58 protein-coding genes and 1 tRNA gene (1 of these 59 cut by a window edge) are annotated in these 54400 nt (G+C 63.3%); 12 read left to right on the forward strand and 47 right to left on the reverse strand.

All coding sequences use genetic code 11. The features are described from left to right. Positions 1-683 precede the first annotated feature (683 nt). Both parA and BDO18943_RS18860 read left to right on the forward strand, forming a co-directional pair. Positions 684-1346, forward strand: a complete 663-nt coding sequence (gene parA / locus BDO18943_RS18855) for a ParA family partition ATPase (RefSeq protein WP_043186252.1) — start codon at positions 684-686, stop codon at positions 1344-1346. Between the two features lie 23 nt (positions 1347-1369). Beyond that, entirely contained in the window at positions 1370-2431 is a 1062-nt protein-coding gene (locus BDO18943_RS18860) for a ParB/RepB/Spo0J family partition protein (protein WP_175023557.1), read from the forward strand. Positions 2432-2521: 90 nt separating this feature from the next. Here the strand turns inward: BDO18943_RS18860 and BDO18943_RS18865 are convergent, their stop codons facing one another. Continuing rightward, on the reverse strand, positions 2522-3889 hold the full coding sequence (locus tag BDO18943_RS18865; RefSeq protein ID WP_043186245.1) for a replication initiation protein: 1368 nt from the start codon (positions 3887-3889) through the stop codon (positions 2522-2524). Positions 3890-5710: 1821 nt separating this feature from the next. Between BDO18943_RS18865 and BDO18943_RS18870 the strand changes: the two genes are divergently transcribed. Then, positions 5711-6892 (forward strand): DNA-binding protein, encoded by a 1182-nt coding sequence (locus tag BDO18943_RS18870; RefSeq protein WP_175023558.1) that lies wholly within the window; start codon positions 5711-5713, stop codon positions 6890-6892. A gap of 136 nt (positions 6893-7028) precedes the next feature. Here BDO18943_RS18870 and BDO18943_RS18875 read toward each other — a convergent pair whose 3' ends face one another. The 3 genes from BDO18943_RS18875 to BDO18943_RS18885 all read right to left on the reverse strand — a co-directional run bounded on the left by BDO18943_RS18875 (position 7029) and on the right by BDO18943_RS18885 (position 9281). Further along, positions 7029-8048, reverse strand: coding sequence for a tyrosine-type recombinase/integrase (locus BDO18943_RS18875; RefSeq protein WP_175023559.1), 1020 nt, complete (start codon positions 8046-8048; stop codon positions 7029-7031). A gap of 103 nt (positions 8049-8151) precedes the next feature. After that, positions 8152-8529, reverse strand: coding sequence for a DUF2471 family protein (locus BDO18943_RS18880; protein WP_175023560.1), 378 nt, complete (start codon positions 8527-8529; stop codon positions 8152-8154). Between the two features lie 140 nt (positions 8530-8669). Next, positions 8670-9281, reverse strand: coding sequence for a helix-turn-helix domain-containing protein (locus tag BDO18943_RS18885; RefSeq protein ID WP_175023561.1), 612 nt, complete (start codon positions 9279-9281; stop codon positions 8670-8672). Positions 9282-9442: 161 nt separating this feature from the next. Here BDO18943_RS18885 and BDO18943_RS18890 point away from each other — a divergent pair, with 161 nt between their 5' ends. Together BDO18943_RS18890 and tdh are read left to right on the forward strand one after the other, a co-directional pair. Continuing rightward, positions 9443-10642, forward strand: a complete 1200-nt coding sequence (locus BDO18943_RS18890) for a glycine C-acetyltransferase (RefSeq protein WP_175023562.1) — start codon at positions 9443-9445, stop codon at positions 10640-10642. Between the two features lie 13 nt (positions 10643-10655). Further along, positions 10656-11684: an L-threonine 3-dehydrogenase gene (gene tdh, locus BDO18943_RS18895; protein WP_011356765.1), complete on the forward strand. Its 1029-nt coding sequence runs from the start codon at positions 10656-10658 to the stop codon at positions 11682-11684. Positions 11685-12069: 385 nt separating this feature from the next. On the opposite strand, the gene BDO18943_RS18900 is transcribed toward tdh, so the two are convergent. After that, entirely contained in the window at positions 12070-12486 is a 417-nt protein-coding gene (locus BDO18943_RS18900; RefSeq protein WP_175023563.1) for a hypothetical protein, read from the reverse strand. After that, entirely contained in the window at positions 12483-13121 is a 639-nt protein-coding gene (locus BDO18943_RS18905) for a GNAT family N-acetyltransferase (RefSeq protein ID WP_175023564.1), read from the reverse strand. The genes BDO18943_RS18900 and BDO18943_RS18905 overlap by 4 nt, the downstream gene beginning before the upstream one ends. A gap of 182 nt (positions 13122-13303) precedes the next feature. On the opposite strand from BDO18943_RS18905, the gene BDO18943_RS18910 reads away from it, so the two are divergent. Together BDO18943_RS18910 and BDO18943_RS18915 are read left to right on the forward strand one after the other, a co-directional pair. After that, positions 13304-13909 (forward strand): TetR/AcrR family transcriptional regulator, encoded by a 606-nt coding sequence (locus BDO18943_RS18910; RefSeq protein WP_175023565.1) that lies wholly within the window; start codon positions 13304-13306, stop codon positions 13907-13909. Positions 13910-13972: 63 nt separating this feature from the next. Continuing rightward, the gene (locus BDO18943_RS18915) at positions 13973-14452 is read left to right on the forward strand and encodes a nuclear transport factor 2 family protein (protein WP_175023566.1); all 480 of its coding nucleotides are present in this window, start codon (positions 13973-13975) and stop codon (positions 14450-14452) included. Between the two features lie 498 nt (positions 14453-14950). On the opposite strand, the gene BDO18943_RS18920 is transcribed toward BDO18943_RS18915, so the two are convergent. Continuing rightward, positions 14951-16036 (reverse strand): tartrate dehydrogenase, encoded by a 1086-nt coding sequence (locus BDO18943_RS18920; protein WP_175023567.1) that lies wholly within the window; start codon positions 16034-16036, stop codon positions 14951-14953. Positions 16037-16163: 127 nt separating this feature from the next. On the opposite strand from BDO18943_RS18920, the gene BDO18943_RS18925 reads away from it, so the two are divergent. Continuing rightward, positions 16164-17087, forward strand: coding sequence for a LysR substrate-binding domain-containing protein (locus tag BDO18943_RS18925; RefSeq protein WP_175023669.1), 924 nt, complete (start codon positions 16164-16166; stop codon positions 17085-17087). 160 nt (positions 17088-17247) lie between these two features. On the opposite strand, the gene argC is transcribed toward BDO18943_RS18925, so the two are convergent. Then, entirely contained in the window at positions 17248-18195 is a 948-nt protein-coding gene (argC, locus tag BDO18943_RS18930; RefSeq protein WP_175023568.1) for an N-acetyl-gamma-glutamyl-phosphate reductase, read from the reverse strand. A gap of 121 nt (positions 18196-18316) precedes the next feature. On the opposite strand from argC, the gene BDO18943_RS18935 reads away from it, so the two are divergent. Further along, positions 18317-19201: a LysR family transcriptional regulator gene (locus BDO18943_RS18935; RefSeq protein ID WP_043186217.1), complete on the forward strand. Its 885-nt coding sequence runs from the start codon at positions 18317-18319 to the stop codon at positions 19199-19201. Between the two features lie 69 nt (positions 19202-19270). On the opposite strand, the gene BDO18943_RS18940 is transcribed toward BDO18943_RS18935, so the two are convergent. The 4 genes from BDO18943_RS18940 to BDO18943_RS18955 form a co-directional block, all read right to left on the reverse strand. Further along, positions 19271-19735, reverse strand: a complete 465-nt coding sequence (locus tag BDO18943_RS18940; RefSeq protein ID WP_175023569.1) for a hypothetical protein — start codon at positions 19733-19735, stop codon at positions 19271-19273. A gap of 60 nt (positions 19736-19795) precedes the next feature. After that, complete coding sequence (locus tag BDO18943_RS18945; RefSeq protein WP_043186213.1) at positions 19796-21013, reverse strand: patatin-like phospholipase family protein; 1218 nt, start codon at positions 21011-21013, stop codon at positions 19796-19798. A 129-nt stretch (positions 21014-21142) separates the two neighbouring features. After that, positions 21143-21928, reverse strand: a complete 786-nt coding sequence (locus tag BDO18943_RS18950) for a 3-hydroxybutyrate dehydrogenase (RefSeq protein WP_089451531.1) — start codon at positions 21926-21928, stop codon at positions 21143-21145. Between the two features lie 52 nt (positions 21929-21980). Next, positions 21981-22721, reverse strand: a complete 741-nt coding sequence (locus BDO18943_RS18955; protein ID WP_043186208.1) for an acetoacetate decarboxylase — start codon at positions 22719-22721, stop codon at positions 21981-21983. A gap of 443 nt (positions 22722-23164) precedes the next feature. Between BDO18943_RS18955 and BDO18943_RS18960 the strand changes: the two genes are divergently transcribed. Next, positions 23165-23746: an undecaprenyl-diphosphatase gene (locus BDO18943_RS18960; RefSeq protein ID WP_089451530.1), complete on the forward strand. Its 582-nt coding sequence runs from the start codon at positions 23165-23167 to the stop codon at positions 23744-23746. 26 nt (positions 23747-23772) lie between these two features. Here BDO18943_RS18960 and BDO18943_RS18965 read toward each other — a convergent pair whose 3' ends face one another. From BDO18943_RS18965 to BDO18943_RS18975, 3 genes are all read right to left on the reverse strand, one after another. Next, positions 23773-23997 carry a hypothetical protein gene (locus BDO18943_RS18965; protein ID WP_175023570.1) on the reverse strand — a complete coding sequence of 75 codons (225 nt, stop codon included), beginning with the start codon at positions 23995-23997 and terminating at the stop codon, positions 23773-23775. 176 nt (positions 23998-24173) lie between these two features. Beyond that, on the reverse strand, positions 24174-24995 hold the full coding sequence (locus BDO18943_RS18970) for a siderophore-interacting protein (RefSeq protein ID WP_175023571.1): 822 nt from the start codon (positions 24993-24995) through the stop codon (positions 24174-24176). A 38-nt stretch (positions 24996-25033) separates the two neighbouring features. Then, positions 25034-25744, reverse strand: a complete 711-nt coding sequence (locus BDO18943_RS18975; RefSeq protein ID WP_175023572.1) for a PadR family transcriptional regulator — start codon at positions 25742-25744, stop codon at positions 25034-25036. Between the two features lie 418 nt (positions 25745-26162). Here BDO18943_RS18975 and BDO18943_RS18980 point away from each other — a divergent pair, with 418 nt between their 5' ends. Further along, positions 26163-27257, forward strand: coding sequence for a hypothetical protein (locus BDO18943_RS18980; RefSeq protein ID WP_235996103.1), 1095 nt, complete (start codon positions 26163-26165; stop codon positions 27255-27257). A gap of 16 nt (positions 27258-27273) precedes the next feature. Further along, positions 27274-27390: transfer RNA gene (locus BDO18943_RS18985), tRNA-His, on the forward strand. A gap of 185 nt (positions 27391-27575) precedes the next feature. Here BDO18943_RS18985 and BDO18943_RS18990 read toward each other — a convergent pair. From BDO18943_RS18990 to BDO18943_RS19140, 32 genes are all read right to left on the reverse strand, one after another. Further along, positions 27576-28370 (reverse strand): DNA adenine methylase, encoded by a 795-nt coding sequence (locus tag BDO18943_RS18990; RefSeq protein ID WP_175023573.1) that lies wholly within the window; start codon positions 28368-28370, stop codon positions 27576-27578. A gap of 141 nt (positions 28371-28511) precedes the next feature. After that, entirely contained in the window at positions 28512-29246 is a 735-nt protein-coding gene (locus tag BDO18943_RS18995) for a DUF4376 domain-containing protein (RefSeq protein WP_175023574.1), read from the reverse strand. A gap of 6 nt (positions 29247-29252) precedes the next feature. Then, positions 29253-30218 (reverse strand): tail fiber protein, encoded by a 966-nt coding sequence (locus BDO18943_RS19000; protein ID WP_175023575.1) that lies wholly within the window; start codon positions 30216-30218, stop codon positions 29253-29255. A 34-nt stretch (positions 30219-30252) separates the two neighbouring features. Continuing rightward, positions 30253-31044: a hypothetical protein gene (locus BDO18943_RS19005; RefSeq protein WP_175023576.1), complete on the reverse strand. Its 792-nt coding sequence runs from the start codon at positions 31042-31044 to the stop codon at positions 30253-30255. A gap of 11 nt (positions 31045-31055) precedes the next feature. Further along, the gene (locus tag BDO18943_RS19010; protein ID WP_175023577.1) at positions 31056-33497 is read right to left on the reverse strand and encodes a sialate O-acetylesterase family protein; all 2442 of its coding nucleotides are present in this window, start codon (positions 33495-33497) and stop codon (positions 31056-31058) included. 1 nt (position 33498) lies between these two features. Continuing rightward, positions 33499-34095 (reverse strand): putative phage tail protein, encoded by a 597-nt coding sequence (locus BDO18943_RS19015; RefSeq protein ID WP_122944261.1) that lies wholly within the window; start codon positions 34093-34095, stop codon positions 33499-33501. After that, complete coding sequence (locus tag BDO18943_RS19020) at positions 34092-35156, reverse strand: baseplate J/gp47 family protein (protein ID WP_175023578.1); 1065 nt, start codon at positions 35154-35156, stop codon at positions 34092-34094. The genes BDO18943_RS19015 and BDO18943_RS19020 overlap by 4 nt, the downstream gene beginning before the upstream one ends. Continuing rightward, entirely contained in the window at positions 35156-35506 is a 351-nt protein-coding gene (locus BDO18943_RS19025; protein ID WP_175023579.1) for a phage GP46 family protein, read from the reverse strand. Before BDO18943_RS19025 ends, BDO18943_RS19020 begins: the two co-directional genes overlap by 1 nt. A 58-nt stretch (positions 35507-35564) precedes the next feature. After that, a complete protein-coding gene (locus BDO18943_RS19030; protein WP_175023580.1) occupies positions 35565-36167 on the reverse strand; it encodes a phage baseplate assembly protein V in 603 nt (200 codons plus the stop codon). Beyond that, entirely contained in the window at positions 36164-37291 is a 1128-nt protein-coding gene (locus BDO18943_RS19035; protein ID WP_175023581.1) for a phage baseplate assembly protein, read from the reverse strand. The genes BDO18943_RS19030 and BDO18943_RS19035 overlap by 4 nt, the downstream gene beginning before the upstream one ends. After that, the gene (locus BDO18943_RS19040) at positions 37275-38561 is read right to left on the reverse strand and encodes a DNA circularization protein (RefSeq protein WP_175023582.1); all 1287 of its coding nucleotides are present in this window, start codon (positions 38559-38561) and stop codon (positions 37275-37277) included. Before BDO18943_RS19040 ends, BDO18943_RS19035 begins: the two co-directional genes overlap by 17 nt. 1 nt (position 38562) lies before the next feature. Further along, positions 38563-40806: a phage tail tape measure protein gene (locus BDO18943_RS19045; RefSeq protein WP_175023583.1), complete on the reverse strand. Its 2244-nt coding sequence runs from the start codon at positions 40804-40806 to the stop codon at positions 38563-38565. Between the two features lie 3 nt (positions 40807-40809). After that, positions 40810-40932 (reverse strand): hypothetical protein, encoded by a 123-nt coding sequence (locus BDO18943_RS42975; RefSeq protein WP_260865336.1) that lies wholly within the window; start codon positions 40930-40932, stop codon positions 40810-40812. An 11-nt stretch (positions 40933-40943) separates the two neighbouring features. Continuing rightward, positions 40944-41279, reverse strand: a complete 336-nt coding sequence (locus BDO18943_RS19050; protein ID WP_235996104.1) for a hypothetical protein — start codon at positions 41277-41279, stop codon at positions 40944-40946. 56 nt (positions 41280-41335) lie between these two features. Then, positions 41336-41713, reverse strand: coding sequence for a phage tail protein (locus BDO18943_RS19055; RefSeq protein WP_175023585.1), 378 nt, complete (start codon positions 41711-41713; stop codon positions 41336-41338). A gap of 32 nt (positions 41714-41745) precedes the next feature. After that, positions 41746-43167 carry a phage tail sheath C-terminal domain-containing protein gene (locus tag BDO18943_RS19060; protein WP_175023586.1) on the reverse strand — a complete coding sequence of 474 codons (1422 nt, stop codon included), beginning with the start codon at positions 43165-43167 and terminating at the stop codon, positions 41746-41748. Positions 43168-43169: 2 nt separating this feature from the next. Beyond that, a complete protein-coding gene (locus BDO18943_RS19065; RefSeq protein WP_175023587.1) occupies positions 43170-43415 on the reverse strand; it encodes a DUF2635 domain-containing protein in 246 nt (81 codons plus the stop codon). A gap of 2 nt (positions 43416-43417) precedes the next feature. Continuing rightward, positions 43418-44083 (reverse strand): DUF1834 family protein, encoded by a 666-nt coding sequence (locus tag BDO18943_RS19070; RefSeq protein WP_175023588.1) that lies wholly within the window; start codon positions 44081-44083, stop codon positions 43418-43420. A gap of 4 nt (positions 44084-44087) precedes the next feature. Then, entirely contained in the window at positions 44088-44501 is a 414-nt protein-coding gene (locus BDO18943_RS19075; RefSeq protein ID WP_175023589.1) for a gp436 family protein, read from the reverse strand. Between the two features lie 6 nt (positions 44502-44507). Further along, positions 44508-45041, reverse strand: a complete 534-nt coding sequence (locus BDO18943_RS19080) for a hypothetical protein (RefSeq protein WP_175023590.1) — start codon at positions 45039-45041, stop codon at positions 44508-44510. A gap of 114 nt (positions 45042-45155) precedes the next feature. Continuing rightward, positions 45156-46049: a Mu-like prophage major head subunit gpT family protein gene (locus BDO18943_RS19085; RefSeq protein WP_175023591.1), complete on the reverse strand. Its 894-nt coding sequence runs from the start codon at positions 46047-46049 to the stop codon at positions 45156-45158. A gap of 43 nt (positions 46050-46092) precedes the next feature. Continuing rightward, on the reverse strand, positions 46093-46503 hold the full coding sequence (locus tag BDO18943_RS19090) for a hypothetical protein (protein ID WP_175023592.1): 411 nt from the start codon (positions 46501-46503) through the stop codon (positions 46093-46095). A 41-nt stretch (positions 46504-46544) separates the two neighbouring features. Further along, positions 46545-47654: a phage protease gene (locus BDO18943_RS19095; protein WP_175023593.1), complete on the reverse strand. Its 1110-nt coding sequence runs from the start codon at positions 47652-47654 to the stop codon at positions 46545-46547. Between the two features lie 200 nt (positions 47655-47854). Next, entirely contained in the window at positions 47855-48439 is a 585-nt protein-coding gene (locus tag BDO18943_RS19100; RefSeq protein WP_175023594.1) for a phage virion morphogenesis protein, read from the reverse strand. Positions 48440-48454: 15 nt separating this feature from the next. Then, the gene (locus BDO18943_RS19105) at positions 48455-49759 is read right to left on the reverse strand and encodes a phage minor head protein (protein ID WP_175023595.1); all 1305 of its coding nucleotides are present in this window, start codon (positions 49757-49759) and stop codon (positions 48455-48457) included. Beyond that, a complete protein-coding gene (locus BDO18943_RS19110; RefSeq protein WP_175023596.1) occupies positions 49749-51338 on the reverse strand; it encodes a DUF935 domain-containing protein in 1590 nt (529 codons plus the stop codon). Before BDO18943_RS19110 ends, BDO18943_RS19105 begins: the two co-directional genes overlap by 11 nt. 11 nt (positions 51339-51349) lie before the next feature. Continuing rightward, positions 51350-53185 (reverse strand): hypothetical protein, encoded by a 1836-nt coding sequence (locus BDO18943_RS19115; protein ID WP_235996105.1) that lies wholly within the window; start codon positions 53183-53185, stop codon positions 51350-51352. After that, on the reverse strand, positions 53127-53324 hold the full coding sequence (locus BDO18943_RS19120) for a hypothetical protein (RefSeq protein WP_175023597.1): 198 nt from the start codon (positions 53322-53324) through the stop codon (positions 53127-53129). The genes BDO18943_RS19115 and BDO18943_RS19120 overlap by 59 nt, the downstream gene beginning before the upstream one ends. 9 nt (positions 53325-53333) lie before the next feature. Then, complete coding sequence (locus tag BDO18943_RS19125) at positions 53334-53834, reverse strand: DUF1804 family protein (protein WP_175023598.1); 501 nt, start codon at positions 53832-53834, stop codon at positions 53334-53336. 5 nt (positions 53835-53839) lie between these two features. After that, complete coding sequence (locus BDO18943_RS19130; protein WP_175023599.1) at positions 53840-54046, reverse strand: hypothetical protein; 207 nt, start codon at positions 54044-54046, stop codon at positions 53840-53842. Beyond that, the gene (locus BDO18943_RS19135; protein WP_175023600.1) at positions 54043-54345 is read right to left on the reverse strand and encodes a hypothetical protein; all 303 of its coding nucleotides are present in this window, start codon (positions 54343-54345) and stop codon (positions 54043-54045) included. Before BDO18943_RS19135 ends, BDO18943_RS19130 begins: the two co-directional genes overlap by 4 nt. Then, positions 54336-54400 carry the end of a TraR/DksA C4-type zinc finger protein gene (locus tag BDO18943_RS19140; RefSeq protein WP_175023601.1) on the reverse strand. 169 nt of this gene lie beyond the right edge of the window, so the window shows 65 of its 234 coding nt (coding positions 170-234); its start codon lies beyond the right edge, outside the window; it ends in the stop codon at positions 54336-54338. The genes BDO18943_RS19135 and BDO18943_RS19140 overlap by 10 nt, the downstream gene beginning before the upstream one ends.

Consider the following 54400-nt stretch of genomic DNA (forward strand, 5'->3'; position numbering starts at 1 on the left):
TGTGCTGCCTGTGTCGGTGTGCTGCCTGTGTCGGTGTGCTGCCTGTGTCGGTGTGCTGCCTGTGTCGGTGTGCTGCCTGTGTCGGTGTGCTGCCCTGCGTCGGTGTGCTGCCCTGCGTCGGTGTGCTGCCTCGCAGGAGATATCACCGCGCACGGGATTCCGGCGCGGTCGAGATGTGATCCCTCGCCGCTCGCCGTCTATCGCTCACGGTTTATGCGCATAAACGTAGCGCCCGGACAGTGCGCCGTACCGACGTATGCGGGTTCAGTGGCACACCTCGACCCTGCGTCCCCCGGCGGGGCGCACCGCTCACAACTCACTCTCTGAAACGCCGGCCTTCCAGCGACACGGCGCGATCGACGGGCTCGGTTTCCGGCGGTTTATGCGCACAAACTTCCCGCCTCTCAGGCAAGACTGTCCTATCGAACGAAAGGGCAGCGCACCGCAATCCTGCAGCAACTCGCTACTCACCCCGACGACGCCATACGTGATGACATCCCCGAGTCACCCATCGACGTTTCACGCATCCGCCACACCATCCCATCGAGCCACCGGTCATCGCCGGTACGTTTATGCGCATAAACCGATAGCCCGAATGGCCAACGCGTAGTTGTCGAACGACAATTTCATTGAAATTCAAATATCGTCCTGTAGAATTCCAACGACCAAAATAGGAGTGAAAATTGGCCGCGGAAATCATTGCAGTCACTCAACAGAAAGGTGGCGTCGGCAAAAGCACGATTGCCATGCACCTCGGTGCCGCGTTCCATGAAAAAGGGAAGCGCATCCTCGTCATTGACGCAGACCGTCAAAACACACTGGTTCACTGGTCGAGCGCATCCGGCGACAGCGAAACCGGCATTCCGTTTCCGGTCGTCAACCTGGCCGAAGCCGATGGCCAGATCCATCGCGAGATCAAGAAGTTCATCAACGACTACGACATCATCGTCGTGGACTGCCCGCCGTCGATCACCGAGAAAGTATCGGGCGTCGTCCTGCTGGCCGCATCGATTGCCGTGATTCCGACGTCGTCGTCGCCGGCCGATTACTGGTCGAGCGTCGGGCTGGTCAAACTGATCCAGCAGGCGCAGGTCATGAACGAAGACCTCCGCGCCGTCTTCCTGCTGAACAAGACCGAAGAGAAGCGCATGTTGACCCGCGAGCTCAAGCGCGCGCTCGAGGAACTCGGCTTCCCGTTGCTGAAAACGCAAATCCCGACCCGGGAAGCGTACAAGCAGGCGATGGCGCTCGGTCAGACCGTGCTGCAGATGAACGATCGCGGCGGCAAGCTGGCCGCCGCAGAAATTCGCGCATGCGCCGACGAAATCGTCGCCATGCTGCCCTGACTTTATGCGCACAAAGGAGTCACATGAAACCCTCCCAATTTGCCAAAGGATTCCAAGCGCGCCCGGATATCACGACGAGCGAGAAGCGCACGGCGCTCGATCGACTCAATGCGATCGACGGCATCGTCAAGTCCGAGGCGCCCACCCCGGCGCCGACCAAATCCGCGAAGAAAGACATCGCGCCGCCGCCCGCGCCCGAGCTCACGCTCGATCCGTCGATCGATGAAACGGCGCAATATCGCGCGTGGCGCCTCGAGAATCGCTATGCGCCGGGGCAGGTGATCGAGCTGTCACTGAAGGCGATCAAGCATAGCCCGTTCAATCCGCGTCACTTCTATCTGAAATCGTCGATTGCCGAACTCGCGGTCAACCTCGCGAAGCAAGGGCAGCAGCAGGCGATCCACGTGATTCCGGATTACGACAACCCGGGCACGTACTTCGTCAGCGATGGCGGCCGCCGCGTGCGGGCACTGAAGGAAGCGAACAAGGAATCGGTCAAGGCGATCGTGATCGACGTGCCGATCGGCATCCAGAGCTACAAGCTTGGCTACGATCTCAACGTCCAGCGCGATTCGCAGACGGTGTTCGACAACGCCGTCGTGTGGCGCCGCTTCCTCGACGACAAGCATTTCCAGAGCCAGAAGGAACTCTCCGAGCACCTCGGCCTCGACGAGTCGACGGTGGCCGTCGCGCTGTCGATCGGCAAGCTGCCGGAAGCGATCATGCAGGAAATGGTTGCGCGCCCCGATCGCTTCGGTTCGAACATGGCGTATCAGGTCGGCCGCTATCACAACGCGCGCGGCACCGAGGCCACGCTGCGGCTGATCAACAAGATCGTGTCGGACGATCTCAGCACGCGCCAGGTGTCGGACATCGTCAAGGGCCGCGTCGCGGCACAGGAAACGCCGAAGGCTGCGGGCCGTCAACGCTATGCGCAGCGTCTCGAGATCAAGCTCGGCGGCAAGTCGGTCGGCGACCTGAAGTCGTATGGGGAAGATCGCATCGAATTGCGCCTGCGCGGTCTCCCGAAGGACAAGCGCGACGCGATCCTCGAGCAACTCGAGCGGATGCTGTTGTCGGAGTGACAGAAACGGCCGGCAGGGCCCGGTGAGGACGCCGGGCCCGCCAACCAAGGGCGGGGCCGGCGGCGGCCCGTCAGCGGGCCTGAGCGGGCCTCAGGCGGCCCGCGACTGGTTCAGCGTGAACGACAGCAGATCGCCGTCCGTCGGCTCGCCCCAGGTCTTCTGGGCCAGCCAGTCGAAAAAGGCCGTCTCGGCCAGCTTGGAATCGAGGCCGCGCTTGCGCCAGTCATCGCGCAGATGCGTGCCCATCGTCGGCAGCACCTCCGACTCGAACGACTCGCGCGCCACTTCGCGCTCGGCATCGCCCTGCTCTTCGTACAGTACCTTCGCTTCCTTGCGGCGGAACGCCGCGAACTCGCTCAGCAGGCGTGCCTTCAGATCGTCCGGCTGGGCCGCTGCAACCTTCGCAGACGGCGTGCCGGCAGGCAGCGCGTCGACCGACTCGACCGGCGGCGCATAACCCTTCTTCAACGCATCCTTGAACAATGCCGGTGCGCTGCGCACCGGCGGCAGCGTCGTGCTGCGCATCCGCTGCTCGGTCATCTGCAGCGCGGCACGAATGCGATTCTCTTCGCTGTCCGCATAGAGCGTCTGCGCTTCCTTCAGCGGGATCCCGAGCTTCACCATCCGGTCGACCAGCGTGCTGTCGAATACGTTCGGGTGTTCGTCGAGTGCGAGCATCGGCTGCTTGCGCTCGGTCACGCGGAACTGGATCTCCGCCACCCGGCGCCCTTCACGGTGCTCGATCAGCTCGACGAAGATGTTGGTGACCGCGTTGACTTCCGCGATCGCGGGACGCAGATAGTCGCGCTTGAAGTATTTGTACTCGCGCTTCGCCTCGTCGCCGGCTTCCGTGTCGGGCGTACCCGACAGGATCGGCCGCCACCATTCCCACGGCTCGCGCATCGTCAGGTGGCTCGGGTTCGTCAGGTAGCGCACGCAGATTTCGTACAGCGCGAGGCCGGCGCTGCTGCGCAGCTGGCTCTGGAACTGCAGGCTCAGGCGTGCATACTGGACCGGGTCGAGGAGCTTCTTCTTGATCTTCGGTGCGAACGAGAATTCGACCCACACGCGGCGGGTCGCAGGATCCTCGAGAATTTCCGCATCGGCGATCAGCGTCGAGATCCCCCACTTGCGGCCCGGCTTCTGGCTCGACGTCCCCGTGCTCCATTCGACCTGCACCGACACCATTCGGCGCAGGTGTTCCTTCACCAGCGCGGTGTCGTTCGAATCGAAAGCGGAGTTGGCGACGATGTCCGACAGCAGCGCGCGATACGTATCGCCCGAGTCGTCGGCCTGCTGCGCCACAGCCAGCAGGACATTGAACAGCTTGCGAGTGAGGAGCGTGATCTTGCCGCTCTTCGGCTGAATTGCGATCGCCTCGACGGCCTTCCGCAATTCGGCTGAACTGGCACTCACCACATCCACATCGGTTTTCTTGGCGCGCTTCGTCGTGGCCATACGTCGGGTCGGAGGAGAAGTTTTCCGGAAGGATAGCGCCTGCGGTGAAGTGCGTCCAGAACGACATGCTCACCATAGCGGGTGAAGTGCGCGTGCAAAACGGCACTCACCCCAAGCGCTCCCGAAAACCCTCACCGCTCCGGATTTGCAGCGTTCCGGACTCGTCCAGACGTGCTGCGGGATGCGCCGATTCACAGAATTTCACCTGTGCACGATACGTGCGAAATGTGCTCCCGTATCGGCTCACCTTTCGATTTGTCGTAATTTTACGACTGCGCAGCTGTGCGTTCGGCACAGGGTTGCGATCCCACCTCGCCGCGGCTCCCGATCAACCCGCATCGGCCTGTATGCATGTACAGGCGCGACTCATCGGGAGATCGCGATCGGGCTCGGCATCCCGGAAGACACCTGTGAAACCGGCCCGCGCACCCCGATCGGGCCTGCTTTGCCGGCCCGGGCGCGCATTGTACAGTGCACAAACCGTGTCAGGTCCCGAAAATACTCACCTCGAGCACAGTGTGTTCATTCGTCTCGTTGTCGACGAATGCCCGACACGCGCGGGATTCGCTATCAGAGCCTCCCGAAAAGACTCACCTTCCGGAAAAATCGCTGTGCCTTCACAGGCAACGGAATGGCTCCCGAAAAACCTCACCGTAACCGTCGCAGTATCAAAAAACCCAATGCGATCCGATACTTATGCACAGAAGGCATTTAGCTGTGCGCCACCGACCCCCCCCGAAAAGCCTCACCTTTCGACGGAAATCCTTCATACGACAACGCTGTGTCAGCCCCCGAAAAATCTCACCTGTGCCAAAAAGAGGCACAGCAAAAACGAGATTTCTTCCAGTCCTGGCGGGCTTTTCGGCGAATTCGGCAGCTCATGGATCCCGAAAAGCCTCACCTTTGACCATTTTTCGGGCAAATTCCATTCCCGGAAAGACTCACCTGTGGCCCGAATCGCAGCCTGTGATCCAGGCCCCGAAAAATCTCACCTCAACGGGATCCGGGCAGGAAAACCCGGATTTCCCTCCCGAAAAACCTCACCTTTAGGGCATCACAGGCCCCGAAGCGTGCTTTTGCTGTGCAAAATGGCGTTCGTTTCCCGGAAATCCTCACACCAAACCGCCCTGGAGTCCCGTGAAACCTCACCTTTCACAAAAACTGCCTAAAAGATGGTCAGAACCGGGGCGCGAAGAAGGTCCTGCAAATTCTCACCTATGTCTGCACAGGCAGAAAACTGTGCAGTCAGGCACAGCGCGGGTTCTGTGGCTGTGAGGCCCCGAAAAGCCTCACCTTTGGGAAATCTTGTGTTTCACTGTGATCCCGAATCCGCTCACGACCTTTCCTGCAACGGCTCACGCTGGTCCCTGAACCCCATCACGTCAGCTCCCGCAGAAGATCACCTTGGCTCCCGTAAAACTTCACCTTGTCGGCCGGAAAGCCTTGCAGCATAAGGCTGTGCCGTGGCGTTAACGTTTTTAACTAAGGGTTCAAGGGTGTTTACTTCTAATACTCTCAAGACGTCGGCTGACGAGTTTTCCACAGACACACCAACCCCTGAACCCCCACAGGCAATCGGATCCGTGGTCATGTGAAACAAATGCCGAAATTCGGGGTCTGCAGGAAAATGCTTGTGCCACAAGGACTTGGCTGACTTTCTTCGCTTTGTTTCACGGAATCCAGGACCACAGTCGTCCGGATTGGCTCACAGACCCGATTTCTGTGCGAAGCGACGCAAATTCACAACGTCGATCCGAAACAAGTATCAATAATTACGTATTTCGTTATGATTGCCACACTTCAATGTCTGTGAGCGCAGCGATGACCCTGGACGAAATACGCCAAGCCATTCGGGACGAACTGGAATCGCTGCGCGCGAGCGGTGCGCGACGGCAGGAATTGTCTCTTCACGCGTGCAAGCGGTTGTTCTTCGATCTCGGCATCCGGCCGTCGGCTGCGAACGTCCGCGATCTCACCCAAACCGGCAGTGCCAGCGATATCCCGAAAGACATCGACCATTTCTGGGAACGCATCCGTTCAGCGTCCAAAGTCAGGCTCGATGGTGCCGCGATCCCGAAGGCCGTCGAGGAAAAGGCCGGCGCGTTGCTCGGCGCACTGTATGAAGAAGCATTGAAAGCCGCGCGGGACAGTCTCGATGGCGATCGCGAACAGGTTCGCGCCGGTGTTGCCAACGCCGAACAGCGGTTGCGTGACGCAACCGTCCGCCAGGAGACGCTCGAGGGCGCACTCGCGCGGGGCGAAGCAAGAAACGAGCAGTTGCAGGTTCGCGTGACCGAGCTCGAGGTCCAGCTCGCGTCGCAAACGACGCACGGTTCGGCCAGCGAAGCGACGTTGCTCACCACAGTCGCTCGACTGGAAAAGGAACTGGCTGCCGCCGCCGGCCGTGTCGAAGCCGAGCAGGCGCAGAACGCCACGCTGCGCGACCGTATCGATGCGCTGCAAGCCGAACTGCAGCAGCGCACCGAGCACTACGCGCAGCAAATCAAGGACGCGGTGGCCGAAGCCGAGCGCCGCGTCAAGCCGATGCTGGTCGAGCTGGATTCGTTGCGCAGCATGGCGTCGACCTATCAGAGCGGTTTGCGCGACGTTCAGCGCAAGGAATTCGATTTCCTGCAGCAACTGAGTTCGGCCAAGGCGCGCGCCGACCGGCTGGAAGAACAGTTGCGCAGCCAGGGCGACGAACTGGAACGGGCGACGCGCGAGGTGAGTTCGCTGCGCGCGAGCCGCGGCATGAATCCGGAAATCGCGACGCTGATCCGTCGCCTCGCGGATGCCGGGCAATTGGATGCCGAGGCGTTTGCCGCGATTGGCACCTCACTGGATCACGAGACGCCGGTGCCGGCCCATTGCCCACATTGCGACGGCGAGCCGGAACTGTCACATGGTGAAGAGGGTTTTGAAGTGGCCTGCCCCGAGTGCGAACACGCTTCGGGCGCATGGCCGTCCCGATTCGAAGCCGTCGCGCACTTTGCACACAGGTGACGCCAGGATCGGCTGCACGGCACAGGTGAGACGATCCGGGGAGCTTGAGGTGAGGTTTTTCGGGAGCTGTGAAACGGTGAGGCGGCGCCACGCAAGGCTGCTCACGGATCGCTTCGCGTGAGCAGCCGTTTGGCGATCAGTGAGTTTCGTCGCGGTCGGACGCGTCACCGTTGCTGTCGGCCAGACCGTCGCGCCAGTTCTTCCATGCGCGATGCAGGCGGTTCGACGAGATCGGTCGCATGAAGCCCAGCCATTTGCCGACTCGTTCGGGCGGCACGTCGTGTTCGAACAGTTCGGCCGCGTAGGTATTGCGCAGCGTTTGTGGGCTCGCGCGTGCGGTGCGTGACGATGTGAGCCCGGCGGATTCGACGATCGCGTCGATGGCGCGCAGCATCGTCGCCTTGTGCATCGGTCGCCCGGCATGGGATGCCGGGAACACGAGTTCGCCAGGGATTTCCTGGCGCTTGCGCTCGGTGAGCCAGGCTTCGAGCAGGGCGATCGCGAACGATGCCAGGTGCGTTTCGCGTGCGAAATCCGGATGTGTCGACTCGATCTGCAGCGATGTTCCGCTTGTGTTGATGCAACTAATCGTAAGTGCGCGAGCTTCGCCGGTTTTAATGCCGGCACCGAGAAATGCGGCGACGAGCGCGCGGTCGCGCCGCTCCTTCCAGTACGCGGAACCGGATACGCCGATCGGCGAAAACAGGTAAGTGAGCAACGTCGCGCGCTCGGCTGGCGTGAGGAAACCGGTAGGTTCGTTGTCGCGTGCCTTGCGCCAGTTCGCTTCGCCATCCTGAGCAATGAACCGGGCCGGGTTGGTCGATGCATATTCGGTGCGCCGGATGTGATCGAGCACGCGCTCGATCAGCCGCAAATAGCGCATTCGCTGGGTTTTCCGGATCGGCAGTTCGCCGACGAAGTTCGCGATGGTTGCAGTATCGACGGTTGCCAGATTCTTCTGGTGCGCGCGCATCCATGTGAGAAACGCGCCCCATTGCGCGCGATAGACATCGGCTGACGAGCGACGATAGTCCTGCATGGCGAGCCATGCATCGAATGCGGCTTCGGGCGAGATGATCCAGTCGGATGCGCCGCGGTCGAACAGATCCGTTTCTTCCGGGCGTGCTGGGGTGTCGGGAGAGGCGGGAAGGGACATGTGATTTATTCCGTTAGTTGCGTATATGTTAGCCCTTTCCGCAACGTCTCGGGCTGCAAGAGGCTGGACAAGGTCGCGACGCGTGGCGGCCCGTGGCGGACGGTCAGTCGCCCCATGCCTTGGACGGACGGTGAGCGCGCTCGCGAGGCGCCTTGTCATGCGGTGTTGCCGCTGCTTCGTACGCGAGAACCGCGAACGAAAAAACGGCAGGCAGCGCATTCGAGCGCCCGAAGTCGATCGGATCGTCCGTTTCGGGAAATGTCATGTCCAATTGCCGTTCGAACAATTGACGCATGCCGGCCTCGTGCCGGCTGGCAAAGCCGAGATCGGCGAGTGCTTCGGCCTCGATGGCGTGCAGCAGGCGCCACGTCAGCGGGACGCGTTGGTGGATGTAGCGCCCGGCGATATGCCGGACGATCAGCTCGAGGTCGTGCGCGGCAGCCTTGAAGCTGAGCGCGGCCAAATCTTGTTCTTCTGTCATTGCAGGCTCCTGTCGACCGGGCGGGCGCCTCGGTGCGCCAGCTCCGGCCCATGCATGGCGGAATGTCCGTATACTGTACAAACATACAGTGTTTTCCGCAACCGGCCTGCAATTGGCCCTTTGGCCAGCTATCCGCGCCGTCAGCGATGTATCACGATCAGCAATGCCCGCGCCTCGGCCTTGCCGGGATTGCGGATCGCGTGCGGCTCGTCGGCCGGGTAACGCGCGGTGTCGCCTGCTTTCAGGCGCCGGCTGGCCGCCGCGGCTTCGATTTCCATCGCGCCCTGCAGCACGGTGAGGTGCTCGCGCGTGCCGGGCTCGTGGGCGTTCGATATCAGCGCGCCACCGCTCGGCAGCGTCAGTTCGTACCACTCGAACTTGCCGGCGAGGTCGATCGGGCCCCACACGCGCAACTGGTAGCGGCCGTCATGGCCGGCGAGCGTCGGGATGTCGTGCGGGCCGTCCACGCGAATGGTCTCGGGCGCCTTCGGCTGCGAGAACAGCTCGTCGAGCGTGATGCCGAGCGCGTTCGTCAGCCGCCACGCAACGGCGATCGTCGGGTTGGCCTTGTCGCGCTCGATCTCGGAGAGCATCGATTTCGATACACCGGCCGCGCGCGACAGGTCGTCGAGCGTCAGCTTGCGTTCGTTACGCAGCCGCTGGATCTGCTCGCCGACACGCGGCGGCGTTGCGGCCGGCGGTTGCGGTGCGGCGCTGGCAGGCGTGCGCCGCGAACCGGAGGAACTTGCCATTTGGATTCCGTTCGCTTAGAGTTGTTCGATATTTCGAATTCTAGTTCGGAATATCGGATAAATGCGGTCAACCGAACGACCGACTATAACAGTAGCAGGCCGTTGCGCCGCCGCCACGAGTGGCGCGTTGCGGAATGCGAAACCCTGTCAGGAGCTTTGCGATGCGTGATGCCTTTCTCGCCCAGGTGCGCGGGACGCTGGACCAGATCCGCGCGGACGGTTTTTACAAGACCGAGCGCGAGATCGCGAGTCCCCAGGCGGCGGACGTGCGGCTCGCCGGTGGTGCCGGCGTGCTCAATTTCTGCGCGAACAACTATCTGGGTCTGGCGAACGATTCGCGCCTGATCGATGCGGCAAAGGCCGGCCTCGACCAGGACGGCTTCGGCATGGCATCGGTACGCTTCATCTGCGGCACGCAAACCGTGCACAAGCAACTGGAAAGCGCGCTGGCCGCATTTCTCGGCACCGAGGACAGCATCCTCTATTCGAGCTGCTTCGACGCGAACGGCGGGCTGTTCGAGACACTGCTCGACGAGAACGACGCGGTGATCAGCGACGAGCTGAACCACGCGAGCATCATCGACGGCGTTCGCCTCTGCAAGGCGAAGCGCTTCCGCTACAAGAACAACGACCTGGCCGACCTCGAGGCGAAGCTCAAGGAAGCCGACGCAGCGGGCGCGCGCCACAAGCTGATCGCGACCGACGGCGTGTTCTCGATGGACGGCATCATTGCCGACCTCAAAGGCATCTGCGATCTCGCCGATCGCTACGGCGCGATCGTGATGGTCGACGATTCGCACGCGGTCGGCTTCATCGGCACCCACGGCCGCGGCACGCCCGAGCACTGCGGCGTCGAAGGTCGTGTCGACATCATCACGGGCACGCTCGGCAAGGCGCTCGGCGGCGCATCGGGCGGCTATGCCGCCGCGCGTCGCGAGGTCATCGAACTGCTGCGCCAGCGCTCGCGCCCGTACCTGTTTTCGAACACGCTCACGCCGAGCATCGCCGCGGCATCGCTGAAGGTGCTGGAACTGCTCGGCAGCGACGAAGGCGCGAAGCTGCGCGAGCGCGTGCGCGAAAACGGCGCACGGTTCCGCCAGCAGATGACCGAAGCGGGCTTCACGCTGGTGCCGGGCGCGCATCCGATCATCCCGGTGATGCTCGGCGACGCGCAGCTCGCGACGAACATGGCCGACAAGCTGCTCGACGAAGGCGTCTACGTGATCGGCTTCTCGTTCCCCGTCGTGCCGCGTGGCCGTGCGCGCATCCGTACGCAGATGAGCGCCGCGCATACGCCCGAGCAGATCGACCGGACGGTCGCCGCGTTCGTGCGCGTCGGCAAGTCGCTCGGCATCATCTGACGGAGGCGCGATCATGAAAGCACTGGCAAAGCTCGAACGCGGTCCCGGCCTCACGCTCACGCGCGTGAAGCGTCCCGAAGTCGGCCACAACGACGTGCTGATCAAGATCCGCCGCACGGCGATCTGCGGCACCGACATCCATATCTGGAAGTGGGACGACTGGGCGCAGAAGACGATTCCCGTGCCGATGCACGTCGGTCACGAATATGTCGGCGAGATCGTCGAGATGGGGCAGGAAGTGCGCGGCTTCGCGATCGGCGATCGCGTGTCCGGCGAAGGCCACATCACTTGCGGCTTCTGCCGCAACTGTCGCGCGGGGCGCCGGCATCTGTGCCGCAACACGGTCGGCGTCGGCGTGAACCGCGAAGGCGCGTTCGCCGAGTATCTGGCGATTCCGGCGTTCAACGCATTCAAGATTCCGCCGGAGATCTCCGACGATCTCGCGTCGATCTTCGATCCGTTCGGCAACGCGACGCACACGGCGCTGTCGTTCAACCTCGTCGGCGAAGACGTGCTGATCACCGGCGCGGGCCCGATCGGCATCATGGCCGTCGCGATCGCGAAGCACGTCGGCGCGCGCAACGTCGTGATCACCGACATCAACGACTACCGGCTGGAGCTCGCACGCAAGATGGGCGCGACGCGCGCGGTCAACGTTGCACGCGAGTCGCTGCGCGACGTGATGTCCGACCTGCACATGACCGAAGGCTTCGACGTCGGCCTCGAAATGTCCGGTGTGCCGAGTGCGTTCACGAGCATGCTCGAGGCGATGAACCACGGCGGCAAGGTCGCGCTGCTCGGCATTCCGCCCGCACAGACGGCGATCGACTGGAATCAGGTGATCTTCAAGGGGCTCGAGATCAAGGGCATCTACGGCCGCGAGATGTTCGAGACCTGGTACAAGATGGTCGCGATGCTGCAGAGCGGCCTCGACCTGTCGCCGATCATCACGCATCGTTTTGCGGCCGACGATTACGAGAAAGGCTTCGCCGCGATGTTGTCTGGCGAAAGCGGCAAGGTGATTCTCGACTGGACGGCCTGAGCGCCGCAGGGGCAGTGCGGCGTGTTCGCCGCCTGCCCCGTTTTTGTTTCACGTCTGCGTTTTCCAGATCGAAACGCGCGAATCTCGGCTCAAGGTGAGATTATTCGGGAGCTGTGTTTGCGCACCGAATCGCGGCGCGAACGCACATCGGTGACCTGCAATCGCACGTTCACTTCACCTGTCGACGGTCGCGTCGCTTCCCGCCATCCCGCCGTTCGGCACCTGCTCCCCTCTTCCGAGCACTTCCCTCTTGGCTTGCCGCGTGATCGTTCGTTACCCCCCGCGTGCCGAACCGCGCCATCAACCGTGAGCCTTCACGCCGCGTTGCGACTCACTCAAGCGCGAAGCGATCGCCATCAATCGACGTCGATCGGTGCGCAGGCTGCTACTTGATCCGTTCACCATTCAACCCTCGCGGGTCGAGCTGAAGACTCAACACGACGAGCCAGCGCTTCGGGCACTGCGGCGCAACGTCGACCGGGTCGCCGTGCGCGCCGGGAGCGGTGACGAACCCGTGTTGCGCCGCGTATTGATACGCGCGCAACGCGTCCGCCTGCAGCCAGAAGCTGACGAGCGCGCACGTCACGAAGCGGAACAGCAGCACCGTCGCGGCATCGGGCGCGAAACCGGTCATGACCAGCAGGCTCTCGAACGCGAACGCCAGCGCTTGCGCGACCGCGATCGTGAGAATTGTCAGCTTCAACACCCCGCGCAGCCGCCGCGCCGCGCGCACGCGTGCCTGCCGGACGGTGAGTGGGGTGCGATCGTCGCCGCCTTCGCGCTTCGGCGCATCGTGTTTCATGACGCCGCACCGACGTGCCGCGCGACCTCGATCTGCGTCGTATCGCCGGCCACGATGCGACTGTCCGCGATGCTGACGGATTTGCACAGGATCGTGCTGTCGTAGTTGTGTCCCGGAAAGCGCATCACGTCGACCGGTCGAAATCCTTCGCGGCGATAGAAATCGATGAGCCGGATCGCCGCGTATGGCGCGTCGAGTGCGAGGTGCGTCGCGCCGCGCGCGGCGGCCCGCCGTTGCGCGAATGCGAGCAGCGCACGGCCGATGCCGTGATCCTGCCAGACGGGATCGACGGCCAGTTGGCCGAGCGTCGCGACGTGCCGGCTGCGGTACGGATCGCAGCGGGAATCGGGATCGTGCGAACGCATCGTCATCGTCGCGACCAGGTGTGCATTGCCGAGCGCGACGAAGCACTCGCCGGTGAGCACGCGTTCGCGCGTCGCCGAGGCCGGCTGATCGACGCACGGGCAGTTGAAACCCAACGCACCGAGCGGTGCGAAGGCGCGATGCAGCAGCGCGGTCAACGTGTCGTACGAATCGTTGCGCGGATCGAAGCGCCGCACGACGACGCGGCCATCGAGCCGCTTGGCATAAGCCGCATAGGCACGCGCGGGGCGCGCGGTTTCCGGTCGCTGCATGATGTCCTTTCGCCCAGACAGGGTGACCGAAGTGTAGTGAGCGTCGCGTATCCGCTTCAAGAAAAAATGTCGTAAACGCGGCGGGCCGCGGCGCACAGCCATGAAGCGATTCAGCCCTCTCGTCGACAGGGCTTTTGCATGCGGGTGTTGACGATGGAGAACGATCGTTCTACCGTAAACCCATGAACACACCTCACGACTCCTCCGGCGAACCGGGCGTTCGCGACCGCCTGCTCGATGCGGCCGAAGCGTTGATCTATTCGGGCGGCATCCATGCGACGGGCGTCGATGCGATCGTCAAGCGATCCGGCGCGGCTCGAAAGAGCTTTTATTCGCATTTCGAATCGAAAGAAGCGCTGGTCGTGGCCGCGCTCGAACGTCGCGACGAGCGCTGGATGCGCTGGTTCGTCGATGCAACGCTGGCGCGCGGTAAGGCGCCGCGCGTGCAGTTGCTCGGCATGTTCGACGTGCTGCGCGACTGGTTCGGGCAGCCCGACTTTCATGGCTGTGCGTTCCTGAACGCGTCGGGCGAGATTCCCGATGCCGACGATCCCGTGCGGGTCGTCGCGCGTGCACACAAGGCGCGCCTGCTGGCATTCGTGCGTGAGCGGTTCGATGCGTATGCCGACGAAACGGGCCTCGAGCGTCGCGGGCTCGCGCGCCTGGCGCGCCAGTGGCTCGTGCTGATCGACGGCGCGATCGGCGTGGCGCTCGTGACCGGCGATGCGAGCGCCGCGCGCGATGCGCGCGCAACGGCCGAATTGTTGCTCGACGCGGTGTCACGGTAGTCGAAGCCGCGAATCCGAACCGGCCGCGGGCGTCCGTGGCCATCACCTGAACAGGAGCACCCCATGTCCGCTTCCCCCGAAGTCCGTCCGCCCGTTCCGCCGTTCACGCTCGAAACGGCGCGCCAGAAGGTGCGCGCCGCCGAGGACGCGTGGAACACGCGCGACCCGCAGCGCGTGTCGCTCGCCTATACGCCGCAAAGCCGATGGCGCAACCGTGCGGAATTCGTGACCGGCCGCGACGAGATCGTCGGGCTGCTGCAGCGCAAGTGGACGCGCGAGCTCGACTACCGGCTGATCAAGGAGCTGTGGGCATTCGGCGGCAATCGCATCGCGGTGCGCTTCGCATACGAATGGCACGACGACGCCGGCAACTGGTTCCGCTCGTACGGCAATGAAAACTGGGAATTCGACGAAAACGGCCTGATGGCGCATCGCCACGCGAGCATCAACGACCTGCCGATCCGCGAGCAAGATCGTCTCTATCGCTGGCCGCTCGGCCGTCGTCCGGACGATCATCCGGGGTTGTCCGATCTCGGGCTGTGACGGGCGCGTCGACTCGACGGATCGGCGCGTACATCACCGGGTTTCAAGGGTGAGGAAATTCGGGAGTCGATGCGCTGAAGGTGAGATTTTTCGGGACGAGGTGAAATGTCGCGTCGGACTGTGTGCTTCAAGCCGTTCGACGCGGCATCGTCCCGGGCAACGCGGACAGGTCGCACACGTCGCCAGCGTGTGAAGCGCGTATTGGCATGCAACGGTGTGCTTCACCGCGTGATGCATCTCACCGATCGAACATCGCACAGGGTCAGGAGTGGGTTGGCGATCGGTGTGTCCGCGCATGATGTGCAACTCACCGATCGCGTTCGTGCCGGCAACGGACAGTGCAAACCGTGCGCATTGCGGCGTGACGTTGCTCACCGCTCGATTTCATTGCGCACGAATCGGAATCCCTACGAGTGCGCAAACGCATTGCGTGTTGCTCACCGCACGCCGACTCGCGCAGTCACCGCCCGGCGCGTCCGATCACGCCGGGCGTGATCGTCAGCCCGCGATCCGCGCGGCGATCGCTTCGCCCACTTCCTGCGTTCCCGCGTTGCCGCCAAGATCGCGCGTATGCGGCCCCGTGCGCAACACGTCCTCGATTGCGGCGACGATCGCATCGTGCGCTTCGCGTTCGCGACCCGCGCCGTTGCCGAGGAAGTCGAGCATCAGGGCCGCCGACCAGATCATCGCGACCGGGTTCGCGATGAACTGCCCCGCGATGTCGGGCGCGGAGCCGTGCACGGGTTCGAACAGCGACGGAAATGTGCGGTCGGGGTTCAGGTTCGCGGACGGCGCGATACCGATCGTGCCCGTACAGGCCGGCCCGAGATCCGACAGGATGTCGCCGAACAGGTTCGATGCAACGACGACGTCGAAGCGGTCCGGCTGCAGCACGAAGCGTGCACACAGGATGTCGATGTGCTGCTTGTCGACGGCGATGTCGGGATAGCGTTCCGCCATCTCGGCCGTGCGCGCGTCCCACCACGGCATGCTGATCGCGATGCCGTTGCTCTTCGTCGCGACGGTGAGGCGCTTCGCGCGCCGCTGCGCGAGTTCGAACGCGAATTTCAGCACGCGCTCGGTGCCGTGACGCGTGAAGATCGACTGCTGCATCACGATCTCGCGATCGGTGCCTTCGAACATTGTGCCGCCGACCGACGAATATTCGCCCTCGGTGTTCTCGCGCACGATCATGAAGTCGATGTCGCCCGCGCGGCGGCCGGCGAGCGGCGACGGCACGCCTTCGAACAGGCGCGCGGGCCGCAGGTTGATGTACTGGTCGAACTCGCGGCGGAATTTCAGCAGCGAGCCCCACAGCGAAATGTGATCGGGCACGGTCGCGGGCCAGCCGACCGCGCCGAACAGGATCGCGTCCATGCCCGACAACTGCGCCTTCCAGTCGTCCGGCATCATCTTGCCGTGCTGCGCGTAGTAGTCGCAGCTCGCCCAGTCGATCTCGACAAAGTCGAAGCGCACGCCGAAGCGTGCGGTCACGGCATCGAGTGCGCGCAGGCCCTCGGGCATCACTTCACGGCCGATGCCGTCCCCGGGAATGACGGCGATCCGGTAAGTCCTGTCGTTCATGCGAGTGCTCCTCCTTCATCGTGGGTCGGGCCGCTGCCGGTGTGACGCGCAGCGGATCATGGCGCCATTCTATTTATTTCCATCCGGATTAAAATCGCGCGAAAGGTTAATCGACTTTCCACGAATCGTGAATAAATCGCCGAATCTCGACGACCTGCGCGTGTTCAGCCTGGTCGTCCGCCTGACCAGCTTCAGCGCGGCCGCCGAGCAGCTCGCGGTGTCGCCCGCCTATGTCAGCAAGCGCATCGCGTTGCTCGAGGCGCAGTTGGGCACGCGCCTGCTGCATCGCTCGACGCGCCGCGTGACGGTCACGGAAGCCGGTGAACGCGTGTACGCGCGCGCCGAGAAGATTCTCGACGACGTCGATCATCTCGTCGAGGACGTGTCGACCACGCGCACGGTGCCGCGCGGCACGCTGCGCATTTCGAGCAGCTTCGGCTTCGGTCGGCATATCGTCGCGCCGGCGCTGCTCGACTTCACTGCGCGCTATCCGCAGTTGAACGTGCGGCTCGATCTGTTCGACCGGCTCGTCGATGTCGCGGGCGAAGGCTACGACCTCGACGTGCGCATCGGCGACGAAATCGCCGATCACCTGATCGCGCGCCGCCTCGCCGCGAACTACCGCGTGCTGTGCGCATCGCCTGACTATCTCGCACGGCGCGGGGCACCGCGTTCGCTCGCGGATCTCGCGTCGCACGACTGTCTTGCCATCAAGGAGCGCGATCACCCGTTCGGCGTGTGGCGGCTGAGCGTGCGCGGCGAAACGGCAACGGTGAAGGTCGGCGGGACGCTGTCGACGAACCATGGCGAGGTGGCCGTGCAATGGGCGCTGGCTGGGCGCGGCATCGTGTTGCGCTCGATCTGGGAAGCCGGGCCGCTGATCGAACGCGGTGCGCTGTGTCGTGTGCTGCCGGACGCAATCCAGCCCGCGAACATCTGGGCCGTGTATCCGGAACGCGTCGCGGCATCGGCGAAAGTGCGCGTATGCGTGGATTTTCTGGCGGAGACGCTGGCCGGCTTGACTGCCGCAGCGGGTGACGAGATCGCCTGAAATCGGCGAAAGGTGAGCTTTTACGGGGGGATGTGCCGAACATCGGCAGGCGCCCGTTTCCGGCTCGCAATCGCGTCGCGAGCCGGTGGCGTGCAGCAGGCACCGACGCATCGGCGGCCGTGATGTGCCGGGCCGGCCGACGATGGTGCCCGCACGCGGCTTACGCCGCTTTCGCCGCCCCCACCGCGCCAAGCATCAGGTCGAGATTCTGCACGGCCGCGCCGGATGCCCCTTTGCCGAGATTGTCGAACACGGCGGACAGCAGCACCTGGCCGTGTTCGGCATTGACGAACACGCCGAGCCGCAGGTCGTTGGTGCCGTTCAGCGCTTGCGGATCGAGATGCGTGAGCGCTTGCGTTTCCGCGAGCGGCATGACGTCGACATGACGCGCGCCAGCGTAATGGTGCGCGAGACACGCATGCAACTGCTCACCGGTCACGCCGGCCGGGAGCAGGCGCAACGCGATCGGTATGGTGAGCACGATGCCTTGCCGATAGGCACCGTACGCCGGCACGAACAACGGGCGGTGCGCCAGACCGGCATGCAGCTGGATCTCGGGCGCATGCTTGTGCGCGAGTGCGAGGCCGTAGACCTGTAGCGGCTTCGCGTGCAAAGCGCCTGCCGATTCGAAGGCGTCGACGGCCGCCCGCCCGCCGCCCGAGTAACCGGAGACGGCGTGGATGCTCACCGGGTAGTCGCGCGGCAGCAGGCCGGCCTGTTGCAGCGGCCGCAGCAAGGCGATCGCGCCGGTCGGGTAGCAACCCGGATTGGTGACGCGCCGCGCGTGCGCAATCGTCTGCGCATGCCCGTCGGCCATCTCGGGAAAGCCGTAGACCCATTCCGGCTGCGTGCGATGGGCCGAACTCGCGTCGATCACGCGCACCGCCGGATTGCGGATGAAGCCGACCGCTTCGCGCGCGGCCGCGTCGGGCAGGCACAGGATCGCGATGTCGGCTGCGTTGATCGCTTCGGCGCGCCGCACGGGATCCTTGCGCTCCGCATCCGGCAGCGTGACGAGCCGCAAGTCGGTGCGCCCGCGCAGGCGCTCGTGGATCAGCAATCCGGTCGTGCCTTGATCGCCGTCGATGTAGACAGTCGGGTCGCTCATGATGGTCGCACTCCTTGCGTTCGGTCGGCAGTAAAACCGTATCGTCCATCGAACGCCTAGAATAGGAAAAGTTGAATTTACTGACTGCCAGATTCAGCTTTTCTGAACGAAAGGGGGAAGGATGCGGGAGATCAGCCTGGACCGTCTGCGTACGCTGGTCGCCATCGCGGACCAAGGGTCCTTCGTCGCCGCTGCGCAGGTGCTTCATCTTGCGCCGCCGACCGTCAGTCTTCACGTTGCCGAACTGGAAAGCCGCGTCGGCGCGCCGTTGCTGTCCCGCACGCGCGGAAACGTGCGGCCGTCGGTCATCGGTGAGGTGCTGGTGGAGCGCGCGCGCCGCCTGCTGGCCGAGGTCGAAGCCACGCTGGACGATGTGCAGCGGCAGGTGCAGGGGCTGACCGGACGCGTGCGTCTCGGCGCATCGACCGGGGCGATCGCGCACCTATTGCCGCAAGCGGTAGCCCGGTTGCGCGAGCAGCATCCGGACATCGATGTCCAGATCGCGGTGCTCACGTCGCACGATACGCTGGCGCGCATTGCGCAGGGCACGCTCGATGTCGGGTTGGTGGCGCTGCCGCAGACGGCGGTCGCGGGGCTGTCGATCCGTGCGTGGCGGCGCGATCCGGTGATGGCTTTTCTGCCGGCGGACTGGCCGCTTCCGGCGCGCGTGACGCCCGGCTATCTGGCCGCCCGCCCGCTGATTCTCAACGATGCGACCACGCGGCTGTCGCGGCTCACGACGGAATGGTTCGCACTCGGCGGCCATCGGCCCGAGCCGCGGATCGAACTCAACTACAACGATGCGATCAAGAGCCTGGTCGCGGCGGGTTACGGCGCGACGCTGCTGCCGCACGAGGCCGGCGCTCCGCTACCCGATGCACGCATCGTCATGCGGCCGTTGCGTCCGGCGTTGTGGCGGGAACTGGGGATTGCCCATCGGGCGGGACCGGTCGAGCGTGCGACGCAGCACGTGCTCGATGCGTTGTGGGCGCTGAAGGCGCGATAGCGCGTGAATGCGGGACAGCCGGCGCGGCGGGTCGTGCTGGGCGCACAGGCGTACGCGCCGCGCACCGTATCAAAGCCGGTTGTCCTTCGCGAGCGTCAGCACGCGCGCCCAGCGCTGCGCATCGCGCTTGTCCATCATCGGCAGTTTCCATTCGCTGCGCACGGTATCGCGCACGCGCACGACGAGATGCCAGCGGCCGCCGATCGGCGCGGCCTGGCAGCCGTCGAGCTGCGACAGCGTATAGCGGCCGTCCGCGCCGTCGTGCGACAGCCACAGCAGCCCTTGCGTCGCAGATACGCGCAGCTCGCCCCACGCGCGATGCACGACATGGGTCCAGCCTTCTTCCTTCGTGTTCGGGGCGATGTCACGGCGGCGCTTGATCCACCAGGCGATCAGTGCGATCAGGATTGCGGCGGCGAGCACGGCGGCCGCGATTGCGACCGGCTGGCCGAATTGCGCGGCGATGACGTGAAACAGGTGAACCGCGCCCCATCCGGCAGCGATGAGCGCGAAGAGTGCGATAAAAATCGGCATGTCGAATCGGAGAAGAGGACGGACCGGCGCATGCATCGCGCCGATCCGTCGCGCACGGCATTACCGCTTGCGGTGAATGTCGTGCGTCACGAAGCCCGAGTCGTTGTTGGGCAGCGCGAGGCCGTCCTTGACTGCGAGCGTCTTGCGGATGTCGTCGAGCCCCGCGGACCAGTGGTCGCGCATCGTCGACAGACCGAACTGATAATCCTTGTAGTGATGCTCGTACGCCTTCTGCTGGTAGATCAGGTGCTGGATGTTGTACTTCTTGCTGCACGACATCGCATCGGCCTCGACACACCACGGATCGGCTTTGCGTTGTTCTTCCGGCACCTGGTCGAGCACGTGGCGCAGCACGTTGCGATAGCGCTGTTCGCGCTGCAGCGTGTCGGTGACGAAACGCGTGCGGCTCGAGTACTGCACGTCCTTCGTGCGTTCGGCGACATCGGCCATCGAGCGCGGTAGCGGCCCGCGCGCGCTCCACAGATCGACCTGGAACGCGAGCGTGTCGCGGCGCGGCCGGGCACGCAGCACTTCCATCAGCGGCGTGTTCGACACGACGCCGCCGTCCCAGTAGTACTCGCCTTCGATCTCGACCGGCGGGAACGCGGGCGGCAGCGCGCCGGACGCCATGAAGTGCTCGGGCGCGAGGCGGGTGCGCGTGTTGTCGAAGTACACGAAGTTGCCGGTGCCGACATTGACCGCGCCGACCGACACGCGCGTCTCGCCCGAGTTGATCCGGTCGAAATCGCACAGCTTCAGCAGTGTCGCGCGCAGTTGCGACGTGTCGTACCAGCTGATCTTCTCCGGATGATCGGACACGCCCGGTACCGGTGGCGGAAAGCGCGGCACGAAGAAGCCCTGCTGGCCCTGCATCATCGCGCTCGCGGCCTGCGACGCGGTGAAGAACGTGCGGATCTGGTCGATGCTGTTGAACAGCGCGAATTCGAATGCGGCCGGAACCGTCGGAAAAAACGCCGGCTTGCAGATCGTTTCCCAGAACTCGCGCAGCCGCTCGACGCGATGCTCGGGCGCATTGCCCGCGATCAGCGCGGTGTTGAGTGCGCCGATCGAGATGCCCGCGATCCAGTCGAGCGGAACGCCCGCCTCGTGCAGCCCTTCGAACACGCCGGCCTGGTACGCGCCGAGCGCGCCGCCGCCTTGCAGGACGAGCGCGATCGTCTCGTACGGCAGCGTGCGCGCGGCGGCCGGTGCGCCGGCTTCGTGATGCAGGTCTGCCGCATCGACAGCCTGTTTTTCTGTTCGGGCGTGCGGTTTCATCAGTTCTCCGAGAAATCCCGCCATGGATGGCGGAAACGGATGACGTGACGTCGACGGACGGCACGCCATCGTGAGTAGTGAGAATAGGCGGTGATGCGGGAATCGCCTCCCTGTCGGGAGGCGGGGACGTTACTGCATGAACCAGCCGTGGCTGACGATGAACGACTGGCCCGTGAGCGCGGCGCTCGGGAAGGCCGACAGGAACAGCACCGTCTGCGCGACGTCCTGCACCGTCGTGAACACTCCATCGACCGTGTTGCCGAGCATCACCTTCTTGATCACTTCCTCTTCGCTGATGCCGAGCTCCTTCGCCTGCTCCGGAATCTGCTTGTCGACCAGCGGCGTGCGCACGAAGCCCGGACACACGACGTGCGAGCGTACGTTGTGCTTCGCACCTTCCTTCGCCAGCACGCGGGCCAGGCCGAGCAGGCCGTGCTTGGCCGTCACGTAGGCCGATTTCAGCGGCGACGCTTCGTGCGAGTGGACCGAACCCATGTAGATCACGACACCGCCGCGATCGTCCTTGTACATGTGCTTGAGCGCAGCCTTGGTCGTCAGGAACGCGCCGTCGACGTGGATCGCCTGCATCTTCTTCCAGTCGGAGAACGAGTAGTTCTCGATCGGGTTGACGATCTGGATGCCTGCGTTCGACACGAGGATGTCGATCGAGCCGAACGCTTCGGCTACCTTGTCGATCCCGCTGTTCACGGCTTCCTCGTTCGTCACGTCCATCGCGACGCCGATCGCCTTGCCACCCGCCTTGACGATCTCGTCGGCGACCGCGTTCGCGCCGTCCTGGTTCAGGTCGGCGATCGCGACCGCCGCGCCCGCCTTCGCGAGCTCGAGTGCGATTTCCTTGCCGATGCCGCTCGCGGCGCCCGTGACGACTGCGGTCTTGCCATTCAGGTTGCTCATGTTCGAATTCCCGTGGTGAAAGGATTGACAGGGAGAAAGGACTGCGGACGTGTTACTGAGCCAGGTAATCGTAGACGACTTCGCCGAGGCCCAGTGTCAAATCTGCGACCAGGTGGCGGGCTTCGACGATTTCGAGCACGGGCAGGTCGGCCACGGGTGCGAGCGCGTGCGGCGCCAGCTCGAGCGATGCGGGGCCCGTCCACGCGCCCTTCATCTTGATGTCCTGCATGTAATAGCGCACCAGTTCGCAAACGCGCGCGGTGCCGTCGACGTGCGGAATGATCTTCAGCAGGAAATTGGGACCGGCGAGACGCTTGGTCTGCTCGTCGATGTCGAGTTCCTTGTGCTTGTAGCCCATCGTGCCGGTGGCGACGCGCACCTTGCCGTAGTCGAGCGTGCCGAGGATGTGGTCGGTGTTCACGTGCAGCGTGGGCGACGCGAGCTTCTTCGGGAAGCCCCACAGTTCGCGGCCGCCGGCGATCGGCGGGTGATCGTCGAGATACATCGCGAGCGTGTAGCCGCCCGGCTGGCCGTTGTATTCGACGGGAATCACCTGGCCACTTTCGGTGTAGTCGCCGAAGCCGGTCGAATCGGCCATGCGGATGAATTCGTAATGCACGAGCGGCTCGGTGATCTGCAGCGGCTCGGGGACGATTTCGCGGAGACGGTCCGGATCGGTGCGATACGTGATGATCAGGAACTCACGATCGACGAAACGGTAAGGGCCCATCGGGAAGGCAGGGCTGGTCAACGGCATCGCAAACGCTTTCGATCGGACATCGCTGGGTTTCATGCGGACTCCTTGTTGTTGATCGCTTCGTGGATGAGTGCTCGTAAGCTCGTAATCCTATGCCTGTGCGTTGCCGTTGTGCGATGCCGCATTTGGAATTAATTGTTGCCGATTTCGAAGAATTCGCGACGTAAATATTGAGATGAATGATGCAAACGGCATGGATGGCACCCGGCGTCCCGATGTTCGCACGCGTCGATGACGCCGCGATGTGAAAAAGGTGAGCCTTTACGGGATGCCGGGTGAGCCTTTTCGGGAGACGGTCGCGCGGAAATGTGACAAATGTGTGAACTTGTGCTGCAGTGCAGGCTCTAAGTGCGTTCGCCGCAGCGGGCTTCATCGCGTGCGGCGTCCGTATTAAGCATTGCTTAAGCGGGTGCGCCTTAGCATCGTTCGTATCTGGCCGGGAAACCGGCTGATTTTTTACGCCCCACGCAACCGGATTCATGCAGACCCTCAATCTCACCCTCTTTTCCGCCATCAACGCCGGGGTTGCGCCGCAGCCGGGCGTTGCCCGCCTCGCCATCTTCGCCGCCGACTGGCTCGTCTATGCGTTGCCCGCGATGCTGCTGCTGACCTGGATCTTCGGCGCGCGCCCGACGCGGCGCCAGGCGATCGAAGCCGGCGTCGGCGTGTGCGTGGCGCTCGCGCTTGCGCAGGTCATCGGGCATTTCTGGTTCTCGCCGCGCCCGTTCATGGCCGGCGTCGGCACGCAACTGATTCCGCACGCGCCGGACAGCTCGTTTCCGAGCGATCACATGACGTTCGCGTGGAGCATGGCGGCCGGGCTGATGCTGGGCGGCACGACCCGGCTCACCGGGTTCGTGATGGCCGCGATGGCCGCGGCGATTGCATGGGGGCGTATCTATGCGGGCGTGCACTGGCCGTTCGACATGGCCGGCGGCGTGCTGGTCGGCACGGCCGGCGCGCTGGCCGCGCACCTGTACGGGCAACGCGTGACCGCGCTGCTCGAACGGCTCGGCGATTCGGTGCATGCAGTCGTGATGGGCCGCCGGCACGCGCCGTAAGCGGCAGGCGATCGGGCAGGATGCCGTCAGTTGGGTGTCTTGGCCGATTCGGCCGATGCGGACGGGCCGCCGCCCGCATCGTGCAGTTCCGGCGTATCGGCCGGGTGTTGCGCGGAGTCGCGGTCCAGCGCGCTTTCCTTCAGGATCGCGCACATCGCGACGAACAGCGCGAGTACCACCGCGGCAAGGCCGCAATAGCCGGCGATCTTCAGGTTGCGAAGGAACGGCGAAGCGTGGCTTTCTTTTGTCATGACCGGGCGCTCCTGGGCGGGCTGCGGCGGCTGTCGCCCGACAGCGGCGTCGCACACACAGATATATACCAGCCACGATAGCGGTGCCAAGCCCGCTGGTGCGCCGACGCGACGATTGTGACATCGGCCGTTCGATTTCAACCGGGTACCGCTTTGTCGGGTACCCGCACCCCTTCTCAGTCTTCCAGCGTTTCGTGCACGGCCGCCGCGCCGCGCTTCCAGTACGCCGCCGCACGGATGCGCGACTTGTCGACGCCGCGCTCGCCAGTCAGGTGCTGGCGTACCGCGCGCATCGACAGCGCTTCGCCGGCCGCCCAGACGTAGCCGTCGCCGGACGGCGGCAGCGGCAGGTCGCGCACGGCATTCAGCAGCGCGTCGCCGTCCGCCGCGTCGGCTTCGGCGCGAAAGCGCCAGATTTCATGCACGTCGGCATGCGTGTCGAACGCGATCTGCGCGGTGCGATCCGCGACTTCCAGCACGACCGCCACGCGCGCACCGGCCGGCATTTCCGCGAGACGCCGCGCGACCGCCGGCAGCGCCGTATCGTCGCCGATCAGCAGGTGCCAGTCGAAACCGGTCGGGACGACGAACGAACCGCGCGGGCCGCCGATGCCGAGCCATTGGCCGACGCGTGCCTGTGCGGCCCACTGCGACGCGGGGCCCGGATGGTTCAGCACGAATTCCAGATCGAGTTCGCAGGCAGCGCGGTCGAAGCGGCGCGGCGTGAAGTCGCGCGCGACCGGCTTCGGTTCGCCTTCCGGAAACTCGGGACCGTTCGCGCCGAGCGTCGGCAGCACGGGCCGTTCGGCACCGGGCGGCGGGAAAAATACTTTCACGTGATCGTCGAACGACGCGGATTCGAAATCCGCGAGATCGGGGCCGCCGAGCGTGACGCGCAGCAGGTGCGGCGTCACGGTGTGCACGCGCAGGACCTGCAGCAAGCGGAACTTGAGGGTGTGGCGCACGCGGGTCACGGTGCGGTCGGATGTGTTCTGCATCAATCCGTTCTCCTTAGGTTTTGACGGGGCGGCGCGGATTACGCGCCGGTGCCGCCTTCGATTTCGGCCGTCGCGCGGCGCATGATCGCCGCGATGCGCCGCTGTTCGGTGGCGTCGGCGGCGCTCTTGTGCAGCAGCGCGCGCTTGAGGGCGAGACGCGCCTCGACGAACTCCGGCAGCCAGCCTGCTTGCGCTTCGTCCTGCGCTTCATTGCCCGCCGATTCCCCGGCGAACGCGCGGCGCATGAACTCCATCTTGCGTGCGAGGTGCGTGAGGCGCGCGAACAGCGTGTCGACACGTTCGCGCTGGGCGTCGAGATGCGCGCGGCCGGCGTCGGTCAGCGCGTAGCGCTTGCGGTTGCCTTCCGCCTGCGACGCGACGAAGCCGACTTCTTCGAGATACGTGAGCGCCGGGTACACCATGCCGGGGCTCGGGCTGTAGAAACCGTTCGAACGCGTGTCGAGCGCCTTGATCAGCTCGTAGCCGTGGCTCGGTTGCTCGGCGACCAGCGCGAGCAACAGCAGTTGGAGATCGTCGGAGCTGAACTGGCGGCCGCGCGGCATGCCGTCGTCGCCGAAATCGCCAAAGCCGCCGCGCCCGCCACGGCCGCCGAACGGGCCGCCACCGAGCGAGTCGTGGCCGCGACGGTGGCGGCCGATTGCGTACCAGAGACCGGCGAACCAGTCAGGGCGGGCATGCGCACCATGACCGTCGCATCGGGCATGGCCGCGGGAAGGGTTGTGTCGCATGATCGTGTCCTATATGTCGAAAAACATATCTAAAGATATATATCGAAAGATAGGGTGTCAAGGAGATTAATTGGGGGTGGGATGGGGCTTGCGATGGGTGATACCGTGCATCTTTAGGTTTGCAGAAAAGGTGGCCTTTTTTGCAGTATTTGATAAAAACTATTGAATATGAAATTTGATAAATTTTGCTGTACTTCTATCCACGAGTGGCCACAATTCTCGTAGATGCGCGTCCGGCACCTTGGGCCAAGTCAGGCTGTAATTCCAACGCGGTGTACTGTTTGAGGCTACGGAGGCAGACGGGGGGGGGATGGCGAAAAACGTACCTCAAGGACGGATCAGGTCCACGAACGGCTATTTTCGTGCGGTTGAGGCGCTGGATCGGCTGAAAAGGGCTCGTCGGCAGCAACGAGCACGCTTGGATGAGGACGCCGCACATATGGGCTTTCTGGGGCCGATGGACTCGGAAAGCGTCCCGGCCTTGGGTTTGGGCGACGATGGATTGATCGACTCGCTCGAAAAGCGAATTTTCACTTATTTGGATTCACTCTCTGATGACGAGCGCTATCTGCTGAGGAAAAGCAGCCGCAAGTGGACCCATCGAGAGCTGCTTGACGAATACGAGTGGCAGAAGGATCAGGAAGCTTGGCGGAAGCGGAGTTGGGGCGGCAGTAACTACATGCAACGGCAAAGGGAGCGAGGACGGGCCCTTGGACAAAAAGTGTCGACGCAGCTGATGCTCGACTGCCTGCCCACAACTGATCGAGCGAGCGAGCTCCTGATGCGGCAGCAGCAAGTGAGTAAATTCCTGTCGTGGTCGGCCGAGCCAGCGGAGGATCCTAAGAACGAAAGCGAACGGATCGACGCGTTCGTGGAGGCCATATGGGGCGCCCAGTCGGGGTATCGGCAAATTGTTGGACTAGACGCGCATCGCCGAGCGTTCGAGCAGTTACGTCAACGTCATTTTTTCCCGGATCTGATCGAATTGATAGGGGTGCCGGCACCAGCGCACCACCAACCGGACGGGACACTGACGACGGAGCGCAAAAGGCAACTGCTGCTGCTTGGCACTTTCCCGTGGCGCGGCATGGTGCTTACCTATGAGCGCCTTTGGAGTCCGGACGGATGGCGCCTCAGAAACGGTTTTCAATGGCGTGTGGCGACGACTTGTCACTGGCCTCGGGCTCGAACGTTTTTGACCTTAGCGGATGTGTTGCCGCAACCGCAGGCGTACGAATGGGATGACTTCGAGAAAACTTGCCTAGCATGGCGGATCCGGAAGGAAACCAAGACTGGCAAGGGCCTACCTCGAACCCCGCGGACGCTCCAATGTGAGCATTGCCAAAAATGGGTGTTCTCTGATGTGAGCAAGCGCCTCAATTTAGGGGGAATTCCTAGAAGATATTGCCTCCCTTGCGATCGAACTTTGAAGATGGCGCGTGCTATGAAGGCGATCTATAGAGAAAAAAATCCGTCTACTACGCTAAGCGGCCGTAAAAAATTTTGGGAGTAGTGGTGTTTCGTGGCATGGTGGTATTATTCTGTCGTTATGGTGCGGTTTTTGCACCCTAAAGAAGTATCGCCTGATATGTAGAGTCCAGGATTGTGATTCCTGTCGTCGTGGGTTCGAGTCCCATCAGCCACCCCAAAGAATTCCAAGCGGTATCAAGCAGTTAGAAACGGCACTGAGATTTTATCCAGTGCCGTTTTTGTTTTTAAATTCCCAATTTGGGAATTACATACCCCTCCTGTAACGTCGCGCGCGCTTTGGCACCGTTTCGCGATGGATTTGACACCTCCGCGTTAAACGCATTTCGCGGCCTGATTGGCACTAAAACAGGCCGCCCATCACACCAGGCTCCCAGTTCGTGATCACCAGCTCGCCACTCGTATCCGGCCGCCCATGGCGGTTGGCGACCGAGTAGCGAATGTCCAGCTCAAGCATGTGGAAGCCGTCGAACGCCCGCCGGATGTCCGGATGGTCGTTGATCGACACCATGACCTTGCCGCGCGCCTTGCGCATCAGTGCCGCCATAGCCTCGTACTCGCCGAACTCGAACGGCACGCCATAGCCCTCCGTCTCCCAGTACGGCGGGTCCAGGTAGATGAACGTATGCGGTCGATCGTACCGTTCCACGCACTCCCGCCAGGGGAGGTTCTCAACGTGCGTTCCGGACAGGCGTAGATGTGCCGCCGAGAGCTGTTCCTCGATCCGCAGCAGGTTCACCGATGGCGCTGTCGTGGCCGTCCCGAAGGTCTGGCCGGCCACCTTCCCGCCGAACGCATGGTGCTGCAGGTAGAAGAACCGGGCGGCGCGCTGGATGTCCGTCAGCGTCTCAGGCCGCGTCATCTGCTGCCACTTGAACACCTGCCGGCTGCTGATCGCCCATTTGAACTGGCGGACGAATTCCTCCAGATGGTGCTGCACGACGCGATACAGGTTGACCAGCTCGCCATTGACGTCGTTGATGACCTCGACGGGAGCTGGCACCGGTCGCAGGAAGTAAAGCGCTGCGCCGCCGCAGAACGCCTCGACGTAGCACTCATGAGGCGGAAACAGGGGAATCAGCTTGTCGGCCAGGCGGCGCTTACCGCCGAGCCACGGAATAATTGGTGTCGGTTGCATTTATTGGCTAATCGAGTCCGGCCGTGATAGCCTTCGTCCGCCTCTGCAGGGGTGACGTGGCCTTGCCGGATTCGCAGTGCACTCTGCGGGTACGGGGCGTGCCTGGTGCTCCAACACCTGGCACGTCGCCGCGTCCTTTTCCTACTCTTGCGGCCAGACGACAGCGGTCAGCGCCGCTTCGTCCTGTGCTTCCGCGATCCTGTTCTTGAGCTGCGTCGCGACCTGGTACGCCGCCGGTTGCCGTTCCGCCGCTGCCATGGCCAGCCCCACCATCCCGTCCGCATCGAACGTGACGTCGACGCCGTCGACCGACGTCCAGATTGCCGTGTACGGCTGTTCCGCGAGTTTGGCGACGGCCGCGAGTTGCGCCATCGATGCAATCTGCGCAATCGTGCCGGCATCCGCGCTGAAGCGGCTCCCTCGATAGACGAACGGCGACGCCAGCACCTCATCGCGCTTTTTGTCGACTGCAGCCGTCGCTGCCGCCCGCGCGCTGGCGATGTCGAACGTCCAGCTCGAACCGTCCCATACGTAGCAACCATCCGGCTTCGGGAGCGTGGTGAACTCGGCCGGCATGTCGCCGAGGCCGTCCCACGCGGCCGACCGGGTGTCCGCCACGCCGATCTCGTAACGGCTGCCATCGGCTGTGCGGTAGATCGGTGTCGACCTGTGGTCCTGGACGACTTCCCACGTGCCGCCCTCGATCGACGTTGCGCGAGCGACGTGCCCGGCAGGGGCATCCGGTGCCGCATCGAGCATGGCGAATGCCGGCACCTGGCGGTCGCCGGCCGGCCCGATGTACGCGACGCTGCTGCCGGCGTAGACAAGCGTAGCCGGATCAAAGTGATGAACGGCCACGGCCTCTTTGCTTTCCATACGACCTCACATAACGCGCATGATGAACACGTAACCCGTGCCGCGCTGACGGGTTTCCGTTCCGCCCGCGTTACTGACCGTCACGGGGTGGGTGTGGTCGGGGGCGACACTGGTGTTGAAGTTGTGGGCGTGCGGGCCTACGTACGGGATTGAGTGCGCGTGATCAGGTGCGGTGTGGATGTCAGCCGAGTCGCCATCACCGACCGCCTGTTCGCTGCCGCTGTTCGTTGTATCGCTACCCGTGATCGAGCCGACATATGGCGGCTTCAGGAGGCGCGTGAAGCCTTCCGGAGCTGGGTTCCATGCGCCGGCACCGCCGGTCGCACCGCCGTGATCGTGACCGCCCTGAGCGTCAGTCGTGCCGGTATGAAGGTGGCTGCCGGCACTGCCCGTCGACGCCGGGTGATTGTGGGGCTGCATGTCGCCGGCGAGCCAGTCACCGATCGCCGAGCCACGCACGCCGCGCCCGAGATCCGCGCCGTAGATTGCCTCACCACGCAGGTCCGGAAACCGGATCGTCGTCGCCCCGTCGCCGCGCGAGAATTTCGTACGGTGGATCGGTGACGCAAGCCAGTCGGCATCGTCGACGATGACACCGCTGGCCAGCACGAACTGCGACATCACCTGATAGTCGGTCCGCTGCACCGTTTGCCCCATCGCGACAACGCAGTTCGACGGAATGCGATCCGGCGTTCCGACGAATGGCACCGGTACGCCGAGCGGCAGGCCCGAGCGCTTCGATAGCTCCAGGATGGCCAGCAGTAGCTGCGTGCCGTCGCCCTTGCGCAACTGGATGCCGGCCTCCTCGATCGCGATGCACAGATTCTCTTGGATGTCGTTCGCGATGTCGGCCGTCAGGTACGTTGCGATCCTGCCGGTAAGCGGATCGCCGCGATCGAAGTAGCCAGGCTTTCCCTCGACCAGAGGGGCTGGCTTGGTCGCGACAGCGGTGGCGTGATCGATACGATGCATGAGCTGCTACCTCGATGTATGCGTGGAGCGTGGCTTAGATGACGATGCCGCGCTTGGCGTAGAACGTGCGGAAGAACGAACCCATCATGCTGACCTCGGGCAGCGTCAGCGCGCGGTAATACATCGACACATGAGCGAGATCGACCGGCCCAGCTTCGTCGTGGTACGAGCTGCCGATCAGAAAAGTATCTGCACTGATATCGTCCTGCTTCCCAGCGTCTCCCGGCGTCGTCGCCGTTCTGTTATTCGTAAGGTCAAAGATCGTGCGATTGATACCATCCTTCACGAAGGCATACAGGTGCCAGGCGGTCGTATCAACGTTAACGATATTTGCGCCGACAACGCTGGCTTCCGAGCCGGCAACACCACTCCATTGACCGGCGATACCGGCTACCGAACCAGCTGCAGTTCCTGCGGCCGTGGTGACTTGATTGATATAGAGCGACGTGCCGATACCATTGGCGGTCGGATCGCCGACGCGCGGTGCCCAGTACGTCGAGATGAAGAACGGATTCGGGTAATACTGGCCGCCACTCGGCTTGATTTCGGGCGAACGACCGATCGCGAATATCGTGTAGTCCGGTTGCTGCGTTACCACCGTCTTGAGGTAGTTTGTGGCACCGACCAGGGACACATAGCGCTCCGACAGGACCGGCGTGCCGATCACGTCAGAATCACCAACACCGATAGCGAGATTCTTGCCGAGCGGTCCGAACTTCGAACCGAAGAAATGCCACAGCTTCAGCGAGTCGTCGGCGATCGGAGGGATGAAGCCAATGTTCGATCCTTCGAAACTGCTGGTCGGCGAGACGAGTGCGAGAGTCATCTGTCGTGTCCTTATGCTTGCGCTACAGTGAATTGACCGGCGACGATCCAGTTCGGAGCCGGGTACGGTTTGTCGAGGTAATCAGCGCGATTCTCCCAATCGCCCATCCCTTCGTTGAGGATGTACGCATAGCGCGACATCGTCTTCATGCGATCGCTATCCGTCACGCTCGCGCGGCCGTGGTTGTTCGCGTTATCGGCCACGCGCAAGCGCAGCGTGCCGACCGGATTCCGGGGAAGCGTCAGGAGGATCTGCGTATCGCTGACGATCGTGATTGACGCCGGTACGAACACGCCCGCGTTGTCGACAAACGAGAATCCCTTGTTCGGCAGATCAGTGCGCGTGTCCATCACGAACGGCAGGTCGAATTTGATCGGCGGTTCCGGCACGTTCAGATCGACCAGAACCTGCCGGCCGCGACGCGATGCCTGGCGTACATACAGCGGTTGCCAATCCTCGCCGCGCAGCATCCGCACGGCGACCTTGCCGAACATGCAACCGAACCAGCGCGCGCCGTTGGCCTCGAAGTGGCTGTCGGACTTCACCGGGAACGGGTACTCCGGCGTCGCGAGTCGGATGTACTCGCCTTCGAGACTGAGTTCGAGCTGCGCGGTGCCGATCGATAGGTTTGTTGCGTCGACCGTGTAGTTCGCACCCGTCTGACCGAGCAGCGCGATAAACGGCAGCGGCTGATGCGTGATGGCCATAACGTCTGCGCGCACGTCCGAAATCAGCTTCGACAACAGCGCCTTGTATTGGTCTTTGTCTTGCGTCGCGCCGTTGCCGAAGTTGTTGACCGCGCTGTAATTCCACTCGCCCTGGTTGAAGTTGAACATCACCACGCCGCACGTCTTGCCGGCCGCAGTCGCGATCGCCTGTACGCGCGTGACGGCGTCGATGATCCGGTTATAGAGGTTCGGGTTTGCCCCTTTGGACAGATCCTCGACCGACTTGCCGTCGACGCCGCAATTCAGCACGACAAACTGCGGCCCCTTGTCATCCGCGACATTCATCTGCCGGGCAGTCATCGCCTTGATGAACACGGCTTGCGCCTCGCTCAACGATTCGCCCATCGCGAAGTCATTGGGTTGCAGCCACGAAATATCCGTCAAGATATTTCCCGCACCATCTTGCGTCGTACCGGCGAGCGGCTTTAGCACCGATGCGCCGCCGACTGGCTCGAACGTCGTGCCACTCGTAACGCCGACCGGCCGAATCGAGTTGCCGAGCATGAACAAACCGGCGATCGGATTGAACGGCAGAGCAGGAAAGGCGCGGAACCCGTTCGAAAGAGACTGACCGTACGTCAGGATGATGTTGAGATCGAACACCGGCCGTTGAAAGTCGGTTGTGACCGCCGACTTCAAGTTCTGCGCATAGACGAGATTCGCCGTGTTGCGCGCGTCGATCTCAGCTGCCGCGAACCCGTCGTTCGGTTCCGCGTCGCTACCGGACACGACACCACCAGGCATGACGATCGCGCCATCCGCTGTCGACATACGCAAAATGAACCCTTCGCCGTCCATGACCACTTCGACCGGCTCGGGGCCAAACGAGGCGGGCCATACCATGTCGCGCAGCGTCCGATCTTTCAACGCAATGGAGGGGCTCGCGATGCCGTTGACATACGTTTCGACACCGGCAGTCTCATACTCGCCGTTGGTGCGTCGGATGCTGACGATGAAGCCTTCTTCATCCATCTCAATCTGCGACGGCGGCTCGCCGGTGTACGGCCATGCGATCGACGAAATGCTATCGCCGTTACGCAGCACCAGTACGCCTCGCGTATCGAGTCGCGCAATTTCATCGCCGTCGAGGTTAGTGAAGACGTGACCGGCACCAGATGCGAATGTCGCCGCCGGCATGCTGATTCTTCCTTCACCCTCAATAGCAGCGAGCACGTAGCCGTCTTCATCCCGGAACACCCAATCGGGGAATTCCCGAGCCGTGCGCCGATTAACGGCCGCCTGCAGGTCAGCGACCGCGCCGGCGGCCGGGTACGTGGCAACGAGCGTCGATACCGAATTCGCGTTCACGCGGCGATACTCGTATGCCGCGACGCTGAACCCGTCGCCTTGCACCTTGAACGCCTGTCCATCCGCGACCGCAGCTCGGCCAGTCGGCTCGTCGACGTACAGACCGGGCTGGATGATCGCCGCGTCGCTCGCCGCTTTCGCGACGAGCGCACTGGATGCGGCCGACTCGGCGGCGGATGTCGCCTGCATGTTCGACGTCGTAGCCGAATCGGCAGATGCTGCTGCAGCGTCCGCTGCCGCGCGCGCTTCCTGCGTCACGGGCGCGGCTTGCCCCGCGAGCGGCGCGACATACTCGGCCAGATCGTGTGCCGTTCCTGCATACGTCTTGCTGTCTAGAACCAGAGGCAACAGTTCGCGACCGCTCAAAGCGCCGACTCTCTGCTTTTGAGAGAGTCGAGTAGTGCCGGTGTCAGCCATGTCAGCTCATGTCCAGGTATTGATCATCCTCCGTGAGAAGAAAGCCATCGCCTTCTTCGAACAGGAAGAGATTGGGGTTGCCGCCGTAGTTGAAGATCAGCACGATGTGCGCCATTGCGATGCGCCGCATGACCGATTCGAGCAGCGCGTTGCCGTATGGCTGGTGATCGGCACGCGCGTTGATCTGAAGTGCATACATCCAGTCATCCCCATACAGGGGCTGCTCGACAGGACTCTCGACCTGGAACGGATGAAACTCGGTGAACGAGATGCTGTATCCGAGCCTGAGTGCGGCCCACACCATCACGTCGCGCGTGAATTCGCCGGTCTCATTGATCCGTTGAATGAGCGACGCGAGGCGCAGCTCGAGCGACTGGTTCGCGCCGAGCGACGGATCCGGCAGGCCGTACACGCGCTCCCACGACGCGAGCATCTCCAAGTCGCCGTCCGGCGTGATCGCGTCGAGCGTGGCCAGCCCGTTGGCCTGCGCATCGTCGAGCACCTTGCCTTCGGCTGCCAATGCGGCAGCGATGCGCTGGCCGGTGCTGTCGTAGCTCGTCGGCGGCAGCAGGAGCGCGAGAAGCGTCGCGTGCTTCATGCCATGTCCTCGATCGTGATCAGCCCGAGGCGCGCCCACTGAACTGCGGATGCGTCGATGACGGTCGACACGTTGCCGGCCGGCGTCACGAAGTTGCGGTCGACGACGCCGTTTGCGTCCGACACGATGCCTTCGAGCTTCGACTTCACGACAGTCGCGCCCGGTACCAGCGAGTCGTAGTAAGACGCGAACTGCGGCGTGATCACGGTCTTCAGCGTGTCCTTATCGACACCTTCGAGCTTGACCTGGATCACGTGGTCGACCACGACCAGCTCCGGAGCGAAGACGCTGATCCCGCGACACGCGCCGGGCCGGTTCAGGTTGATGTTGAGCATAACCGCGTCGATCTCGTCCTGGCTCGGCAGCGCGTTTCCGCTCACCACGACGACATCGATATGGCCGACTGCCGTGCGATGCGGATACACATACGCGGCCGTGATCCCCGGAACTTCGAGCGCCCAGCGCCGGTAGTCCGAAAGCTTCCCCGAGCCGGGAGGATTGCGCAGCCGGTCAAGCAGGCGCGAGAGCAACTGACTGTAGGTTTCGGTTTCTAGGCCACCCGTCATCGTCAGCAACGTGGCTTGACTCTGCAGGCCGGACGGAACCGACATGAGCTGCACAGAAACCGGGCTGGCGATGTTGCTCGCCGAGCCAGTGTCGTTGGCGGCCACCGTGACGACGGCCGTTCCATCCGCACCGATGGTTCCAGACGACGTCGTCGTGTAACCCAATGCGCCGATGTTGAAACGCAGGCCGGACGGAACAGCCGTTGTAACGGCTCCGAACACCTTCAGCGTGCCGCTCGCAGCAACCGCCGGCTTCAACGACATTCCGTAGAGCGCGGCGTGGCGCAGCAAGTATTCCGGGTCGGCGCTGTCCGGGAAGATCTGTTTCGTCTGCCACTGCTGATAGGCATACAGCCCTTCAACAGCACTGCCGACGCCGCTCGCGCGCACGAAGTAATCGGAATCGGAGCTGGTGTCCGCTTCGGGCAACTGGTTCAAAATCTCCCGCAGCTGATCGGCTCGAATCTCGTCCAGGTTCTTGACCACGGCTGCCATCAGGACACCTTTACCGGATGCTTGAAATGTTGAACGTCACCAGTCGCGTCCGTGACGGCGATCAACAACACCATCCAGCCTGGCTGGAAGTCGGCGGTGGTGATAGTGATGTCGGAGGCACGACGATCGTCGAGCAGCGGCTGCAGCGCTTGCTCGGCATACTGGACAGCGAGGCTGCGCACGCGCGGCGTGTCTTTCTCGCGTTGGAGTTCGTGCAGACGCGATCCCAGGTTGGGATCGGCCCAATAGGAGCCGAGTGGCGTTTGAAGTCGGAGATACACCGCGTTCGCGAGCGATTGCGTGCGCGTGCCGGTGTAGTCTCCAGTCGTCGGGTCGAGAAGCGCGTCCATGCGTCGATTGTCGCGAGCATGGACGGTTTGAACGCGTGGTTGGTTGTCCCTGGGACGGCTAGAGCGGCTCGCCGGTCGTGCCGCCTGAGTCGCCGGGATGCTTGTGGTGGACGAGACTCTTGCCGTCTGCCTCTACGTCCTGCGTGACCCTCATGCTGCCGTCGACCTCGACACCGTCGCCACCCGATACGGCCATGCCGCCCTGGCCGGTGATCTGCTCCTGGACGTTCAGCTTCTTCGTCATGTTGACGGTAGGCGTGTCGATGTTCACCGCCTTGCTCGCGTTGATGTTGAGTGTCTCGGTCGTGATGTCGATGACACGACCGTTGCGCATCACGATCGAATCACCCTCGGCCGTATATATCGCCGTCTCCCCCGACTTTAAACTCTGGATTCGAGTCCCATGTTCGGTTGCCACGATCACACCGTGGCTGGTTTTGCCCCCGATCGGGATGACAACTGCCTGCGATCCGGCCGGCGGGTTGGAAGTGAATCCGTAGTGCTGGAACAGCTCAAGGTCCGGCGTAGTCTCGCCGGCAAGCCCGTCGACCTGGGCGAGCTGCACGGGCGTGTCGCTCGCACAGAGCGAGATCACGGCGCGGTATGCCTGGCGCACTCCCGAGAGCGCGCGATCGATTTGTTTCTGGACCTCGCGAATCATTGCTTCGACTCCGTTGTGTTGCCGCTCGCGTCGGTCGTGATGATCGACAGCGGGCCGCTTTCCTTGTGGCGATGCTTGCGCTTCGTGTGCGGATGCGCGTCGAGCACCCATACACCATCTTCCTTCAGCGTGAGCGTCGTTCGCGCGCCGACCTCGCGGCCACCCTCGAACCGTCGCCCCATCAGGAAGTAGATCGCGTCGATACCGTACTCCTCCCATACGATGTGGACACGCTGTCCCGGCTTCCACAACGTGCCGCCTGCGGTGCGATGCCCCTTGACCACGGCTTTCAGCGTATGCGCATGGAGACGCGAATCCGAGATGATCTTGCGAGCGCGGGCCGTGACGGCGTCGAGGTTCGGTGCGTCATGGTCTACGTAGACCTTCGGGCGGTAGACCGACACCTGCGAATCCTTGACGGTCGCTTTCAACGCGTTCTTTCCGCGCTCGGCTCGACTGCCATGCGATTGGGCTAACACGGTCACGTCAGAGTAACGTTCGGCGATCGACTGATCTTCGTCGAACGATTCCACGTTGTTGCCGACACCGTCGATGCGCATGATCAGTTTCGCAACAGGCGGGGCGTTATAGTCCGGGCCGCCGATAACCAGCGTGCCGTCCGGATCGAACCACGGCCACAAGCCTTCGCCTTCGGCCGCATGAACCAGGGTATCCCACGCGGTATCGCCTGGATCGACCGACACCTTGTCCCAGGCGGGGATCTCTTTCGAGGTGTCGATCCGTACCTTGGTGATGCCGAGCGGCCGCACAATGCTCGCGACAACGTCGTGAAGCGTGACTTGCTTTGCGGTAAAGATGGGCGCGGAGCAATCGCGAAGGATCGCCGCCAGATCCCGGCCGTTGATCGACAGCGTCTTCTGCGTCTTGCTGGTGCGGCGGCGGATCGCATCCACGTAACCGACGAGTACGGTCTCGGAGCCGACCTTGACCTGCACCGGCTTGCCGGCCGCGATCGACGCCGGCATGGGGCCGTTCGGTTTCGCCAGGCGTACTTCCCACGCGTCGGCCGGCGTGAGCAGGTCCGAGTCGATCGAGTAGGCCGTCCATTTACTATGGACGTGGCCACCGATCAGGACCGAAACGGTGTCATCGTGCGTAGCCACGCAGCACGTCTCCCCGGTTGACGAAGTTGGGATTGCGGATACTTGGATTAAGGCGCATCAACTCGGCCGAGCGCGAGTAGTCGCCGTACCAGCGGAACGAGATCAACGTCAGGTTGGACGGCGATTCGATCGTTCGCGACACGATCGGCGGCAACTGGTCGATCACGTCGACGGCCAGTTCCTGCACCGCCAGCGCCGTATCTTTCATCGGCTCAACGACCGGGCGATATTCGACGAGCGGCAGGGTTTCCCGCGTGTCGTCGATCGCCGTCTGCAGGCGAGTGCGCGTGTCGTTCGAGATCGACTCGATGTTGTCGGGTGTCAACGTTGGCTTGTCCAGCTCGTTCGCCAGCACATCCGACGCGATGCCGGCCAGCGTCGTGGCGACAACTGCGCTGACCAACGTAGAGACCATCGCAACGTCAGCCGGATCGGCATCGCGCGATCGCGATGCGGCTGCGATCGACGCGTTACCGGCCGCCGACGGGGGCGTACCTGGAATCGCTAGGGTTTCGCCGGACGAAGCCGACGCCGGCAACTTGACGATGGTGTCCATCTGCGACAACAGGCCGCCCCAGTCCGACATGACAAGCCCCGCGTCGAACGCGCGAAAATCGGTGACGCCGCTGACCAGGCCGATCAAGTCGCTCGCGAATGCACGCGGGAAATCGACGTAGTCGAGGACCGTCGACCGGAAGCCGGTGACGAGACTGCGGATCGGCCCGAGCGTGTCGGCCATCAGGTCGCGCAACGCATTGAGACGCCGCAGTCCGGCTTTCGACGACTTCAAGGCATCCATTGCCGTGGCGAATGCGCTCACGCTATTGTCTTGTGCTGTCTGCGCGACCTGAGCGGTGGCGTCCGCACGTTGCGTCGCGACTTCACCCGTGAAGAACGGATTCCCTGGATTGGCCTTCGCAAAGCGCAGCTCGACCTGGCACGCATCGACATCGTCGGCCGTGTGCGACACGTGGCCACCGAGGAATTGCATGCTCGGCATGCTGCCGAACACCGGATGCACCAGTTCGCCTGGTCCCGGCTGCGAGATCGCGTTTAAAAATTTCTTCAGCCGTTCTTCGTAGTCGTCGCCGAAGAAGATAGCCGTGAGCGATGTTTCGCGCGCTTTTTGACCCAGATCGACGATGTCCTCGCCGTCGACGTAGGGATATGCGTAGCGGGCGACCTCACGTTCGATCGGATCGTCGGTGCGCTGGACGTCGAACACAACGCCCCGGAACGATGCATCCTGCAAAGTATCTTTCCACGCCATATCAGTTCCTCAATGCGGTCTTCTGGTTGGCCGTGGTAACGAAGTCATACAGGTGCTGTCCGTCGAGGTTGATCGTGAAGTGGCCCTCGACGACGGGTGGCTTCTCGTCTTTCTTCTGCGCAAAGATCGCGTCACCGATCATCTTTCCGAGGCGCTCTCCCAAGTCGTGACCGAAGTAGCCAGCGATAGCACCGACGCCAGCACCGACGACGTTCCCGAAACCCGGCACGACAGAGCCAGCCGCCGCGCCAGCCATCAGGCCCGCACCCATGCCAGCAAGGCCACCGATTGCGCCGCCCGCCGTACCAACATAGCCAGCCTTCTTCTCGTCGGGCGTCATCGACGCGTCGTTCGAGATTGAATACGCCTCGAACCCACTCGCGCCGATACCGATTGCCGCGCCAACAGGGCCGAGCGTTCGCCCCATGCCTGCCAGGCGTGCACCGAACGTTGCCGCGCCGGCTGCACCAGCTCCGACAGCACCTGCGACACTGGCACCGGCGGCGCTACCAGCCAAGCCAGCGCCGCCGCGAATCACGGCTAGAAACGCGAGGGGCGTTAGCGCGGCCGTCATCGTTCGCAAGCCGAGCGTCGTCGCTTCGATGGCAGATGTCAGAGCCGGATACTTCGAGGCGTATTCCGTCAACTTCGACGCGGCGTCACCAACCTTATCGTTGAAGGTCGACATTGCGTCCTGTCGACCGAAGAACAGCTCATTCTTCGCCTGGTCGACCTTGAACGAGTTCGTGCCCTGGATGAGCTCAAAGTTGTCGTTGATCGCCGACTTCGGGTCGAACACCTGCGCGGATACCTGCTTGCGATAGTCGCGCTGGCCCATGTATGCGACGAGCGCGCCGATCGCCTGGCGGTCGTGTATCAGTTTGCCAACTGCGGTCCCTTCGAGCAGATTGGCCTGACTCTCTAGGATCGCTTTGCGCTCCCCTTCGGGAGCGTGCGCCAGCTGCGACTGGATGCGTTGATAGCGCTTGTCGCGCGACATCACACGCTCGACTATGCCGACGAAAGCGTCGATCGCGTTGACGCCCTTGGCGCGTGACGATGCGAGGCTGCCCGTCAGGTCGATGCCGAGTCCCTTCGCCTTGTGCTGCGTGTCCTGCGAGTTCAGCTTTTCGAGCAGGTTGACCAGGTTGTTGCCGGCTTCATCCTTCGTGCCGGCCGTGATGACGGCCGCCTGGTTGGCGACGACCAGGCGGCCGAAGTCTTGCAGGCCCGACATGCCAGCCTGCTTGGCTAGCGCCATCTGCTGTGGCAGCCACTTCGACATATCCTTCAGCTCGAAGCCGCCGGCCTGACCGCCCTTGAGAGCCATGTCGAGCGCACTGGGAATCTCGGCTTCCTTGATGCCGAAGTTCTGCATCGCGCGGATCGCGATGTTGCCCAGTTCGTTCGGGTTCGCACCCGAGCCAGTCGCGAACTTCTGCAGCGTTGGCAGGATGCTCATCGCGGTCTTATCGCTGACCGCACCCGAGGCGAGCAGGTTGTCGAGCGTATCAGCCGCTTGGTCAGGCGAACCGCCGCCCTGACGGACAGCGTTACGGATTGCCATATCCAGTTCGCGGACGCCCTGGCGACGACCGGCAACTCCACGATCGGAGAATGCCGTATTCGCCATCGTCGTCAACCGGCGATCGTAGGCCATCGTTTCGTTGACGGCGGGCGCGATGACCATTGCACCCGCCGCTGCACCCGCGACGGCGGCGCCAGCCTTCCACGCCATGCCAATCCCGCGCCCCGTGCGCGCGAGCGCGCTTTCCTGTTGCTGGACGCCACTCAGCTCGCGGCGCAAATCGGCGACTCGACCACTCAGCGCGGCGAACGCGCGTGCCTGTTCGTTGGTCGATGCAAAGCCTGCCCGCGCGAGACGGTTATACGCTGCGACTGTTTGGTCGATCTCGCGGCGAATTGTTTGCTCGGAACGGATTCCGACCTGTTGCCGTGCGGCCGCGAGGCGCTGCGACGACGTCAGCATGTTTCGATCAGCGCGCGCTTGGGCGGCCTGCGTTTGCTGGATGTTGCGCTGGACAGCCTGTTCGCTACGCGCGGATTGCGTCATCCGCACGTCATACAGCATACGGCTCGACGTTACCGCGACGCGAGACATATCCGTATATGCCTGGGCGGTCTGTTTAACGCCGCGCTGGACGTTGCGCTCGGCTTGCTGCGACGGTGCGGAGACCTGGTCCCGCATCCGTACTGTCATTCCAACTTCGAGATCGCGGGACATAGGTCAGGTCTTCAGTTTTGGACGCTTGCGGCGCAAGCTCTTGATGGTCCGGGCCTCGGTGTGTTGGTTGCCACGCTTCGGCCCCTTGCCGCGAAGCGTGGCGATCGCGTCGAGATACCCCTCCATCTCGACGTCGGTCAGTTGCCGGAATCGGTCGTCGCCGATGCCGTGCTGCCCGAGGATGACGGCGGCAAGTCGGAGATGACGTAGCCGGGCTTCAGCTCCTTTCGCTTTTTTTTGAGCCGTTCCTGCGCCGCGAACAGCATGTCGTAATCGCTGTCGACAGCCGTATCAATCAGCTCGGCCGTGATGGCTTCCGCCGGGATCGTGCCGAGTGTCACGATGCTGCGGGCCAGCACGGCAGCGTTCACGCGCATGTTGCAGACGCCGCCACCGATGATGGTCGGCTCCTCGTATGCTGCGATGTTGTCCGCGACCGTGGCGAGGCGCAGCTCGAAGTCGTAGTGGAGCATGCCGCTGTCGATCGGATACTCGATGCCGTAGTCCAGCGAACCCATTTCCGTCAGTTTCATTCTTCCACCCGTCGAGTCGAGAAGATCGTCAGATCACGACGCGCTTCGTTATCCACCGAATACTGGTCGCCCATGTCCTGCGTGACGCAGTCCTGGTAGCTCACACGCTTGCCACCTGGCGATACCGGGGAAATGGTCAACTTGCCACCTTCCATGTTCCACCAGTCGATCTCGTCACCGGAGAGGGGGATCACGACCGTGACCTTCAGCTCGTGAGACTCGACGCCGCGAGCGAATCCCTTCACGCGGCCGGTGCGGTTCATAGTCCGTACCGGCTTCTTGCCGGTTTGCGACGTCGGATTGACCGACACCACCTCGGCTTCTTTACCGTCGACTTCGAGCACGATCGCGCCGACGTATTCTTCCAATGCCATGGCTGGCTCCTATCGTTATAGAACGGTGTCGATCAGAGGATCAGGTCGATCCGGCCGGCGAAGATGTGCAGACCATTCACGACGTCGGTCGGGATCGCTGCGTTCAGCTGGTTGACGTTCTGCAGATCACGCTCGACGATCAGCTTGTCCTTGTTCGCCTCGACGTTTTCGACGATCTCCAGCTCTTCCAGCTTGTAAAGGACGTCGAGCAGTTCGCTGCGCACCTTATCCGGCGTTTTTTCCGACAGCTTCTCGCGCGGAAAGCGCAGTGCGATACGCTGCCGACACGCCTTGCGCACGTAATCCAACGTCCGGATGGTCGTCAGGTCGAGTAGCGCCGGATCGTCGATCCCTTGCGCATCCTTCGTGTACGTGGTGACCGCGCGGACGATCTGGACGACGTTGCCGGGGCCGACTTCGAACGGCGTGACGCCGTTGTGCAGCGCCGACTCCTGTTCGGTACGGCCCGCCCAGGCAGTCACGGGAGTCACGTCGAGGCCAGCGAGCGGTAGCGTGTTGAGCGGTCGGGCCGGATCTTCCTCGCTCGCGACCACGGCGGCGTATGCCGCGCCGATCTCTGTCGGCAGCGCGACCGATCCCGGATACCAGCCGAGTGAAATACGGCCGGCGTTGAGCTGGCCCGCGAGGGTAGTGTCCGTTGCGAGCGTCACGCCCGATCCGATAGCCGCGATCGCAGGCCGCTGTTCGAGCGCGTGCGAGATGGCATCGAGGTGCGTCCGCAGCTTTGTCAGCGCATCCTGCGTCGGCGTGCCGATCGAATAGATGTCGTAGGTTGCGCCGAACACGGCGGCCAAGGCCGGCGAAATATCGGGGTCGTTCAGACCGCCAGCAAACGGTACGATCGCGGCCGACACGCCTGCGGTTTGGCCGAGCTGAGACACGGCAATCGAATTGCCGGCCGCGCCCTTGTTCTTCGCCGTCAGCGTCAGCGTGCCGTCAACCGCGGCTGCGGTGACAGGCAGCGACGTGGTCTGCGTGATCGCCGCTGCGAAACTCGCGGCGACGTCCGTGGCCGCTGCTGCGGCAGCGACTGCCACGTCGACACGGTCGAGGCCAATGAACAGCGCGTAGGCACCGTCCGCCGTCGCCGGCCCGGAAAACGTCACCATGGCTTTCGCGACCACGCCGGCCGCCGCATCGTCGATACCGATCACGGTCAGCGCAACATACGGATTCGCCTTCATCGCTGCGACTGCCGCGCGATGTGCGAGCGAGCCAGCACCAAAGTACAGCGCCGCCTGGTCACCGGAGAAAACCTGCGTCGGGACGAGCGCTGCGATCTGGCCAGCCGCGAGGCGCTGGCCGAGCAGGATCACTTTCTGCGCGTTGGTGGGAAGCGTGCGGACGGCCAGCTTCGTATTGAACTCGAAATACTTGCCGGGTTTCAGCAAGCTCGACGGGATGGTGTCAAAACTGATATTCGCGCTCGACACAATCAGACTCCTTTCGCGGATTTTTTGGCACCCGCATCCGTGGCCAGAGCGGGATCGTCGGCCGGCTCGACAGCGGCCGGGGTTTCGGTCACCTCGATCGGCACGTCCTGGCGCACAAGGTCGCCTTCGGCGACGCGTCGCATGTAGTACGCCGACTCGGGAACGTCGACAGCCTGGCTGTCGGTGACGTACTGGCGCGGCTTACCTTCCTTCGGGACGCTGAGTCCGGCCTTCGCAATAACTTTCATGTTTACTCCTGGTTCATCTGCACAAGGTCTTGCGCATCGGCCGGCCGGTCGGTCCCGGGTTTAAGGAAGTACGACAGCAGCGTCGTCTCCCAATCCGGCGTGGGCGGGTCGATCTGGCCGCCGTAGTCTTCAAACACCTTGCCGAGCGGCCCCTCGGATGCACCCTGCGGAAACGCACCGACGAACAACGTGTCTTCAATCCACGCGGTCTTGAATTCCAGTGCGTAGACGGACATTGCGCCGGCTTGGGTCTTCGTGTTGAACAGCGTCCGAATTGCACCTGGTTGCAGCTCACGAATCTTCAGTCCCATGTCCTGCTCGTTCAGCAAATAACGCACGGCCGAGATCAGCAGGTTCGTGCCGACCTCGGTCTTTGCTGGACCACCGTGCCGACTGGTTTCCTCGTTACGTATGCTGCGCGCGCCAACCATCACGACGAACGTCGCTTCCGCTCGCCACTTCGACCGGTCAGTCGATACGGGATCGGTACGCTTGACGCCGCCGAACGTCACCCATGCGGCCGGAAAGCGCCGCACGACCGTTTCCAGCTCTTCGTCATCGAACTCGCCGCCGTAGGTCTTCACTTCGGTGACCATCTTGCCGAGACCGCGCTTCAGGCGGTCGACGATGGCGAGTTCCACTGCGGTAATGATCGGGACGTATGGCATGGCGTTATCGGCTTTCGCGACTGAACACACGTGTGCCGGTCACGAACTGGACGGAGTTGTCGGGCTGCGTGACCGATCCCGTCGTTGTCGAGCCGAGCGTGACATCACCCGACGCGACGAGCTTTAGGAAGGCGATCGCCGCCTTGTAGCGCTTGTCGATTTCGTCTGTCATGACCGTTTCGCCACCGCACAGGCGATAGCGCGCGATGTCGCAACACGTGCCCGCGAGCATCTTCGGTTGCGGGTCGATCGGCAACGCGTACCGGCCAGCCAGATACGTATCGATCTCGGCGGATGCCTCGTCCAGCGCATCGGCCAGCACGGTCGAATCCACTTCACCCGTTTGCTCGCGATCAGACAGCGCGATCACCTCGCGCTGTCCGAACCGCTTCGTCATGAATTCGACGGTGGCGTACATACCGGATTAGCCCCGCCCCTTGCCCGACGTCGACGCTGCCTTGCCCGATGCCGCTGCAGCCTGGGAAGCTTCGAACGCCTGCTCGCGAGCGAGCAGGTCGTTTTCTCGCGTGACCAGGCCGGCGCAGCGCTCGTCGAACTCAGCGGTGCTCTTGATCAGTTCGGCTTCGACTTCCTCGACTGCCTGCTCGCGCCCGTCCAGTACTTTTTCACGCGCCTTGAGATCTGCCTCGATGTCGGCGAGCGCCAATGCGCGCTTCGCATCGTCCTCGCTCACGTCAAGCGTCAGCGCGTCCGCGTTGGCCAGTGCGGCCGTCACGTGCGCAGCATGGCGATGCGGGAGCGCCGCCGCTTCGTCTTCGGGGAGGTGGATCGCCGTGTCGACCACGACCAGGGACTTGTCGGCGACGATTGCGGCGTGTGCGTCCGGATGAAGCGCAGCCAGCGCGATCGTTTTCGGCACGATCCCGAACACATGCCCAGCGCGGCGAAACCCTTCCTTTGCCGACGCCACCTTGATCGCCGGATGTTTCTTGCTCATGAACCTCTCCTGTGAATTCGAACCCAACCGGAGCCCACCATTGCGCCGCAGCTCCGGGACGTTCTTCCTCCGCGCTTATCGGCGTCGCGCGGCTGTCTCTCGCGGGGTGTCCCGTTACGCCAGCCAGGGAGTCGACAGCAGATCGGCCGAACCCTTCCAGATGTTGGTGGCGCCGTAGTTGTTCGCGTCGGCGTGGAGGATCTTCCGGCCGACGCCTTCGTACATCGGCGGCACGACGAGCAGCGACGGACGGATGCCGAGCGGGCGGCCGTTGTCGCCCTTCATGCCGGTCATCGCTTCACGGGCAGCCTGGTAGCTGTCCTCGTTCAGCTCGGCATTCGACGCATAGGCGAGCTGCCAGAGCGCGAATCCGACGTTGCAGCGCGCGTCGACGCCGTAGCGGTACGTCTTTGCGGAGAACACGACTTCGTCGGTTTCCTGGTCCATCGGGACGAACGAGTACGGCTTGCGCTGCTGCAGGATGATCGGCTTGACGACACGCGTCATGTCGAGCAGATACCAAGTCGGGCCGGTGCCAGCCTGGAAGTTCGAGACCGAGCCGACCTGGCCGTTTTCGAGCAGCACCGGGTGATCGGTGTCGAAGAAGTACTGGCCGTCGTAGCAGGTCTTCGTCGTACCTTGCTTGAGCAGGTTGAACACCAGCTCGTCGGGATGCTGTTTCGCGTCCAGCCCCATTTGCGCGATCACCGGCTTGTAGACGCCATAGGTATCGTCCGAGATCGCCTCACGATCCACACCGACCGTGTTTTCGAACGTCTTGTTCTTGATCGTGAAATCGTGCGTGGTCAGGTTCTGGATCACGCGGTCGCCGATCCATTCGCGGAAGCGGGTGGTCTGTCCGAGCCACGGATAGACTTCCTGCGACGTGGTCGACGGAACGGGCATCGCGACCTTGTTCCAGTCGGACGGTGCGCCGTCGAAGGCTTGTTGGAACACGGTGTTGTATCCCGTGAACAGAGCGCGCAGATTGGCGCGATTGATTTCCATGTGCTTTCCCTATGGAGTAGTCGAGGTGGTATTGCAAGCCGCGTTAGAACGCGACCCAGACGCCGCCGGGATCGATGTCGATGACGGTGCCGGCAATCGAGCGCGTGCCGCCGCCGTCCGTCTTCGCGACGGTCTGATCGTCGACGATGTACGCGGGTGCACCGACGTCCTTCAGCGTGAGCTGGTCCGCGCCGGCCGAATTCGCGACGCGCCACTGGCCGCGCCGGATCTTCACGTTCACCGCACCGTCCGCGCCAGTCGTGTTGTCGACCTGTTCCTGGACGATGCCGGCGCCCTTGAGCGTGGTCGACGCCGCGCCCTTGGTAGCGAGGCCGGTCGCCGAGTCGATCGCGGCGATCGCCCCGACGAAGAACAGCACACCGCTCTTGGCCGGGTAGCTGAACAGCAGGCCGGCCCGGTTGACGGTGTCTCGGTCGGCAGTCAATGCAGTCATGTGGAACTCCTGGTAAGGGGGATGAGTTGCGCGAGCGTCGCTTAGGCGGCCGACTGCGACGGCTTGTACGTGGCCGCGTCGAGACCGAGCGCCTTGCAGACGGCAAGGTCTTCGGCCGACAGTGCGTTCGGCTCGTCCTTGCTGCCTGCCGGCGGGTTGCCGCCCGTCTGCGTGCCACCGAGCGCCTGGATCGGCTGCGCCGTCGACAGGAACTGTTTCAGGGCTGCGACGTTGCTCTTGCCGAGGTCGCGCGCCCAGGTCTCCTGTGCCGGCAGCAGGCGGCCGTCCTTCAGTGCGACCGTCACCAGCTCTTCGACTTCGGTGCCGGCCAGCTTCCCGTTGGCTGCGTCGAGCTGCGAGCGCAGATCCGTCATTACGGCGATCGGAACGAAGCGCGCCGGGTCGACCTGATTGGCCGACAGCGTCGCGATCTGCGCGCGCTGCGAATCGAGCAGCACCGGCAGATTGACGCTGGCCGCCGCGACGCCCTGGCCGCTGGACAGCGATTCGATCAGCTTCTTGAGTTGTGCCGTGACGTCGTCGGCGGTCGCGCCGACCGGCATGTTCAACAGCCAGCGCAGTTGTTCCAGGAGTTCTTCCATATTAGGAGCCTCGGTAGGTGGGACGGAGGAAAGCGCCGCGATCGCGGCGGGGTCGAGTGCGCCGGACATCGCCGAGCACGCAGCGGTGAGCTGCAGCTCGTCGAGGCAGTCGAGCGCGGGATCGTTGGTCAGCGCCGCGTTGAGCAGCGAGATCACATTGCCCGCCTTGTCGAAGGCGAACACGGGGGAGATGTAGGCGTATTCGTCCGCGTCGATCATTGCGGACGCGCGGGCCGTCCAGTTGGCGTCGGTCGCGTACAGCCCGTCACCTTCGCGCCACTCCAGCGTCTTGAACCAGCCGCTCGCCGGTGCCGGCTGACCGTTCTTCGCTGAATTCAGCGTCTGGTGCTCGTAGTCGATCACGTACCGGGTATTGCGCGCGTTGGCCGCCGCGATCAGGCGCGCAGCACCGGCCGCATCAAGCCGCCACGTGGCGCACTCGGTCGGCCGGCCGTCCCGCGCGCGGAACTCGCCGGCCGGCAGCAGCTTGAGCGCCGGGCCGGTGGATTGGATTTGCGCCGAAAGCGCCGCGATGAAGAAAGTAGCCATGCCGCCATGGTGGCGGGCGGCAACTTGGGAAATAAGAGGATTCCCGTCCCTGGGACGGGTATAGGACGTGATACGCGGGGAGGCATCCGATAGCCGATGCCGATACGACCGATTTTAACGGGGGTTTAACGGGCTTCTCACCCCCGACTGGCTACGTCGGGTTATCCGGCCCCTACAAACGGCTTAAATCGCCTGACGGATCATTCGTCGAACAGGCGACGCAGATAAGCGGAAACCTCGGTCTCCATCGAGACGTTGTCGGCCTCGGTCAGCACGAAGAACGGACGCGCGGGAATCTTGATCGTCCAGCCCTGGGTGCGGGTCCATTTCACGACTTTGACGCGCTTGTGGCTGTTCTTCGCGAACACGGCTAAGTGCGGATGATCGGCCTGACGCATGATCATGCCGTCGCGACCCTTGCGCAGCCTAACGTAACCGGACATGGGATGGCGCTGGATCGTCCCGCCGAACTGGTGGATTGCCGCATAGACGACATTGGTGCCGACTCGGGCCGACGTCGCGTCGTGTGCCGACGTAATGCTGGATGCCAGCCGACCCGAGCGCTGCAGAATCTTGCCAGTGCCGGCATCCTCGTGGCGGCGCTTGACCGTCTTCGGGCTGAGACCGAGCCATTTCGGTCGCCCTTGCTGCGCAAAGTTCTCTTCGACGGCGTCCAGCATCAACGCGGCGATAAGCGACGTGACAGGGGATGCGTCCTGCATCAACGCGCGCACACGTGCCATCGCCGCGTCGAACCGGCTTTCGTCGATCTCGATCTCGATCATGCTGGTCGCCATACGTTACGCACCGGTCGGCCGACGGTAACGCAGGAATGTCCCGCGCCGAGTGTCCAGGTATGCCTGGCGATCTTCGTCAGACGTGCCGACGTCGCTCGGGAAGGTGACATCGCCGCTCCAGCCGTCTGTCCCGTGATCGAATGCCGCGACGCCCCACTGGCCGTCTTCGGTTTCGAGCGTGCGGATGTAACGGCGACGCAGTGACCATGCACCGTCGATCTGCGCCCAACCGAGCCAGACTTCGTCCGGTTCTTTGACCGCCTCGGCCAAGAGCTGAACGAATGGGCCAGCTTCAGGCTGGCTGGCCGCCCATCGGCCGACGCCGTCCTGGAACAGCCATTGATTGATGTGCAGCTGCTCGCCCGCGACGTCCGTGAAGGTGGCAGGCTTGCCGACCGTCGCGCCGAATTCCCGCATGAATGCCTGGGCGTACTGCTCGGGTGGCAGACCGGCAGGCATCACGGCGCTCGGTTGCATGCGCGTCGGCGCCGGTGGTGGCAACGATGTGCCGGCCGGCAGTGTCTGCGGCAGTGTGTCCATCGGCGGAGGTGTGAACGGCTTCGCCCATTGCGATCCGGGATTGGAGCCGAAGCCAGGATCAGGCAGCAGCTTCTGGCCGGACGTCGGGTCTTTGTAGGCGAGCGCCGGCTGCTTTGCTCCGGTGCGGTCGACGATCTCGACCTCGACCAGCTTGCCATCACTGTTGAGGACAGGGACGCCGTTCTGTTCGACGTATGCGCGCGTGCGGGTACGCACGCGGCACCGGCAGCGGAAGCCGTTCGGCGGATAGAACGTCTGCCAGAACGGATCGTCGTACCGGTAGACCTGGCCGGCCAGGGCGCGGTGCGCCGGCCGCGTGCGACTGTCCAGGACGGCGACGTACTCCCAATACGGATGCGTGTCGACCTGTTCGAGCTGCGTGGCGTACCGGCCGGCCATATAGGCCGACTGCATGTTGGTCTGGAAAATCGTCTGCAGCCGACGCGGCGTCAGCCGCTTCCCCTCGATCTCGCCCGTGTCCTGGTCGACGATCATGCCCTGGCCGAGCCAGCCTTTCTTTTCCAGGGTCGGCGAGACCTGCCGTTTAAACTCGTCGAACGTCGTGCCTTTTTCTAACGAGGTCGCGAGCGCCTGGCGGATGTCCTGCAGGACGTCGACCTTCATCACGCCCGCAACAGTGAATGCACGCGCATGCGCCTCGGCAGCGACATCCTGCCATCGGAAACCGATCGTGTAGCCCTTCGACTCGAAGTAGGCAATGGCCTTCTCCGGTTGCAGGCCGATCGCGTAGGCCAGGTCAACCGCCATTCAGCCGCCCCCAGACGTCGGCGACGAAGATGCAACGCGCGAGCAGCTCGCCCATTGCTGTTTCGTCCATGTCCGGCTGCGCCTCGAGCAGCAGCTCGACGGCCTCGTCCGGAGTCGCACCACGCCGTAACGCGACGATCGCAGGCCCGATCACGGCGCGCAGCGCATCGGTGATGGCGTCGGCCGGCAGCGCGGCGATTGTCTGGTCCAATGCGTCCTGGTCGGTATAGACAATCTCGCCGGCTCCGTTCCGCAGTACGGCGCGATACCGCATCGTCGCAGGTCGCGGAGGCTCGTCCGGTCGCTCCTCGGGCGGCAGCGCCATCTGCGGCTTCGGGATCGTGAGGATATCCTCGCCCTCGGCCGGCTCCGGAATCATGAGCTTTTCCTGCGCCCATCGCCGGCCGATCTTCATGCCCGTGCCGACCAGTTTCGGCACCGCATCCGCATACAGAGCCAGATCCTCTGCCTCGCGTGTGTCGAATTCGAAGCGCGGGCAGCGGCGCAGATCGGTCGTTCCAATGTTCAACGCGGACAGCATGTAGCAGAGGCTCGTGAGCGTGCGCTGCGCCTGGCGCGCATCAGACGTCATCAGATCCCGGCGCACTTCGTTGTGCGTCTTGCCGAGCGCGTTGGTTGACGTCTTGCCATCGGCCTGCGTCGTCAGCGTGCCACCCAGGATCGCCTTTGATACGCTTTTCTCGCACCAGTTGATCATGGCCTCGAACGGGTCTTTCGTGCCCTCGGCTGCCGTCTCGAAATCGATCAACATACCTTCAGGGATGATGCCTGCCGCATTGTGACCAATCTCGGCGACCGCGCGCAACAGCGTCGCTTTCTCTTCCTTCGTTGCACCGGGCGGATATTTACCGACGCGCAGCGGCAGGCCGTAAATCTCCAGGAACTCGGCGAGATCCGACACTGCATACGTCTTGAACAGGTACGGCCATGACAGGACGCGATGCAGGCCGGCGCGCGTGAGATAGCCGCTCTTCGCGCGATGTTTGTGAACGAGCCAGCCGAACGGCCAGAGCGGCTGCCCGTCCGACGAGTTGTCGCGCAAGCGCAGATCGTTTCCGTCGTACAGCGGCGTGCGGAACCAGCGTTGCGGACGATGGGTGAGCGTTTTCGGGAGCCACACCTTTTCGACCTGATGCCACTCGATCTCCTGGGACGAGAAGCCGTGACCGACCGCGTCCATCAGATCGAAGAGGACATCGTCGAGCGCCGGCAGGTCCGTGAACCATTCTTTGAGTTGCGCCGTCTGGCTCTTTTCCTGGGCGGTGGCATTGACCGGTTCGACAATGCGCCAGTCGAGCGTGAGCAGAGCACGCTTGCGCTTGCTCATCTCCGCGAACAGGTGCGTGTCTTTTTCCTCCATATCGACGAACAGGTCTGACTGCGCCATCAGATCGCCAAACTCGGCCGCTTCGAGGATCGCGTGCAGCTTCTTCGGCGTCAGGCCGCGCGACGGATGCTGCGCGAAGTCGCGCGTGATCCAACCGAGCTTCGACGTCTGCGGTTCGGACAGCACCTCGCGCTGGATCGGCCGTCCGTACATATCAACAATCTGTGCCATACCTCAATTCCTCAATATCCGCGCCGACTCGACGTCGGCATGTCGTAGTCGTCGTCACCGCGTTCGGCCGGACTGGATGTAACCGCCTCGTATCCGTCACCGATGCCATAGCCGCGAGACTGCGCAATCATCCAGAGAATGTGCAGCGCGGTCAGTCCATCAAAGTGGTGATGGCTCTGTGGCTCGGGCCATTCGTCCAGCTCGGCGAGCAGCGTGGTCAACCCGGCGTGGAAGAGAATCGACGGCGAGATACGATCCGTGACGAACGGTTCCAGGGAGTCGATCCGCACTTCGGGCGCAATGGACGCTGTGACGCCGACGAGCGGTAGCGGCACACCAGCACGCAGGCTGGACTTCAGCAAATCCTGCCGCGCCCACTCGTAAGCGTTGTTGTTTTCGAAACCAAACGCGCGACAGCGAAACTCGCGCTGGACCTTGATCAGATCGGATTCGAGTTTCGACGGCACGCGTCGCTTGATCTCCGCATAGACGACGTGCAGCTTGCGGCTGACGATGTCGAGACCACCGACCAGGATCGCAGACGGGTCGGATTTCCGATCTCTCCCCATCGACGGGTCGCATGCGCCGAACATCAGCCAGGACTGCAGCCGTTGCACCCAAAACGTGATGTTCCCGAACACCTTGTCTTCTTCGGTGCGCGGGTCACCCTGCATCTCGGTCGCGAACGCGCGCGGCGACTTTGCCCGTTGGCGCATCAGGTAGAACAGCGTGCGCACGGACGGCCACGAAGTAACGGCGCCAGCGTCCATCGCCTCACGATTGGCGACGTAGAACTGATACGACGGCAGATCCGTATCGGCGATCGCCTCGCCGCGCGCAGCAGCTTCTTCGATCGCGGGCTTGTCGTCGTTCAGCATCAGCGCTTCGCACTGTTGCCACAGATCCATGTTCGTCGGCATCTGCGCGATTGCGCGGAAGTGGTGGACGATATGACCGATGGTGCGCTTCGCGCGCGAGATCGGATCATCCTTGTCCAGCACCGTACCGACGCCGATGTATTTCACGCTGCCGTCAGGCGGGCCGAGATAGTCGATCGCCTTTTCCAGCCACGTCCACCGGTTCTGGCGCTCGGTCGGGCTCTTGGCTTCGGCGTCGGTGATCAGGTCATCGCCCATCAGTACCTTCGGGCGGCTCGCGCCGTGGAACGTACCGCGAATCGCCTGCTCGGCACCGAACGGCTCGACCTTGACGCCGTTCTTCGTGATGAACTCGCCGACCTTCCACTTCGCACTCTTGCCACACACTTCCGGGAAGTCGAGCTGGAGCGATGCGTTAGCGGTCAGCTCCGTTTTAACGACTTCGAGCAGTTTGGTTGGCAGCGAGGTCTCGGCACCAAGCAGGATGATGTAGTCGAGGAATGACGGAACCTCACCGGTCCAGCCGACTTCGCTTCGAATTTCCTCGCGCTGCAGCAGCCCCTGCACGATGATGTACACGGGGCCGATCTTCGTGCACATCGACGACTTCGCCTCGCCCCGTGGCGCGACCCACCATTCACGCGATCCGCCGGCCTGGCGCAGCAGCTTCGGGAATCGGCTGCAGAAGTGTCCCTGGAACAGTGACGGCGTGCCGCGAATGTGGTGCGGGAAGTAGGTGTACGCGAAGAATTGGTAATCACCGTCGACGAGAACACGGCGACGGCGCTCCAGGCGCGCGGCCGGCGACGGATCGAGGCCCGTTGCATGGGCCTCGATGTCGCGCCGCAGGTCGGCCTGCAGCTCGGCGATTTCCTTGTGGAAATCCTTCTCGGTGAACTTCTGGACCATGTCAGTCCGCCTTCGCGTCGACCAGCGCCTGGTGGAGCTTGTACACGTCGACGCCGTCATACAGGTTGTGCGTCACGTAGATCACGCTGCTGGTGACCAACTCGACAATGAGGCGCGTATCGCGCTCACGGTGTTCGATATTGGCACTGACGACGTGAACGGGATTCACCGCGTTGGTGCGGGTCAGTTTAATCAGCATGTCGTCACCTCAACCGTAGGCGGTGGCCAGCTCGTCGCCGAACGGACCGAGGACATCGGCGAACGCTCCAACGTGTTCCGGGTAGCGATCCTTGATGAAAGTCGCCAGGCGCTGCACGACGCCCATCGCGATCGCCAGCTCGTTCGTCTCGGGCAGCACGCGCTTCGATGCGTTGATCGTCTTGTTGTACGCGTCGGCGAGGCTGGCCAGCATCGCGACCTTGTCGGCCGGCTTCATCTCGACGTCGGCGTCGATCTGTTCCATGGTCGCCTGGTACTGCGTCACCATTCCGGCCAACATCTGCCGTGCCGCACCTTCAATGCCACCGCCCGCAAGCAGTTGCGCCGCCTGCGCCTTATCCCAGTCGTCGCCGGCAGTGCGCGCGTCATCCTTCCAGCGCCGCGCGGTGGAATAGTTGACGCCGCTCTTCATGGCGGCGACTTCGAGCGACAGGCGATCGAACACGAATGCTCGACGGACCTTGTCGCGAGTTTCCTTCGGGTAGGCCATGCGCGTTACAGCCCCAGCTTCGCGCGAGCGAACGAGATGCCCATCGCGACGATGCCGCCGGCCACCGCACCAGCTCCAGCGCCGGCCGCCGCCCCGTACTTGATCGCGCGCTTCTCGACCTTGGCCATCTGGTCTTTCAGCTCGTCGACCCCGGCGTCGATCTTGCGCAGCATCTGCATTTCGGGGCTATCGCCCATGTTGCCGTCGCTCATTGCTTGTCCTGTTTTTTGTCCAGCTTGTTGTTGATGTCGGTCAGCTTCTGGTCGATACCGCGCAGACCGTCTCGGAATTCATCACGTACCTCCCGATGCTCGGAACGGGGCACGTAGTCGCGGGCCATCATTTCTCGTACCGCCGCGATCGCCTTCTGGAACTCGCTGTCACGGGTCTCGTTCGCCTTCAGCTTCTCCTGGACGCTGCGAATCCATGACATGCCGAACAGTTGGACCACGCCGAGCAGCAACGTAAACACACCAATCAAAATCGCGGCCGGGTCGAGCGTCACTTGCATGGATACCTCCGGTTCAGCACCTGCTCGCGGCGCTCCTGGCATTCGATGCAGAAGC

The organism is Burkholderia aenigmatica (genome assembly GCF_902499175.1).
Classification (GTDB): Bacteria; Pseudomonadota; Gammaproteobacteria; order Burkholderiales; family Burkholderiaceae; genus Burkholderia; species Burkholderia aenigmatica.

Excerpts from the sequence above, each read along its gene's own strand:
- BDO18943_RS18995 (WP_175023574.1), bottom strand. The coding sequence starts at position 29,246 with ATGGAAAGCAAAGAGGCCGTGGCCGTTCATCACTTTGATCCGGCTACG.
- BDO18943_RS19050 (WP_235996104.1), bottom strand. The coding sequence starts at position 41,279 with ATGCTCCACTACGACTTCGAGCTGCGCCTCGCCACGGTCGCGGACAAC.
- BDO18943_RS18990 (WP_175023573.1), bottom strand. The coding sequence starts at position 28,370 with ATGCAACCGACACCAATTATTCCGTGGCTCGGCGGTAAGCGCCGCCTG.
- BDO18943_RS19065 (WP_175023587.1), bottom strand. The coding sequence starts at position 43,415 with ATGAAAGTTATTGCGAAGGCCGGACTCAGCGTCCCGAAGGAAGGTAAG.
- BDO18943_RS19120 (WP_175023597.1), bottom strand. The coding sequence starts at position 53,324 with ATGCTGATTAAACTGACCCGCACCAACGCGGTGAATCCCGTTCACGTC.
- BDO18943_RS18965 (WP_175023570.1), bottom strand. The coding sequence starts at position 23,997 with ATGACAAAAGAAAGCCACGCTTCGCCGTTCCTTCGCAACCTGAAGATC.
- BDO18943_RS19105 (WP_175023595.1), bottom strand. The coding sequence starts at position 49,759 with ATGGCGGTTGACCTGGCCTACGCGATCGGCCTGCAACCGGAGAAGGCC.
- BDO18943_RS18975 (WP_175023572.1), bottom strand. The coding sequence starts at position 25,744 with ATGCGACACAACCCTTCCCGCGGCCATGCCCGATGCGACGGTCATGGT.
- BDO18943_RS19095 (WP_175023593.1), bottom strand. The coding sequence starts at position 47,654 with ATGGCTACTTTCTTCATCGCGGCGCTTTCGGCGCAAATCCAATCCACC.
- BDO18943_RS19045 (WP_175023583.1), bottom strand. The coding sequence starts at position 40,806 with ATGTCCCGCGATCTCGAAGTTGGAATGACAGTACGGATGCGGGACCAG.
- BDO18943_RS18900 (WP_175023563.1), bottom strand. The coding sequence starts at position 12,486 with ATGAAACACGATGCGCCGAAGCGCGAAGGCGGCGACGATCGCACCCCA.
- BDO18943_RS19000 (WP_175023575.1), bottom strand. The coding sequence starts at position 30,218 with ATGCATCGTATCGATCACGCCACCGCTGTCGCGACCAAGCCAGCCCCT.
- BDO18943_RS19125 (WP_175023598.1), bottom strand. The coding sequence starts at position 53,834 with ATGGCCTACCCGAAGGAAACTCGCGACAAGGTCCGTCGAGCATTCGTG.
- BDO18943_RS19005 (WP_175023576.1), bottom strand. The coding sequence starts at position 31,044 with ATGACTCTCGCACTCGTCTCGCCGACCAGCAGTTTCGAAGGATCGAAC.
- BDO18943_RS19055 (WP_175023585.1), bottom strand. The coding sequence starts at position 41,713 with ATGGCATTGGAAGAATACGTCGGCGCGATCGTGCTCGAAGTCGACGGT.
- BDO18943_RS19025 (WP_175023579.1), bottom strand. The coding sequence starts at position 35,506 with ATGGACGCGCTTCTCGACCCGACGACTGGAGACTACACCGGCACGCGC.
- BDO18943_RS18910 (WP_175023565.1), top strand. The coding sequence starts at position 13,304 with ATGAACACACCTCACGACTCCTCCGGCGAACCGGGCGTTCGCGACCGC.
- BDO18943_RS18905 (WP_175023564.1), bottom strand. The coding sequence starts at position 13,121 with ATGCAGCGACCGGAAACCGCGCGCCCCGCGCGTGCCTATGCGGCTTAT.
- BDO18943_RS18870 (WP_175023558.1), top strand. The coding sequence starts at position 5,711 with ATGACCCTGGACGAAATACGCCAAGCCATTCGGGACGAACTGGAATCG.
- BDO18943_RS19115 (WP_235996105.1), bottom strand. The coding sequence starts at position 53,185 with ATGACGGCGTCGACGTGTACAAGCTCCACCAGGCGCTGGTCGACGCGA.
- BDO18943_RS19075 (WP_175023589.1), bottom strand. The coding sequence starts at position 44,501 with ATGTACGCCACCGTCGAATTCATGACGAAGCGGTTCGGACAGCGCGAG.
- BDO18943_RS18865 (WP_043186245.1), bottom strand. The coding sequence starts at position 3,889 with ATGGCCACGACGAAGCGCGCCAAGAAAACCGATGTGGATGTGGTGAGT.
- BDO18943_RS18885 (WP_175023561.1), bottom strand. The coding sequence starts at position 9,281 with ATGGCAAGTTCCTCCGGTTCGCGGCGCACGCCTGCCAGCGCCGCACCG.
- BDO18943_RS18940 (WP_175023569.1), bottom strand. The coding sequence starts at position 19,735 with ATGCCGATTTTTATCGCACTCTTCGCGCTCATCGCTGCCGGATGGGGC.
- BDO18943_RS19010 (WP_175023577.1), bottom strand. The coding sequence starts at position 33,497 with ATGGCTGACACCGGCACTACTCGACTCTCTCAAAAGCAGAGAGTCGGC.
- BDO18943_RS18890 (WP_175023562.1), top strand. The coding sequence starts at position 9,443 with ATGCGTGATGCCTTTCTCGCCCAGGTGCGCGGGACGCTGGACCAGATC.
- BDO18943_RS18875 (WP_175023559.1), bottom strand. The coding sequence starts at position 8,048 with ATGTCCCTTCCCGCCTCTCCCGACACCCCAGCACGCCCGGAAGAAACG.
- BDO18943_RS19130 (WP_175023599.1), bottom strand. The coding sequence starts at position 54,046 with ATGAGCGACGGCAACATGGGCGATAGCCCCGAAATGCAGATGCTGCGC.
- BDO18943_RS19040 (WP_175023582.1), bottom strand. The coding sequence starts at position 38,561 with ATGGCGTGGAAAGATACTTTGCAGGATGCATCGTTCCGGGGCGTTGTG.
- BDO18943_RS18955 (WP_043186208.1), bottom strand. The coding sequence starts at position 22,721 with ATGAAACCCAGCGATGTCCGATCGAAAGCGTTTGCGATGCCGTTGACC.
- BDO18943_RS18935 (WP_043186217.1), top strand. The coding sequence starts at position 18,317 with ATGCGGGAGATCAGCCTGGACCGTCTGCGTACGCTGGTCGCCATCGCG.
- BDO18943_RS19080 (WP_175023590.1), bottom strand. The coding sequence starts at position 45,041 with ATGAGCAAGAAACATCCGGCGATCAAGGTGGCGTCGGCAAAGGAAGGG.
- BDO18943_RS18960 (WP_089451530.1), top strand. The coding sequence starts at position 23,165 with ATGCAGACCCTCAATCTCACCCTCTTTTCCGCCATCAACGCCGGGGTT.
- BDO18943_RS19110 (WP_175023596.1), bottom strand. The coding sequence starts at position 51,338 with ATGGCACAGATTGTTGATATGTACGGACGGCCGATCCAGCGCGAGGTG.
- BDO18943_RS19085 (WP_175023591.1), bottom strand. The coding sequence starts at position 46,049 with ATGGAAATCAATCGCGCCAATCTGCGCGCTCTGTTCACGGGATACAAC.
- BDO18943_RS19030 (WP_175023580.1), bottom strand. The coding sequence starts at position 36,167 with ATGATTCGCGAGGTCCAGAAACAAATCGATCGCGCGCTCTCGGGAGTG.
- BDO18943_RS18860 (WP_175023557.1), top strand. The coding sequence starts at position 1,370 with ATGAAACCCTCCCAATTTGCCAAAGGATTCCAAGCGCGCCCGGATATC.
- BDO18943_RS19090 (WP_175023592.1), bottom strand. The coding sequence starts at position 46,503 with ATGACTGCATTGACTGCCGACCGAGACACCGTCAACCGGGCCGGCCTG.
- BDO18943_RS19135 (WP_175023600.1), bottom strand. The coding sequence starts at position 54,345 with ATGCAAGTGACGCTCGACCCGGCCGCGATTTTGATTGGTGTGTTTACG.
- argC (WP_175023568.1), bottom strand. The coding sequence starts at position 18,195 with ATGAGCGACCCGACTGTCTACATCGACGGCGATCAAGGCACGACCGGA.
- BDO18943_RS18970 (WP_175023571.1), bottom strand. The coding sequence starts at position 24,995 with ATGCAGAACACATCCGACCGCACCGTGACCCGCGTGCGCCACACCCTC.
- BDO18943_RS42975 (WP_260865336.1), bottom strand. The coding sequence starts at position 40,932 with ATGGAGGGGTATCTCGACGCGATCGCCACGCTTCGCGGCAAGGGGCCG.
- tdh (WP_011356765.1), top strand. The coding sequence starts at position 10,656 with ATGAAAGCACTGGCAAAGCTCGAACGCGGTCCCGGCCTCACGCTCACG.
- BDO18943_RS18915 (WP_175023566.1), top strand. The coding sequence starts at position 13,973 with ATGTCCGCTTCCCCCGAAGTCCGTCCGCCCGTTCCGCCGTTCACGCTC.
- BDO18943_RS18945 (WP_043186213.1), bottom strand. The coding sequence starts at position 21,013 with ATGAAACCGCACGCCCGAACAGAAAAACAGGCTGTCGATGCGGCAGAC.
- BDO18943_RS19100 (WP_175023594.1), bottom strand. The coding sequence starts at position 48,439 with ATGATCGAGATCGAGATCGACGAAAGCCGGTTCGACGCGGCGATGGCA.
- BDO18943_RS18950 (WP_089451531.1), bottom strand. The coding sequence starts at position 21,928 with ATGAGCAACCTGAATGGCAAGACCGCAGTCGTCACGGGCGCCGCGAGC.
- BDO18943_RS19020 (WP_175023578.1), bottom strand. The coding sequence starts at position 35,156 with ATGGCAGCCGTGGTCAAGAACCTGGACGAGATTCGAGCCGATCAGCTG.
- BDO18943_RS18880 (WP_175023560.1), bottom strand. The coding sequence starts at position 8,529 with ATGACAGAAGAACAAGATTTGGCCGCGCTCAGCTTCAAGGCTGCCGCG.
- BDO18943_RS19015 (WP_122944261.1), bottom strand. The coding sequence starts at position 34,095 with ATGAAGCACGCGACGCTTCTCGCGCTCCTGCTGCCGCCGACGAGCTAC.
- BDO18943_RS18920 (WP_175023567.1), bottom strand. The coding sequence starts at position 16,036 with ATGAACGACAGGACTTACCGGATCGCCGTCATTCCCGGGGACGGCATC.
- BDO18943_RS19070 (WP_175023588.1), bottom strand. The coding sequence starts at position 44,083 with ATGCCATACGTCCCGATCATTACCGCAGTGGAACTCGCCATCGTCGAC.